The organism is Micromonospora sp. RTBAU3-60 (assembly GCF_054963695.1).
In genome coordinates, this window is the sequence record NZ_JBUEGB010000013.1 from 1 (window position 1) to 55,941 (window position 55,941).

General features: G+C 73.3%; 59 protein-coding genes (1 of these 59 only partly in view). 32 read left to right on the top strand and 27 right to left on the bottom strand.

Translation table 11 applies throughout. The features are described from left to right. On the bottom strand, positions 1-444 hold a 444-nt coding region (locus tag ACY34I_RS15035), incomplete at its 3' end, for a hypothetical protein (RefSeq protein ID WP_462755655.1). Further along, entirely contained in the window at positions 441-1,058 is a 618-nt protein-coding gene (locus ACY34I_RS15040; RefSeq protein WP_462755817.1) for an IS607 family transposase, read from the bottom strand. The genes ACY34I_RS15040 and ACY34I_RS15035, both read right to left, overlap by 4 nt. A gap of 102 nt (positions 1,059-1,160) precedes the next feature. Here ACY34I_RS15040 and ACY34I_RS15045 point away from each other — a divergent pair, with 102 nt between their 5' ends. The 5 genes from ACY34I_RS15045 to ACY34I_RS15065 all read left to right on the top strand — a co-directional run bounded on the left by ACY34I_RS15045 (position 1,161) and on the right by ACY34I_RS15065 (position 5,788). After that, a complete protein-coding gene (locus tag ACY34I_RS15045) occupies positions 1,161-2,297 on the top strand; it encodes a CaiB/BaiF CoA transferase family protein (RefSeq protein ID WP_462755656.1) in 1,137 nt (378 codons plus the stop codon). Positions 2,298-2,552: 255 nt separating this feature from the next. Then, the gene (locus ACY34I_RS15050) at positions 2,553-3,761 is read left to right on the top strand and encodes an LCP family protein (protein ID WP_462755657.1); all 1,209 of its coding nucleotides are present in this window, start codon (positions 2,553-2,555) and stop codon (positions 3,759-3,761) included. Between the two features lie 172 nt (positions 3,762-3,933). After that, the gene (locus ACY34I_RS15055; protein ID WP_462755658.1) at positions 3,934-4,269 is read left to right on the top strand and encodes an ArsR/SmtB family transcription factor; all 336 of its coding nucleotides are present in this window, start codon (positions 3,934-3,936) and stop codon (positions 4,267-4,269) included. Further along, positions 4,266-4,748 (top strand): SRPBCC family protein, encoded by a 483-nt coding sequence (locus ACY34I_RS15060; protein WP_462755659.1) that lies wholly within the window; start codon positions 4,266-4,268, stop codon positions 4,746-4,748. The genes ACY34I_RS15055 and ACY34I_RS15060 overlap by 4 nt, the downstream gene beginning before the upstream one ends. A 290-nt stretch (positions 4,749-5,038) precedes the next feature. After that, entirely contained in the window at positions 5,039-5,788 is a 750-nt protein-coding gene (locus ACY34I_RS15065; protein WP_462755660.1) for an SDR family NAD(P)-dependent oxidoreductase, read from the top strand. Between the two features lie 302 nt (positions 5,789-6,090). On the opposite strand, the gene ACY34I_RS15070 is transcribed toward ACY34I_RS15065, so the two are convergent. Continuing rightward, entirely contained in the window at positions 6,091-6,564 is a 474-nt protein-coding gene (locus ACY34I_RS15070; RefSeq protein WP_462755661.1) for a hypothetical protein, read from the bottom strand. Continuing rightward, positions 6,557-7,885 carry a molybdopterin-dependent oxidoreductase gene (locus ACY34I_RS15075; protein WP_462755818.1) on the bottom strand — a complete coding sequence of 443 codons (1,329 nt, stop codon included), beginning with the start codon at positions 7,883-7,885 and terminating at the stop codon, positions 6,557-6,559. The genes ACY34I_RS15070 and ACY34I_RS15075 overlap by 8 nt, the downstream gene beginning before the upstream one ends. Before the next feature lie 261 nt (positions 7,886-8,146). Here ACY34I_RS15075 and ACY34I_RS15080 point away from each other — a divergent pair, with 261 nt between their 5' ends. Beyond that, entirely contained in the window at positions 8,147-9,208 is a 1,062-nt protein-coding gene (locus tag ACY34I_RS15080; RefSeq protein ID WP_462755662.1) for an NAD-dependent epimerase/dehydratase family protein, read from the top strand. A gap of 51 nt (positions 9,209-9,259) precedes the next feature. Here the strand turns inward: ACY34I_RS15080 and ACY34I_RS15085 are convergent, their stop codons facing one another. After that, a complete protein-coding gene (locus tag ACY34I_RS15085) occupies positions 9,260-10,654 on the bottom strand; it encodes a hypothetical protein (protein ID WP_462755663.1) in 1,395 nt (464 codons plus the stop codon). Positions 10,655-10,800: 146 nt separating this feature from the next. On the opposite strand from ACY34I_RS15085, the gene ACY34I_RS15090 reads away from it, so the two are divergent. The 5 genes from ACY34I_RS15090 to ACY34I_RS15110 all read left to right on the top strand — a co-directional run bounded on the left by ACY34I_RS15090 (position 10,801) and on the right by ACY34I_RS15110 (position 13,812). Continuing rightward, positions 10,801-11,475, top strand: coding sequence for a glycosyltransferase family 2 protein (locus ACY34I_RS15090; RefSeq protein WP_462755664.1), 675 nt, complete (start codon positions 10,801-10,803; stop codon positions 11,473-11,475). Further along, a complete protein-coding gene (locus ACY34I_RS15095) occupies positions 11,472-12,152 on the top strand; it encodes a TIGR04282 family arsenosugar biosynthesis glycosyltransferase (protein WP_462755665.1) in 681 nt (226 codons plus the stop codon). The genes ACY34I_RS15090 and ACY34I_RS15095 overlap by 4 nt, the downstream gene beginning before the upstream one ends. Beyond that, positions 12,149-12,841, top strand: a complete 693-nt coding sequence (locus ACY34I_RS15100) for a class I SAM-dependent methyltransferase (RefSeq protein WP_462755666.1) — start codon at positions 12,149-12,151, stop codon at positions 12,839-12,841. Before ACY34I_RS15095 ends, ACY34I_RS15100 begins: the two co-directional genes overlap by 4 nt. A 69-nt stretch (positions 12,842-12,910) precedes the next feature. Then, positions 12,911-13,663, top strand: a complete 753-nt coding sequence (locus ACY34I_RS15105) for an NAD(P)-dependent oxidoreductase (RefSeq protein ID WP_462755667.1) — start codon at positions 12,911-12,913, stop codon at positions 13,661-13,663. Continuing rightward, on the top strand, positions 13,660-13,812 hold the full coding sequence (locus tag ACY34I_RS15110) for a hypothetical protein (RefSeq protein WP_462755668.1): 153 nt from the start codon (positions 13,660-13,662) through the stop codon (positions 13,810-13,812). Before ACY34I_RS15105 ends, ACY34I_RS15110 begins: the two co-directional genes overlap by 4 nt. Before the next feature lie 53 nt (positions 13,813-13,865). Here ACY34I_RS15110 and ACY34I_RS15115 read toward each other — a convergent pair whose 3' ends face one another. Beyond that, complete coding sequence (locus ACY34I_RS15115) at positions 13,866-14,741, bottom strand: chitinase (protein ID WP_462755669.1); 876 nt, start codon at positions 14,739-14,741, stop codon at positions 13,866-13,868. An 18-nt stretch (positions 14,742-14,759) separates the two neighbouring features. After that, a complete protein-coding gene (locus ACY34I_RS15120) occupies positions 14,760-15,227 on the bottom strand; it encodes a carbohydrate-binding protein (protein ID WP_462755670.1) in 468 nt (155 codons plus the stop codon). A gap of 138 nt (positions 15,228-15,365) precedes the next feature. On the opposite strand from ACY34I_RS15120, the gene ACY34I_RS15125 reads away from it, so the two are divergent. Next, positions 15,366-16,625 carry an ROK family protein gene (locus ACY34I_RS15125; RefSeq protein ID WP_462755671.1) on the top strand — a complete coding sequence of 420 codons (1,260 nt, stop codon included), beginning with the start codon at positions 15,366-15,368 and terminating at the stop codon, positions 16,623-16,625. A 90-nt stretch (positions 16,626-16,715) separates the two neighbouring features. On the opposite strand, the gene ACY34I_RS15130 is transcribed toward ACY34I_RS15125, so the two are convergent. The 13 genes from ACY34I_RS15130 to ACY34I_RS15190 all read right to left on the bottom strand — a co-directional run bounded on the left by ACY34I_RS15130 (position 16,716) and on the right by ACY34I_RS15190 (position 30,215). Beyond that, a complete protein-coding gene (locus ACY34I_RS15130) occupies positions 16,716-18,179 on the bottom strand; it encodes a GH1 family beta-glucosidase (protein ID WP_462755672.1) in 1,464 nt (487 codons plus the stop codon). Positions 18,180-18,215: 36 nt separating this feature from the next. Then, positions 18,216-19,223, bottom strand: a complete 1,008-nt coding sequence (locus ACY34I_RS15135) for an ABC transporter ATP-binding protein (protein WP_462755673.1) — start codon at positions 19,221-19,223, stop codon at positions 18,216-18,218. After that, positions 19,216-20,259, bottom strand: a complete 1,044-nt coding sequence (locus tag ACY34I_RS15140; protein ID WP_462755674.1) for an ABC transporter permease — start codon at positions 20,257-20,259, stop codon at positions 19,216-19,218. Before ACY34I_RS15140 ends, ACY34I_RS15135 begins: the two co-directional genes overlap by 8 nt. Before the next feature lie 3 nt (positions 20,260-20,262). Beyond that, a complete protein-coding gene (locus ACY34I_RS15145) occupies positions 20,263-21,243 on the bottom strand; it encodes an ABC transporter permease (RefSeq protein WP_462755675.1) in 981 nt (326 codons plus the stop codon). Beyond that, positions 21,240-22,391 (bottom strand): ABC transporter ATP-binding protein, encoded by a 1,152-nt coding sequence (locus ACY34I_RS15150; protein WP_462755676.1) that lies wholly within the window; start codon positions 22,389-22,391, stop codon positions 21,240-21,242. Before ACY34I_RS15150 ends, ACY34I_RS15145 begins: the two co-directional genes overlap by 4 nt. 104 nt (positions 22,392-22,495) lie before the next feature. After that, entirely contained in the window at positions 22,496-24,175 is a 1,680-nt protein-coding gene (locus ACY34I_RS15155) for an ABC transporter substrate-binding protein (protein ID WP_462755677.1), read from the bottom strand. Between the two features lie 90 nt (positions 24,176-24,265). After that, positions 24,266-25,333, bottom strand: coding sequence for a LacI family DNA-binding transcriptional regulator (locus ACY34I_RS15160; protein WP_462755678.1), 1,068 nt, complete (start codon positions 25,331-25,333; stop codon positions 24,266-24,268). Between the two features lie 227 nt (positions 25,334-25,560). Next, positions 25,561-26,313 (bottom strand): FkbM family methyltransferase, encoded by a 753-nt coding sequence (locus ACY34I_RS15165; protein ID WP_462755819.1) that lies wholly within the window; start codon positions 26,311-26,313, stop codon positions 25,561-25,563. A 220-nt stretch (positions 26,314-26,533) separates the two neighbouring features. After that, positions 26,534-26,914, bottom strand: a complete 381-nt coding sequence (locus ACY34I_RS15170; RefSeq protein ID WP_462755679.1) for a YccF domain-containing protein — start codon at positions 26,912-26,914, stop codon at positions 26,534-26,536. An 87-nt stretch (positions 26,915-27,001) separates the two neighbouring features. Beyond that, positions 27,002-27,220: a hypothetical protein gene (locus tag ACY34I_RS15175; RefSeq protein WP_462755680.1), complete on the bottom strand. Its 219-nt coding sequence runs from the start codon at positions 27,218-27,220 to the stop codon at positions 27,002-27,004. Positions 27,221-27,250: 30 nt separating this feature from the next. Continuing rightward, on the bottom strand, positions 27,251-28,090 hold the full coding sequence (locus ACY34I_RS15180) for an ABC transporter ATP-binding protein (protein WP_462755681.1): 840 nt from the start codon (positions 28,088-28,090) through the stop codon (positions 27,251-27,253). Between the two features lie 29 nt (positions 28,091-28,119). Next, the gene (locus tag ACY34I_RS15185) at positions 28,120-29,145 is read right to left on the bottom strand and encodes a FecCD family ABC transporter permease (protein ID WP_462755682.1); all 1,026 of its coding nucleotides are present in this window, start codon (positions 29,143-29,145) and stop codon (positions 28,120-28,122) included. Then, positions 29,142-30,215 (bottom strand): FecCD family ABC transporter permease, encoded by a 1,074-nt coding sequence (locus tag ACY34I_RS15190; protein ID WP_462755683.1) that lies wholly within the window; start codon positions 30,213-30,215, stop codon positions 29,142-29,144. Before ACY34I_RS15190 ends, ACY34I_RS15185 begins: the two co-directional genes overlap by 4 nt. 67 nt (positions 30,216-30,282) lie before the next feature. Here ACY34I_RS15190 and ACY34I_RS15195 point away from each other — a divergent pair, with 67 nt between their 5' ends. The 6 genes from ACY34I_RS15195 (at position 30,283) to ACY34I_RS15220 (ending at position 36,055) form a co-directional block, all read left to right on the top strand. Further along, entirely contained in the window at positions 30,283-31,314 is a 1,032-nt protein-coding gene (locus ACY34I_RS15195) for an ABC transporter substrate-binding protein (protein WP_462755684.1), read from the top strand. Beyond that, entirely contained in the window at positions 31,311-32,150 is an 840-nt protein-coding gene (locus ACY34I_RS15200; protein ID WP_462755685.1) for a siderophore-interacting protein, read from the top strand. The genes ACY34I_RS15195 and ACY34I_RS15200 overlap by 4 nt, the downstream gene beginning before the upstream one ends. A 339-nt stretch (positions 32,151-32,489) precedes the next feature. Continuing rightward, the gene (locus ACY34I_RS15205) at positions 32,490-32,975 is read left to right on the top strand and encodes a DUF1062 domain-containing protein (protein ID WP_462755686.1); all 486 of its coding nucleotides are present in this window, start codon (positions 32,490-32,492) and stop codon (positions 32,973-32,975) included. A gap of 225 nt (positions 32,976-33,200) precedes the next feature. Continuing rightward, entirely contained in the window at positions 33,201-34,316 is a 1,116-nt protein-coding gene (locus tag ACY34I_RS15210) for a M24 family metallopeptidase (protein WP_462755687.1), read from the top strand. Beyond that, a complete protein-coding gene (locus ACY34I_RS15215; RefSeq protein ID WP_462755688.1) occupies positions 34,313-35,455 on the top strand; it encodes an acyl-CoA dehydrogenase family protein in 1,143 nt (380 codons plus the stop codon). Before ACY34I_RS15210 ends, ACY34I_RS15215 begins: the two co-directional genes overlap by 4 nt. A gap of 93 nt (positions 35,456-35,548) precedes the next feature. Then, a complete protein-coding gene (locus ACY34I_RS15220; protein WP_148804934.1) occupies positions 35,549-36,055 on the top strand; it encodes an Lrp/AsnC family transcriptional regulator in 507 nt (168 codons plus the stop codon). Here ACY34I_RS15220 and ACY34I_RS15225 read toward each other — a convergent pair. Continuing rightward, entirely contained in the window at positions 35,985-36,596 is a 612-nt protein-coding gene (locus ACY34I_RS15225; RefSeq protein ID WP_462755689.1) for a histidine phosphatase family protein, read from the bottom strand. The genes ACY34I_RS15220 and ACY34I_RS15225 overlap by 71 nt on opposite strands. 171 nt (positions 36,597-36,767) lie before the next feature. On the opposite strand from ACY34I_RS15225, the gene ACY34I_RS15230 reads away from it, so the two are divergent. Both ACY34I_RS15230 and ACY34I_RS15235 read left to right on the top strand, forming a co-directional pair. After that, entirely contained in the window at positions 36,768-36,947 is a 180-nt protein-coding gene (locus tag ACY34I_RS15230; RefSeq protein WP_148804932.1) for a CsbD family protein, read from the top strand. A 192-nt stretch (positions 36,948-37,139) separates the two neighbouring features. Next, the gene (locus tag ACY34I_RS15235; protein WP_148802729.1) at positions 37,140-37,334 is read left to right on the top strand and encodes a general stress protein CsbD; all 195 of its coding nucleotides are present in this window, start codon (positions 37,140-37,142) and stop codon (positions 37,332-37,334) included. A 147-nt stretch (positions 37,335-37,481) separates the two neighbouring features. Here the strand turns inward: ACY34I_RS15235 and ACY34I_RS15240 are convergent, their stop codons facing one another. Both ACY34I_RS15240 and ACY34I_RS15245 read right to left on the bottom strand, forming a co-directional pair. Next, positions 37,482-38,615 carry a low temperature requirement protein A gene (locus ACY34I_RS15240; protein WP_462755690.1) on the bottom strand — a complete coding sequence of 378 codons (1,134 nt, stop codon included), beginning with the start codon at positions 38,613-38,615 and terminating at the stop codon, positions 37,482-37,484. 97 nt (positions 38,616-38,712) lie between these two features. Then, positions 38,713-40,119 (bottom strand): KamA family radical SAM protein, encoded by a 1,407-nt coding sequence (locus tag ACY34I_RS15245; protein ID WP_462755691.1) that lies wholly within the window; start codon positions 40,117-40,119, stop codon positions 38,713-38,715. Between the two features lie 146 nt (positions 40,120-40,265). Here ACY34I_RS15245 and kdd point away from each other — a divergent pair, with 146 nt between their 5' ends. The 6 genes from kdd (at position 40,266) to ACY34I_RS15275 (ending at position 47,083) form a co-directional block, all read left to right on the top strand. Then, positions 40,266-41,327 (top strand): L-erythro-3,5-diaminohexanoate dehydrogenase, encoded by a 1,062-nt coding sequence (gene kdd / locus ACY34I_RS15250; protein WP_462755692.1) that lies wholly within the window; start codon positions 40,266-40,268, stop codon positions 41,325-41,327. Positions 41,328-41,331: 4 nt separating this feature from the next. Then, positions 41,332-42,903 carry an amidohydrolase gene (locus ACY34I_RS15255; RefSeq protein ID WP_462755693.1) on the top strand — a complete coding sequence of 524 codons (1,572 nt, stop codon included), beginning with the start codon at positions 41,332-41,334 and terminating at the stop codon, positions 42,901-42,903. 136 nt (positions 42,904-43,039) lie between these two features. Next, a complete protein-coding gene (kamD, locus tag ACY34I_RS15260; protein ID WP_462755694.1) occupies positions 43,040-44,602 on the top strand; it encodes a lysine 5,6-aminomutase subunit alpha in 1,563 nt (520 codons plus the stop codon). Then, the gene (gene kamE / locus ACY34I_RS15265; protein ID WP_462755695.1) at positions 44,599-45,360 is read left to right on the top strand and encodes a lysine 5,6-aminomutase subunit beta; all 762 of its coding nucleotides are present in this window, start codon (positions 44,599-44,601) and stop codon (positions 45,358-45,360) included. Before kamD ends, kamE begins: the two co-directional genes overlap by 4 nt. After that, on the top strand, positions 45,357-45,749 hold the full coding sequence (gene kal, locus ACY34I_RS15270) for a 3-aminobutyryl-CoA ammonia lyase (protein ID WP_462755696.1): 393 nt from the start codon (positions 45,357-45,359) through the stop codon (positions 45,747-45,749). The genes kamE and kal overlap by 4 nt, the downstream gene beginning before the upstream one ends. Then, the gene (locus tag ACY34I_RS15275; RefSeq protein WP_462755697.1) at positions 45,746-47,083 is read left to right on the top strand and encodes a glutamate mutase L; all 1,338 of its coding nucleotides are present in this window, start codon (positions 45,746-45,748) and stop codon (positions 47,081-47,083) included. The genes kal and ACY34I_RS15275 overlap by 4 nt, the downstream gene beginning before the upstream one ends. Before the next feature lie 411 nt (positions 47,084-47,494). Here ACY34I_RS15275 and ACY34I_RS15280 read toward each other — a convergent pair whose 3' ends face one another. Further along, the gene (locus ACY34I_RS15280; protein WP_462755698.1) at positions 47,495-48,787 is read right to left on the bottom strand and encodes a low temperature requirement protein A; all 1,293 of its coding nucleotides are present in this window, start codon (positions 48,785-48,787) and stop codon (positions 47,495-47,497) included. A gap of 113 nt (positions 48,788-48,900) precedes the next feature. Here ACY34I_RS15280 and ACY34I_RS15285 point away from each other — a divergent pair, with 113 nt between their 5' ends. From ACY34I_RS15285 to ACY34I_RS15305, 5 genes are read left to right on the top strand one after another with little or no spacing between them, the layout of a single operon-like run. After that, complete coding sequence (locus ACY34I_RS15285; protein WP_462755699.1) at positions 48,901-49,200, top strand: hypothetical protein; 300 nt, start codon at positions 48,901-48,903, stop codon at positions 49,198-49,200. Further along, positions 49,197-49,595: a PIN domain-containing protein gene (locus tag ACY34I_RS15290; protein WP_462755700.1), complete on the top strand. Its 399-nt coding sequence runs from the start codon at positions 49,197-49,199 to the stop codon at positions 49,593-49,595. The genes ACY34I_RS15285 and ACY34I_RS15290 overlap by 4 nt, the downstream gene beginning before the upstream one ends. 58 nt (positions 49,596-49,653) lie before the next feature. Beyond that, positions 49,654-51,258 (top strand): apolipoprotein N-acyltransferase, encoded by a 1,605-nt coding sequence (lnt, locus tag ACY34I_RS15295; protein WP_462755820.1) that lies wholly within the window; start codon positions 49,654-49,656, stop codon positions 51,256-51,258. Between the two features lie 24 nt (positions 51,259-51,282). Next, the gene (locus ACY34I_RS15300; RefSeq protein ID WP_462755701.1) at positions 51,283-52,077 is read left to right on the top strand and encodes a polyprenol monophosphomannose synthase; all 795 of its coding nucleotides are present in this window, start codon (positions 51,283-51,285) and stop codon (positions 52,075-52,077) included. A 56-nt stretch (positions 52,078-52,133) separates the two neighbouring features. After that, positions 52,134-52,655, top strand: coding sequence for an FxsA family protein (locus ACY34I_RS15305; protein ID WP_462755702.1), 522 nt, complete (start codon positions 52,134-52,136; stop codon positions 52,653-52,655). 61 nt (positions 52,656-52,716) lie between these two features. Here ACY34I_RS15305 and ACY34I_RS15310 read toward each other — a convergent pair whose 3' ends face one another. Continuing rightward, positions 52,717-53,058, bottom strand: coding sequence for an RNA polymerase-binding protein RbpA (locus ACY34I_RS15310; protein WP_046564157.1), 342 nt, complete (start codon positions 53,056-53,058; stop codon positions 52,717-52,719). A 223-nt stretch (positions 53,059-53,281) separates the two neighbouring features. Between ACY34I_RS15310 and ACY34I_RS15315 the strand changes: the two genes are divergently transcribed. Beyond that, complete coding sequence (locus ACY34I_RS15315; protein WP_462755703.1) at positions 53,282-54,763, top strand: peptide MFS transporter; 1,482 nt, start codon at positions 53,282-53,284, stop codon at positions 54,761-54,763. A gap of 12 nt (positions 54,764-54,775) precedes the next feature. On the opposite strand, the gene ACY34I_RS15320 is transcribed toward ACY34I_RS15315, so the two are convergent. Next, a complete protein-coding gene (locus tag ACY34I_RS15320) occupies positions 54,776-55,366 on the bottom strand; it encodes a pyridoxamine 5'-phosphate oxidase family protein (protein ID WP_462755704.1) in 591 nt (196 codons plus the stop codon). 54 nt (positions 55,367-55,420) lie between these two features. Next, positions 55,421-55,941: the 3' portion of an alpha/beta hydrolase gene (locus tag ACY34I_RS15325; RefSeq protein ID WP_462755705.1), read on the bottom strand. 118 nt of this gene lie beyond the right edge of the window; only the last 521 of its 639 coding nucleotides appear in the window; the start codon falls outside the window, past its right edge; it ends in the stop codon at positions 55,421-55,423.

The window sequence follows — 55,941 nt, forward strand, 5'->3', positions numbered from 1 at the left end:
CACGACGATCTGATCGTGGGTGCGGTTGTGGCCACGCTTCCAGTGCTTGCGCATCTGCCGTGCCAGGAACGGATCAGCGGCCCATTGGTCGGCCTTCAGCGCGGTGAACATTCGCTGGCGCTCGGCCGGATCGTTGGTGCGTCGGCTGATCGCCCGCCGGACGTCGGCCTTGGCTGCCTCGAGGTTCGCGGCGATGTCGGCCATGGCGTCGCGGACGGTTTCCTTCCACGCATTCGCCAGCACACCAAACAACGCGTGTGTGCCGTCGGCCAGCCACCGGTCCCGCACCTGCCGGTCCCTCAACCCGGACCCGACACCGCGGATCGAGCCGTAGCGCTGCCACACCTCGCTGCGCACCCGACCCAACCGACGCGCCTGCTCTACCAGGGCAGCGTACTTGCCCGGATTCAGGTGCGCGGAGTAGGCGATCCGGGTGACCTTCACCGGTCGCCCTCCCTGGTCAGGTCCGCCGTCTTCAGCTCCTTCTCGTAGCGGCGCAGACCGTCCAGCCGGCCCGAGAAGGAGTTGACGATGGCCAGGACGTCCTCGACCAGCTCATGCTGCGGGGACAGTGACTTCTGATTGGCGACGACGATCTCGCAGCCGCCACGCGCCGCCACGTGCTCCACCAGGTCGAACCCGAACCGAGCCAGCCTGTCCTGGTGCGCCACCACCAGCGTGGCGACCTCACCCCGGTCGACGGCGTCCATCAACGCCAGGAATTTCGTGCGGCGCAGGTTCATCCCGCCGCCGACCTCGCTGATCCACTCGTCCACGGCCAGACCGCGAGCGAGGCAGAACTGTTGCATCGCCGCCATCTGCGAGACCAAGCCCGACTTCTGACCCGGCGACGGCACCCGGCAGTACACCACAACCTTCCGCCAGTCAGCGTCGAACCCCGGCTGCAGCACCCGGCGCACATCAGAATCGTCGAAATACCGCTGCCCCGACGGCAGACGACGGGCCGTGATCCGACCCTCCGCCTCCCACCGGCGCACCGTACTCACCGAGCGGCCCACCCGCTTGGCAAACTCGCCAATCCGATAGACACTGCCCACGACCATCAATCATGGACAGCTCTAGAAAGGAAAGCAACCACTAGTTGCTGCTCCTGATTCGGGTGCCCGGTCGGCGGGGCCAGGTCGGGGAGGGAGCGGGCGATGGGGGAGGAGCGGTCCGGGCCGTTGCACGGCGTCCTCGTCGCGGACTTCTCGCGGATCCTCGCCGGACCGTACGCGACCATGCTCCTGGCCGACCTCGGCGCCGACGTGATCAAGGTCGAGGGGCCCGCCGGCGACGACACCCGGACCTGGATGCCGCCGGTCCGCGAGGGGGTCTCGACCTACTACCTCGGCGTCAACCGCAACAAGCGGTCGATCATCCTCGACCTCACCGACCCCGATGACCTGGTGCTCGCCCGGCGACTGGCGCACCGCGCCGACGTCATGATCCAGAATTTCCGGCCCGGCGCGCTGCGCCGCTTCGGCCTCGACCACGACAGCGTCGCCGCCGCCAACGAGCGGATCGTCTACGCCTCGATCAGCGGCTTTGGCGCGGGGGCCGGCGCCGACCTGCCCGGATACGACCTGATGGTGCAGGCGGCGTCCGGGCTGATGAGCCTCACCGGGGCGCCGGACGGCCCGCCGTACAAGGCCGGGGTGGCGGTGTTCGACGTGATCGCCGGCCTGCACGCGGCCGTCGGGATCCTCGCCGCCCTGCACCACCGGGAGCAGACTGGGACGGGGCAGCACGTCGAGGTGAACCTGCTCTCCTCGGCCCTGTCCGGCCTGGTCAACCACGCCAGCGCGCACGTCGCCGCCGGGGTCGTGCCGTCCCGGATGGGCAACGCCCACCCGAGCATCTTCCCGTACGAGCCGCTGCCGACCGCCGACGGCGAGCTCGTCGTGATCGCCGGTAACGACGGCCAGTTCCGCACCCTGTGCCAGGTCCTCGGCCTGCCCGGGCTGCCCGACGATCCCCGCTTCCGGCGCAACCAGGACCGCACCGCCCACCGGGACGTGCTGCGCCCCCTGCTGGTCGCGCGGCTGGCGCAGCGGACCAGCGACGAGTGGTTCCGGGACCTGCGCGCGGCGGGCGTGCCCTGCACGCCGATCAACGCGGTCGACGGCGGGGTCGCCCTGGCTCGGCGGCTCGGGCTCGACCCGGTGGTCACCGTCGACGGCGTACCCGGCGTCCGGCACCCGATCGGCTTCTCCGCCACCCCGCCGCGCTACGACCTCCCGCCGCCCGGGCCCGATGAGCATGGTGCCGAGATCCGCGCCTGGCTGGCCAGGTGATCGGTGACGAATTCGTCGCCGTCGAGGAGGAACCGGACCTTTGCCACGCGCGGCACGCCGGCGGGGCGTACCGTGGGGAGTTCGGCCGCTCCCGTGCCCGGAGCGAGGAATGTCCCCCACCGCTCGTCGGCCACCGGGGGCGCCGTGTCGCCGTGCTGGTGGACCTCCCAGGGGATTCACAGCCCGGCGACGTGACGCTGCGCTCAGCGGCCGCCTACATTTGGTCCGGTTTGACCCCCGCCCGAGGAGACATCCGTGCCGCACGCCACAGCGCGTTCCGACAACCGCACACCCGTGGACCCGGTCCCGCCCCGTCGGCGCTGGCCGCGCTGGGCCCGCTGGTGCGTGGCGGTCGGCGCGACCCTGATGACCCTCAGCGGCGTGGCCCTGGGCGGTAGCCAGTTCCTGCTGCACACCGCGACCAGCAAGATCACCCAGCAGAACCTGCTCGGCGCCGCCGCGGCGCCGCGCCAGCATCAGAGCATCACCGGGGCGAAGAATATCCTGCTCGTCGGCGTCGACACGCGCCCGAACCAGGACCCGAGCCAGCTCACCCGGGCCGACTCGATCATCCTGGTCCACATCCCGGCCGACCACAGCCAGGCGTACATGGTCTCGCTGCCGCGGGACTCGCTGGTGACCATCCCCGCGTACAACAACGGCGCGACGTCGTACGCCGGCGGGCAGAGCAAGATCAACGCCGCCTTCGCGTTCGGCGGTCGGGGGCTCACCGGCGCGTCCGCGCTGTCGCACGGGTTTGAACTGCTCGCCCTGACCGTGCGCAACACCACCGGCATCACCCCGGACGCCGGCGCGATCATCGACTTCCAGGGGTTCAAGGAGATCGTCCAGACGCTCGGCCAGGTCTGCATGTACGTCGACGAGACCACCACGTCGATCCACCTGGGGCGGGACGACGCGACCGGGAAGACGGCGGCGCCGTACAAGATCAATCCCGATGGCACGGTGAACCACCGCATCCCCGGCGTCACCCCGAACGTCTACACCAAGGGCAACCACTGCCTGAATCCGTCCCAGGCGCTGGACTTCGTCCGGCAGCGGGACCTGCTGGCCAACCACGACTTCGACTACGGCCGGCAGCGCCACCAGCAGCAGTTCGTCAAGGCGGTGCTGCAGCAGGTCATCAGCAAGGGCCTGAACTCACCGACCAAGCTGCCCGGACTGCTGTCGGCGGTCGGCAAGGCCATGACCGTCGACGACGGGGGCATCCCGCTGGAGGACTGGGCGTTTGCGATGCGGGGGATCCGCCCCGACGCGATCACCACGATCAAGACCAACAACGGCACCTTCAACAGCCGTACCGTCCCGGGGGTCGGCAGCGCCGAGATCCTCAGCCCGACCAGCCTGCAACTGCTGCACGCGGTCCGGGACGACACCGTCGCGGCGTTCGTCCAGGCCCACCCCGACTGGGTGGCCGACGCCCAGCCGACCCCCGCCCACTGACCGGCGTCCGTTCCGCCTCCATCTCGTTTCACTCACCACCTCGTCCGTCGGGGATGCCCGGGCGGCGGCACTGCCGGCTGCGCTCCCCCCGCCGCGCCCATCGCACATCCCGTCCTCGACGCGCCGCCGCGCGCGTTGACATGTGACCATTCGGTCACCTATTCTTCTGGTCGTGGACGACGAGGATCTGGTCTTCAAGGCGCTCGCCGATCCGACCCGGCGAGCCCTGCTCGACCGCCTCTTCGTGCGCGACGGCCAGACGCTGACGCAGTTGGAGTCCGAGCTGGAGATGACCCGCTTCGGGGTCATGAAGCACCTGCGCCTGCTGGAGGAGGCGGGTCTCGTGGTCACCCGGCGGCAAGGCCGGGAGAAGCTGCACTTCCTCAACCCGGTGCCGATCCGGCTGATCCACGACCGGTGGATCGACAAGTACACGGAGGGCCACACCAGGGCGCTGCTGGACCTCAAGGCCGAGCTCGAACGCGACGAACCGGAGGAGAAGAGATGACCACCACGACGACGGCCGGGACCACCAAGGTCTACCGGGTGTACATCAAGGCCACGCCGCAGGCCATCTGGGACGCGATCACCCAGCCCGAGTGGACCCGGCGGTACGGCTACCAGGGCATCGCCGAATACGACCTGCGGCCGGGCGGCCGCTACCGCGCCTACGCCATCAAGGAGCACCAGGAGGCCGGCATGCCCGAGGTGCCGGTGGAGGGCGAGGTGATCGAGGTGGACCCGCCGGTCCGGCTGGTGCAGACCTGGCGGCCCACCTGGCTGGACGAGCCGGCCACCCGGTTGACGTACGAGATCGCCGCGCAGCACGGCGGGGTCAGCTGCCTCACGGTGATCCACGAACTCGCCGGCGCGCCGCAGACCATGGCGCAGGTCAACGGCGACGTCGAGGGCGCCGGCGGCGGCTGGGCGGAGGTCCTCAGCGACCTGAAGTCCCTGCTGGAGACCGGCGCCCCGCTCTACGCCTGAGCCGCGACCACGGAGCGGAGCAGACCACGCGCCCGCTGGAGCACTGAACGCCGCCTCGCCGTGACGCGGCCGTGACGCCCGGGCGACGGGCCCTGCGGCAGCCTCGGCCCCGTGAGCAGCTTTCCGGGCAGCCCGCAGGACCCCGTCGACCCGGAACCCGGAACTCGGCCCGCACCTACGCGCGTCCACCGGCGTTTCTGTCCACGTGCCGCCAGCTGTCCGCGATCCGGTGCCGACGCGCCGGTCGCCGGGAGATCCGGGTCGGCCGCACCGCGAGAAGAGAGCACGCCATGACCAGTCAACTCGCCGGCAAGAACATCATCGTCACCGGGGGCACCCGGGGCATCGGTCGGGGCATCACCCTCGGGTTGGCCACGGCCGGCGCGAACGTGATCGCCTGCTACCGGACCGAGGGAGAGCACGTCGAGGCGCTCGCCCACCAGCTCAAGGAAACGCCGGGCACCCACCGGCTGATCCGGGCGGACGTGACCGACGTCGAGGACGTCGAGCGGCTCGTCGACGAGGCCGGCGGCGGCCAGCGCACGCTGCACGGCCTGGTGCACAACGCGGGGGTGATCAGCCCCGTGCCGTTCGCCGAGCTGACGCCCGACGAGTGGCACCGCGTGGTGGACACCACCCTCACCGCGGCCTACCTGGTCGTCAACCGGGCGCTGCCGCTGCTGGCCGCGGGCTCCTCGGTGGTGGCCATCGGTTCCCGGGCGGCCACGGTCGGGATCCCGCTGCGCGCGCACTACACCGCGGCGAAGGCCGGCCTGATCGGGCTGATGCGCTCGCTGGCCAAGGAGTTGAGCCCGCAGGGCATCCGGGTCAACGTGGTCGCCCCCGGGACCATCGAGACCGAGGAGGCGGCGCGGGACTCGTCGGAGCAGCGGCGGGCGCACGTCGAACGCCACTCGAAGATCATCGCGCTGCGCCGCTACGGGCGGCCGGAGGAGGTGGCCAACGCGGTCGCCTTCCTGCTGAGCGACCAGTCCTCCTACATCACGGGGGAGACCCTGTACGTCGACGGCGGCATCTGACGGTCGGGACAGGCGTGGGCCGCGACGCCGATTCCGGCGTCGCGGCCCACCTCTTCCTGTCCCCTCACTGCCGCAGGTCCCGTTACCCGGCTTCAACCTCGGTCAAACCGAGTGGGACGAGACCGCGACGTCGGCGGACATTCGATTTGACGGCGCGCGCCGGGAGGGCGCGCCGAAAAATGCTCTGGTTCGGTCCGTTATTCCGCCCTGAAGTGCTCATCAATCGCATCGCCCGTCATCGCCGCCTTGACGGAATCGGCAATGAAACGGCCTGGTTCCATTCACCGATGTCGACGGGATATTCAGCGGCCGCGCGACCACCACCGGCGCAGCGCGTAGCCGACGGCGCTGACCAGGAACAGCACGGCCGTGGCGAGCAGCCAGCGGCCGAGGAACGGTCGCTGGTCCTGCCCGGACGCGGCCAGATAGGTCGGCCGGCCCAGCCGCAGGATGCCCGGCAGGTAGACGAGGAACAACAGGCCCGAGGCCAGGGCCGGCACCCGGATGTGGTTCAGCGGTGCGGGGCCCGACGCCGGCACGCCGTAGGTGCCCAGGGTGCGCCGCAGCATCCGGTCGGCCAGCCCGTAGATCGGGAACAGCACGAAGTCGTGGGCGATCGCCGCGCCGACGAACCAGACCAGCATCCGGCCGGCGGTCGGCTCCGCGGCGAGCCGCAGCGCCACCCATCCGGCGACCGCGAAGGTGCCGACGAGCAGCAGCAGGTGCCCGACCGGCGCCCCGTACGCCGCCCGGAACCGTGCCGCGAGGTCACCCACCGGTACGCCCCCGGAACTCGATCCGCGCCACCCACTTCGTGCAGTGCACCCCGGGCAGGGCCGGGACGATGACCCGCGCCGGGTACCCGTGGTCGAGGGAGAGGTCGACGCCGTTGACCCGCAGCGCGAGCAGGGAGTCCGCGTCGAGAACCTGGTTGGCCTGCAGGGTCGCCTGCCGGAACAGTCCCGCCTTTTCCAGGGACACCACGTGCGCGGCGGTGATCCCGTCCGCGCCGACGAGAGCGGCGAGGTCGCGCAGCCGTACCCCGGTCCAGGTCTGCACCGTCGACCACCCCTCCACGCAGGCGATCGGCAGCGTGACGGTGTGCTGGGCCATGGCCAGCAGGCCGGCCCGGTCGACCGTGACGCTGCGCCCGCCCGCGTGCAGGGTGAGCCGCCAACCTGGCCCGATGTCGGCGGCCCGGACCCCGGCGGCGGCCGCGGTCCGGTTCACCGGGAAGCCGGTCGGACCCGCGCCGGGCTGCCGGCCCCGGGGCAGCAGCAGGGCAGTCCGCCGCCAGGGCCCCTCGAAGTGCTGCCCCACGGTGAGCGCGGCGAGCAGCGCCGACAGGCCACCGACCAGGGCGAGCGCGCCGCGCCGGCTCATCGTGGGCGGGCCGGGCCGGGCGGCCACCAACTCGTCCGGATCCGGCGGTTCGGGCCGGGTGGCCGCGCGGTAGGTGGTCAGCTCCTCGGGCAGCGAACGGGACCGCAGCCCGGTGAGCATCCGCCGCAGCTTGAGCGCCACGTGCGTGACCAGCGCGGCGACGAACACCCAGGCGCCGAAGTAGTGGGCGGTGTAGAAGTCGAAGCCGAACAGGTACGCGTACTGGATGTCGAGCAGGCCGGTGACGATCTCGAAGAGGATCCCGCCGACCAGCAGGAGCAGGGACAGCCGCTCCAACACCTGCGCCACCGAACGGGCCGGCGGCCAGTCGAACAGCTTCGGCAGCACCGACCAGAGCTTGGCCAGCACGATCGGAATCAGCGTGATCCCCAGCCCCACGTGCAGGCCCTGGGTGAGGCGGAACAGCCAGGACGGGCGGGTCGGCCAGTCGAACGGCGGCAGCCGCAGCCAGCCGACGTCACGCGGGAACGCCTGGCCGAACTGGGGGGAGTAGGCGAGGTAGTCCAGCAGCCCGGTGAGGAACACCAGCGGCAGGCCGACGAGCAGGACCAGGCCGAACACGGAGGTCAGCCACGGGCCGCGCAGCGGGCTGCGCCAGCGCCGGTTCACGGTCGCGGCGCCGGGCGGCGGATGCGCGGCCAGGAACTCCCACCACCGCCGGGGAAAACCGTACGCCCGGCGGCCGGGGTGCACGCGCTCCGACCCGGCCGGGGAACCCCCGGCCGGAGGAGTGCTCTCCGCGCTCACCGGTCCTCCTCGTGCCTGCCGACGCCGGGACGCCCCGGCGGCGGCCGGCCCACCGGATCCCTCTCCGGCAGGCTACGGGCGGCGCCGACGGCTGGTCCCGGTTTGCCGGATTACCGAACGCTTACCGGCGGACCGCCATGTTGCGAGGTCCTTACGGCTTCGCCGACCCGGCCCGCCGCCACCGTCCACCGACCTACCCTGACCGCCATGCGGATACTGGTCACCGGCGCGGCCGGGTTCATCGGGTCGCAGGTCGCCGACCTGCTCGCCGCCGACGGGCACGAGGTGGTGGCGCTGGACGCGCTGCTGCCCCAGGCGCACGGCGGTGAGCTGCCCGAGTGGTCCCGGCGGCACGGCCCGGTCGTCGGTGACGTCCGCGACCCCGACCTGCTCGACCGGCTGCTGCCCGGCGTCGACGCGGTGTGCCACCAGGCCGCGATGGTCGGGCACGGGCTCGACCCGTCGGACGCCCCCGGGTACGCCAGCCACAACGACTACGCCACGGCCGTGCTGCTGGCCGCCATGCACCGGGCCGGGGTGCACCGGCTGGTGCTCGCCAGCTCCATGGTCGTCTACGGCGAGGGCCGCTACGAGTGCACCCGGCACGGCACCGTGCGCCCCGCCCCGCGCCGCCCCGCCGACCTGGCCGCCGGCCGCTACGACCCGACCTGCCCGCAGTGCGCCGGCACCCTCACCCCGGCGCTGGTCCCCGAGGACGCCCCGCTGGAGCCGCGCAGCACGTACGCCGCCACCAAGCTCGCCCAGGAACACCTGGCCGGCGCCTGGGCGCGGCAGACCGGCGGTGGGGTGTGGGCGCTGCGCTACCACAACGTCTACGGGCCCCGGATGCCGCGCGACACCCCGTACGCCGGGGTGGCCTCGATCTTCCGGTCGGCGCTGGCGGCGGGCGGACCACCACGGGTGCTGGAGGACGGCCGGCAACGGCGGGACTTCGTCCACGTCACCGACGTGGCGCGGGCCAACCTGCTGGCCCTCACCACGCCCCCGCCGCAGCCGCTGGTGCCGGTCAACGTCTGCTCCGGCGATCCGCGCACGGTCGGTGACCTGGCCGCGGCGCTGGCCACCGCGATGGCCGGCCCGCCGCCGCTGGTCGTCGGCGGTGCCCGCGCCGCCGACGTGCGACACGTCGTCGCCGACCCGCGCCGCGCGACCGAACTGCTCGGCTACACCGCCCGGGTCGGGTTCGCCGACGGGGTCGCCGCCTTCGCCACCGACCCGCTGCGCGAGCCGGCGGCCGTGCACGCCTGACCGGCCACGCCGGCGGTCCGGCTCGTCAGTGCGTCGGGGCAGGCGCCCGGCTCAGGAGACCGTCCAGAGCAGGTGGTTGACCGCGAGGGCGGTCGCCGCCTGCCCGGCCAGCCACCAGCGGCGGGTCGCCGGTGGCAGGTGCGCGGTGGCGACCAGCAGCCACACCGCGAACGGCAGCCAGATCCGCTCCACCTCGGCCTTGCTCAACCCCGACAGGTCGGCCGCGAGCACCACCACCGCCGCCGCCACCGGCAGCAGCACCGCCGGCCCGGCGGCGGCCACCGGCCCGGCGAGCCGGACACCCGGGCCGCGCAGCGCGGCCCGCACCGCCGTCACCCCGGCCCGCGCCGCCCGCCCCAGCGCCGGCCCGGACACCGGGCCGGCGGACAGCACCAGCGCCGCCAGGTTCGCCCACATCCAGTAGCCGTACGGGCGCTCGGCCGCCCAGCCCTGGTAGTACCGCTCCACCACCAGGTGGTAGCCGTCCCACCACCGGAACCCCGCCGCCGTGAAGACCACCACCACCGCGGCGGCCCCGGCCGTCCCGGACAGCAGCGCGGCGAGCCGGTCCGCCGGGCGCAGCGCCAGTACCACCAGCGCCAGCAGGCCGACCAGCACGAAGCCGTACGACAGGTACAGCGCGAAACCGAGCACCAGGCCACCGGCGACCGGGGCCAGCCGGCCGCGTACCGCCAGCAGCGCCAGCCCTGCCGCGACCACGCCGGCGAAGAGCCCGTCCGCCGACGCCCCCACCCACACGGCCCCGGGCAGCAGCACCAGGAACGGCAGGACCGCGCGGGCCGCGGCGGCGGCGCCGAGCGCCCGCAGCGCCACGGGCACCGAGACGGTGACGCTCGTGCCCACCAGCACGCAGGCCAGCGCGGCGGCGGTGCCCCCGCCGAGCCCGATCCGGTCCAGCCCCACGAAGACCAGCAGCGCGCCGGGCGGGTGACCGGCGGTGTGGGTGGACCACGAGTCGGGCTGGAAGTCCAGGATCCGCCCGGTGAACCCGGCCAGCGTGGCGGGGACGTCCCGGATCCCGGGCACCTCGTGCAGGTACTCCGCCTGCACGGTGAGTCGGGTGGTCAACCCTGCCGACCAGCCGTCGACCAGGGCCAGCGACAGCGTCCACGCCGCCGACGCCAACCAGGCCACGCCGAGCAGCCGACCCCACCGGGCGGTCTGCGCCCACCGCACCCCGGATCCGACCACCGCGACCGCCACCAGCACCGCCGCCGGCGTGCCCCAACCGGCGTGCGGCCGCCAGGTCGCGTACAGCGGGGCGGCGTCCGCGTGCAGACCCACGCCGCGGGCGTTGAGGACCGCGCCGACCGCCGCGGCGACAGCGACCAGCGCCGCCTCGACGCCCAGCACGGTCAGGTCGGCGCGCCACCGGCGGGTCGGCGCCCGCCCGGGCGCGGCGGGCAGCCTCGTGGTCGTTCTCATGCCGACCGGACCGTACGGCCCATTCCCGGCGGGCGACAGGCGAACCGCCGGATCGTCACCGTCCGGTAAGAATCGGTGCGCCGGTAACAGATCCGTAAGACCCGATCTGCCTGCCGGGGCCCGGGTGGCGGCCTAGCGTCGGCGGTATGCCCACACCGATCGACGTGGTCCTGCCGTGCCTCGACGAGGCGGCCGCCCTGCCCGGCGTCCTCACCGCGCTGCCCCCCGGCTACCGGGCGATCGTGGTGGACAACGGCTCCCGGGACGGCTCGGCGGAGGTCGCCGTCCGGCACGGGGCCCGGGTGGTGCACGAACCCCGCCGGGGCTACGGCGCCGCCGTGCACACCGGGCTGGTGGCCGCCGAGGCGGAGCTGGTCTGCGTGCTCGACGCCGACGGATCCTTCGACCCCACCGAACTTCCCGCCCTGGTCGCCCCGGTGGCCGGCGGCGCCGCCGACCTGACCGTCGGCCGCCGACGGCCGTTCTCCGCCGGGGCCTGGCCGTGGCACGCCCGCGCCGGCACCGCCCTCATCGCGGCGCTGCTGCGGCACCGGGGGGTACCGCTGCGCGACCTCAGCCCGATCCGGGTGGCTCGACGCGAGGCGCTGCTCGCCCTCAACGTCACCGACCGGGCCTTCGGTTACCCCCTCGAACTGCTGATCCGCGCCGCCGCCGCCGGCTGGCGGATCCAGGAGCTGGACGTCGCCTACGCCCCGCGGGCCGCCGGCACCCGCTCCAAGGTCTCCGGCTCGGTACGCGGCACGCTGCGCGCCACCCGCGACTTCGCCGGCGTCCTGCGCAGCCTGGGCGGGCCCCGGTGACCGTGCTGCTGGTGATGGCCAAGGCGCCGGTCGCGGGGGCGGTGAAGACCCGGCTCTGCCCACCGGCCACCCTCGGCCAGGCCGCCCGCATCGCCGCCGCCGCGCTGCGCGACACCCTCGACGCCGTCCGGGCGGTGCCCGGGGTGACGCCGGTGCTGGCCGTACGCGGACGCCTCGCCGACGGCGCGGACGGCGCCGGCCTGACCACGGCGCTCACCGGCTGGGCGGTCCTGCCGCAGCGGGGCGGGGACCTGGCCGACCGGCTCGCCAACGCCCACGCCGACGTGGCGGCGGCCTGGCCGGGACGGCCGGTGCTGCAGATCGGCATGGACACCCCGCAGTTGGCCGCCGGGCTCCTGCTCGCGGCGGTCCGGCGACTCGACCTGGCCGACGCCGTGCTCGGCGGGGCCGTGGACGGCGGGTGGTGGGCGCTGGGGTTGCGCGACCCCCGGCAGGCCGCCGCGCTGCGGGCGGTGCCGATGTCCACTCCGGAGACCGGCCGACGCACCTGGTCCGCCCTCGACCGGCGCGGCCTGCGCACCCTGCCCCTGCCGGCGCTGCGCGACGTCGACGTCTGGTCCGACGCGCTCGCGGTGGCCGCCGAGGCGCCGGCGACCCGCTTCGCCCGCGAGGTCGCGGCGCTGCGCTCCACCCTGGTGTCGGGCGGGTCCCGGTGACGGTTGACGCGCTCGACGCGGACGGCCGGTGGGCGGCGGCGATCGGCGGCGAGGACGTCTTCGGCGCCGCCCTCGATCCCCAGCCGGGAACCCACTGGCTCGTGCACGACGACGGCCGGCGCACCCGGCTGCCGGTCCGGCGCTGGCACGGGCCACCCGAGCCGGCGACCGCCGCCGTGGTCGCCCGGTGCGCGGGCCCGACCCTGGACGTCGGCTGCGGCCCGGGCCGGCTCACGCTCGCGCTGGCCCAGGCCGGGCACGCCGCGGTCGGCGTCGACGTCTCCGCCCACGCGGTGCGGCTCACCCGGGGCCGCGGCGCCGTCGCCATCCACCGGGACGTGTTCGCGCCCCTGCCCGGCGAGGGACGCTGGGCGCACGTGCTGCTCGTCGACGGCAACATCGGCATCGGCGGTGAACCGGTCCTCCTGCTCCGCCGGTGCGGGGAACTGCTCCGGGCCGGCGGCTCGGTCGTCGTCGAGCTGGAACCTCCCGGACCCGGCCTGTGGCGGGGACAGGCCCGGCTGGCCTCCCGCTCACCGGAGGGCACGGTGTGCCGCAGCGGGGCGTTCCGCTGGGCCCGGCTGGACACGGTGGCGGTGCACGACACGGCACCCGCCGCCGGGCTGGTCGTCCGGGACGTGTTCGAGGCGGGCCGGCGCTGGTTCGCCGAACTGGTCCGTCCGCTGTGACGCGTCACCGGGTCGCGGGCTCAAGCCGTCGTTCGGATCCACGACCGCCCCCGCTGGCCTACGCTGCCGTTGAGGCGGAACGGGGGACCGATGGCGCAGCCACGGGTGGCGATGATCGGGCTCGGCGGCATGGGCGCGCCCATGGCCGGGAACGTGCTGCGCGCCGGTCTGCCGACGGTCGTCTGGAACCGCCACCCCGAGCCGGCCCGCCGGCTGGGTGACCAGGGCGCGGAGGTGGCCGCCAGCCCCGCGGACGCGGCCCGTGGGGCGGACGTCGTGGTGACCATGGTGACCGACGCCGATGCCATCGCGTCCATCGCCTTCGACCAGGGGATGCTGGCCGCGATGACCGAGGGTGCGGTCTGGGCCCAGATGAGCACCATCGGCGCCACCGACACCGAACGGTTCGCCCGGCAGGTCGCGGCGGAGCGTCCCGACGTCACGTTGCTGGATGCCCCGGTGGCCGGCAGCCGCGGCCCGGCCGCGCAGGGGAAGCTGGTCGTCTTCGCGTCAGGGCCGGAGGAGGTCCGGGACCGCGTCGCCCCCGTCTTCGACGCGGTCGGGCAGCGTACGGTTTGGGTCGGGCCGGTCGGCGCCGGCTCCCGGCTGAAGTTGGTGAACAACCTGTTGCTGGCCTTCGTCGCCGAGGGGCTCGCCGCGTCGGTCGCGCTCGGCGACGCCCTCGGCCTGAGCCGCGAGGCGGTGCTGGGCGCCCTGCGGGGCAGTCCGCTGCTGTCGCCGTGGGCCACCGAGAAACTGGACCGGATCGGCCGGGACGACTACGCGGCCCAGTCCCCCTCGCTCTGGCGCTCAAGGACGTGAACCTGGTGCTGCGGGAGGTCGAGGACGGTCGGTTCCTCGCCGCGGAGTGCCTGGCCGCGGAGTGGCAGCGCGTGGTGGGCCAGGGGCTCGGGTCCGAGGACCTGACCGTGGTCACCCGGGCCCTGTCGGGGTCGACCGGGGTCGCGTGACAGCCCGCTGACGGGCGGCCGGGCCCCGTTCCAGCGTCGGGGCCCGGCCGGGGTCAGCGGCCCTGGAGGGCCTTGACGTTGTCGCCGAAGGTCCAGCCCTTCGACCCGTCCCAGTTGATCGACCAGGTCATCAGCCCTTTGAGGCCGCCCTGGTAGGTGTTCCACGCCTGCGCCACCAGCGACGGCGGCAGGTACCCGCCGCCGGCGCCGGACTGCGCCGGCAGGCCGGGGACCTGCCGGTCGTACGGGACGCGGATGGTGGTGCCCTGCACGACCAGGCCGGTGTTGAGGCAGTTGGTCTGCGCGACGAAGCCCGGCACGGTGCCGGCGGCGTACGAGTCGCCGGAGCAGCCGTACATGGAGCCGTTGTAGTACTGCATGTTCAGCCACCAGAGCCGGCCGTTGTCCACGTACCGCTTGATGATCGGCAGGTACGCGCCCCAGATGGACCCGTAGGTGACGCTGCCGCCGGTGACGTACGCGGTCTCCGGGGCCATGGTGAGCCCGAACCCGGCGGGCATCTCGGCGAGCACGCCGTCGATGATCCGGACCAGGTTGGCCTGCGAGGTGGACAGCTGGTTGATGTTCCCGCTGCCGGTGAGGCCGGTCTCGATGTCGATGTCGATGCCGTCGAAGTTGTACCGCTTGAGGATCGGCACCACGGTGGCGACGAACCGGTCGGCGACCGCGGTCGAGCTGAGGTCGATGCCGGCGGTGGCGCCGCCGATGGACAGCAGGACGGTCAGGCCGGCGGCCTTGGCCTGGCACATCTCGGCGGGGGTGGGCACCTGGACGCCGGCGTCCATGCCGTTCTCCCAGAGCACGGTGCCGTCGGCGCGGATCACCGGGAAGGCGGCGGTGACCACGTTGTAGCCGTGCGTCCGGATGCGCGAGTCGGTGATCGGGATCCAGCCGAGCCCGGGATGCACGCCGTTGGCCGCGCCGTCTCAGCTCTCCCAGTAGCCCTGGAGCACCTTGCCGGCCGGTCGGGGCTTCAGCGTGCAGGTGTCGGTGCCCGGCGGCGGGCTCGACGTGGTCGGGGTGGGCGACGGCGTCGAGGTGGGCGACGTGGTGGGTGACGGTGTGGGGGAGGGGGTCGTCCTGGTCGGCGTGGGGGACGGGGCGCTGTCGCAGGCGCCGAGGTCCGACCAGAGGGCGGGTGTGGCCGGCGGGGTCCAGCCGGCGCCGGGCGGCGGGGTGTGCGTCTGCAGCGCCTGGTAGAGCCGGCCGGTGTAGGTCGCCCGGCTGCCCGCGGTCCAGGTGACGCCCTCGGCCCAGGCCGGTACGCCGGAGCAGGCCGCCAGCGCGGTCTGGCCGGCGGTCGCGGCGAGGCCGGTGGTGGCCGTCAAGGTGGCGGTGGCGGCGAGCAGCACGGTGCCGCCGAGCAGGGCAGTCAGCCCGCGTCGAAGTCGCATGACATACCTCCTCATCGATGCGCCGGAGGCTATCAGTTAACTTTGTTAAATGTAAATGCGCAGTACGCTGTCACCACTTTGTTCATGCCGTGAAAGGCGCCGCCCGAGCGCGGCAGCGGGGAGAGGACGGCGGCGGACGTGGACGCCAGACGCACCACCGTGCGCGACATGCGCCGGGCCAACCGGTCGCTGCTGCTCACCCGGATCTGGCTGGACGGCCCGCTCAGCCGCCACGAGCTCGGCCAGACCACCGCACTGAGCCTGGCCAGCGTCAGCAACCTGGTCGGCGAGATGATCGGGGAAGGGCTGGTCGAGGAGGCGGGCTCGGTCGAGTCCGACGGTGGCCGGCCGCGGGTGCTGCTGCGCGTCGCCCCCGGCTACGGCTACCTGGTCGGCGCCGACGTCGGCGAGACCCGGGCGCAGGTCGAACTCTTCGACCTGTCGATGACCGCCCTCGCCAAGGCCGAGTACCCCATCTCCGCCGCCGAGCCCGACCCGCAGGACGTGGCCGCCCACCTGCTGCGTGGCCTGGACGCGGTGATCGAGCAGGCCGGCGTCGACCCGGCCGCGGTGCTCGGCCTCAGCGTCGCCGTCTCCGGGACGGTCGAGCGCACCGCCGACGCCGTCGTGCACGCGCAGACCCTCGGCTGGGACGGCGTGCCGCTCGGGGCGATGCTGCGGGCCGGCACCGACATCCCGGTCCACGTCGACAACGGTGCCAAGACCCTCGGCCAGGCCGAGATGTGGTTCGGCGCCGGCCGGGGCGTTCGGCACGCGGTCATCGCCCTGGTCGGCTCCGGCGTCGGGGCCTGCGTGGTGGCCGACGGCGTGGCCTACCGCGGCGCGCACAGCAGCGCCGGGGAGTGGGGCCACACCACCATCGTGTACGGCGGTCGCCGCTGCCGCTGCGGCAACCTCGGCTGCCTCGAGGCGTACGTCGGGGCGGAGGGAATCCTCGACCGGTTCCGGCAGGCCAACCGCGGCCGCCCGGCGGCCGGCGGTGACGAGGAGACCGCCTTCGGCGAACTGCTCCGCGCCACCAGCCGGACGGCCGCGAAGGTGCTCGACGAGACCGTCGGCTACCTCGGCGCCGGCGTGGCCAACCTGGTCAACCTCTTCAACCCGGAGCGGGTGGTGCTCGGCGGCTGGGCCGGACTGGCCCTGGGCGAGCGCTACCTGCCGCAGATCCGCGAGGCCACCGCGCGGCACGCGCTGCGCCAGCCGTACGCCCAGACCTCGATCGAGCTGTGCAGGCTCGGACCGGACGCGGTCGCGATGGGCGCGGCCACGCTGCCGATGGCCCGGTTGCTGCGCGACGGCGGCGTGCCGCGCGAGCCGGCCGCCCGGGGGCTGCCGCGGCCCCGGCCCGGGCGCGGCTCCGGGCCCCACACCCGCTGAACCGCCGGGCCGGCGACGTCGCGTCGCCGGCCCGCGCCCATGCTGCCGGCCTTCCCAGCGGTCTTCGCGCGGCCGCCCCGACCGACCGGATCAGCGCTGCCCGCGCACCCGCCGGACGGTGTCGCGGTACCAGTGCGCGCTGCGCTTGGGCGTCCGCCGCTGGGTGTCGTAGTCGACCCGGACGATGCCGAACCGCTTGTCGTAGCCGTACGCCCACTCGAAGTTGTCCAGCAGCGACCAGGCGAAGTAGCCCCGCACGTCCGCCCCGGCCTGCCGGGCCCGGGCCACCGCCCGCAGGTGCTCGGCCAGGTACGCCACCCGGTCGTCGTCGGCCACGAACCCGTCGGCGTCCGGGCGGTCGTCGAACGCCGCCCCGTTCTCGGTGACCACCAGCGGCACGCCCGGGTAGTCCCGGCTCAGCCGCACCAGCAGATCGGTGAAGGAGTCCGGCACGATCTCCCAGTCCATCGCGGTGCGGGGCAGGTCCCGCCGGACGGCCCGCCGCACCGGCCGCCCGTCTCCGTCCCGCTCCCGGCCCTGCTCGTCCACTCCGGAGAAGAGCTGCCCGAAGTAGAAGTTGACGCCGAGCACGTCGATGGGGGTGGAGATGAGGGCCAGGTCGCCGTCCTCGACCGGCAGCCGGACGCCCTCGGCGGCCAGGTCCGCCACCACGTCCAGCGGATAGCGGCCGTGGCACAGCGGATCGAGGTAGAGCCGGTTGGCCAGCCCGTCGGAGGCCCGGGCGGCGTCCCGGTCAGCGGGGCTGTCGGTGGCCGGGTCGGCGGGGGCCAGGTTGAGCGTGATGCCCACCTCGATCGGGTCGGCCGCGGCCGCCCGCAGGCGCTGCACCGCCAGCCCGTGGCCGAGCAGCAGGTGGTGGGTGGCGGCGATCCCGTCGCTCAGGTCCCGCCGGCCCGGGGCGTGCTGGCCGTACGCGTATCCGAGCATGGCCGAGCACCACGGCTCGTTCAGCGTGGTCCAGGTCCGCACCCGGTCGCCGAGCGCGGCGAAGACCAGCTCGGCGTAGTCGGCGAACCGGTGCGCGGTGTCCCGGTGCGGCCAGCCGCCCGCGTCCTCCAGCTCCTGCGGCAGGTCCCAGTGGTAGAGGGTCACCCACGGGTCGATCCCCCGGCCGAGCAGCTCGTCGACGAGCCGGTCGTAGAAGGCCAGCCCGGCCGGGTTGGCCGGCCCGCGCCCGCCCGGCTGCACCCGCGGCCAGGCCACCGAGAAGCGGTACGTGTCCAGGCCCAGGTCGGCGATGAGCCCGACGTCCTGCGGCATCCGGTGGTAGTGGTCGCAGGCCACGTCGCCGGTGTCGCCGCCCGCCACCGCACCGGGCACGCGGCAGAAGGTGTCCCAGATGGACGGCGTGCGGCCGTCCTCGGCCACCGCCCCCTCGATCTGGTACGACGAGGTCGCCACTCCCCACCGGAAGGTCGGCGGAAGGGTGTCGATCGGGTCGGCCTGCCCCGGCGACGACTCCGGCTCGGCCTGTCTGACGCCGCGCCGCGACCTGGAGCCGTCGATGGTCGGGCGGGTGAGGTCGGTGTCCATGGTTCTCCTCGCGGGTGTTCGATCGGGCGGTGGTGGTCAGCGGGGGACCGGCTCGGCGGCGGGATGCAGCCAGCAGGCCACGGCGCGGCCCGGGTGGTCGGCGCCGGGCGGGCCGAGCGGCGGCAGGTCCTTGTCGCAGGGGCCGAACGCCTTCGGACAGCGCGGGTGGAACGCGCACCCTCTCGGCATGGCGCGCAGGTCCGGCGGGGAGCCGGGGATGCCGGCCAGCTCGCGGCGGGGGCCGCGCAGCGCCGGGAAGGAGTGCAGCAGCCCGCCGGTGTACGGATGCAGGGCCCGCCGGTACAGCTCCGCCGCGGGCGCCTCCTCGACGATCCGGCCGCCGTACATGATGGCGATGCGGTCGGAGAACTCGACCAGCAGCGACAGGTCGTGGGTGATGAACAGCACCGCGAAGCCCAGCCGCTGCCGCAGCTCGGCGAGCTGGCCGAGGATCTGCCGCTGCATCACCACGTCCAGCGCGGTGGTCGGTTCGTCCATGATGACGACCTGCGGTTCCAGGGCCAGCGCCATGGCGATCATGACCCGTTGCCGCATCCCGCCGGAGAGCTGGTGCGGGTAGCTGTCCAGCCGGTCGGCGGTGATCCCGACCAGCCGCAGCAGCTCCCGCGCCCTTGCCCGCCGGCCGGTCGCCGTGCTTCTCGGCTCGTGCGCCTTGATCACGTCGAGCAGCTGGGTGGAGATCCGGTGCACCGGGTTGAGCGAGTTCATCGCCCCCTGGAACACGATGGACGTCTCCGCCCAGCGGAACTGTCGCAGCCGGGCCGGGGTCAGGGCCAGCACATCGACCGGGGGGCCGCCGAGCGGGTGGTAGATCACCTGCCCGCCGCTGATCACTCCCGGTGGCGGCAGCAGCCGGGTCAGCCCGTACGCCAGGGTGGACTTGCCGCTGCCGCTCTCCCCGGCCAGCCCCAGCACCTCGCCGCGGTGCAGGGTCAGGTCGACGTCGCGGACGGCGTGCACCGCCTCGTCGCCGAGCCCGTAGTCGACGCGGAGCTTGCGGATCTCCAGGACGGGCTCACTCATCGCCGGCCTCCTGCGGGGTACGCGCCTGCGGCACGGTGGCGGCCGGCGCCACGACGGGGGTGAAACCCACCCGCATCCGCGCGGTGCGCCCGTCGGCCGTGCGGATCCGGGTCCGGCCGCCGCTGCGCAGCCGAGGGCTGACGAACTCGTCGATGCCGAAGTTGATCAGCGCGAGGGCGGTGCCGAGCAGCGCGATGGCCAGCCCGGCCGGGACGAACCACCACCAGGCGCCCTGGGCGAGGGCCTGCTGGCCCTGCGCCCAGAACAGGATCGTGCCCCAGTTCCACGAGGAGACCGACGAGATGCCGATGAAGGCGAGGGTGATCTCGGACATGACCGCGAAGATCACCGTACCGACGAAGCCGGACGCGATGATCGCGGTGAGGTTGGGCAGGATCTCGAACAGGATGATCCGCCAGGTCCGCTCGCCGGTGGCCCGCGCCGCCTCGACGTAGTCGCGGCGGCGCAGCGACAGCGTCTGCGCGCGCAGCACCCGAGCCCCCCACGCCCACGAGGTGCAGCCGATGATGAGCGCGACCAGCGTGTCGCTGGCCTGCTCGACGATCGACGTCACGATGATGATCAGCGGCAGCGCCGGGATGACCAGGAACACGTTGGACAGCGCCGACCCGGCCTCGTCGGCCATCCCGCCGAGGTAGCCGGACGTCACGCCGATGAGGATGGACAGCATCGTCGCCAGGACGCCGGCGATCAGGCCCACGACGACGACGCTGCGGGTGCCGACCAGGATCTGGCTGAAGATGTCCTGGCCGAGATGGGTGGTGCCGAACCAGTGCCGGGCCGACGGCGCCTGCAGGACGTCGTTGCTGCGCGCGTCCGGGTCGTACGGCGCCACCCACGGCCCGATGATCGCGAAGAGGCCGTAGCCGGCCAGGACGGCCAGGCCGGTCGCGGCCTTGGCGTTGGCCATGAACCGAAACCGGCGCCGCTTCGCCCGGCCCGGCGCGGCCGACGGCTGGGCCATCGCCCCCTGACCGGGGATGACCTGCTCGATAGTCGACGGTGAGATCGTCATCGCTCAGCCACTCTTTCGGGTCCGCGGGTCGAGAAGCAGGTACGCGACGTCGGCGAGCAGGTTCGCCACCAGCACGGAGATCGTGATGATCAGGAAGATCCCCTGCAGCAGCGGGTAGTCCTTGGCGCCGACCGCCTGGAAGAGTTGGAACCCGAGACCCGGGTAGGAGAAGACGATCTCCACCAGCAGGGTGCCGCCGACGATGAACCCGAGCGACAGCGCGAAGCCCGAGACGTTGGGCAGCAGCGCGTTGCGGGCGGCGTAGCTCAGGGCCACCCGGCGCTCCGACAGGCCCTTCGCGTGGGCGACGGTGATGTAGTCCTCGGACGCGACGGTGACCATCATGTTGCGCATGCTGAGCAGCCACCCGCTCATCGAGGAGACCAGGATGGTGGCGGCCGGCAGGATGCTGTGCTGGATCGCGCTCGGGATGAAGTACTGGTCGAACGCCGGCACGAGGCCGGGCTCGTAGCCGCCGGAGGACGGGAAGAAGCTCCCCGGCCCGGCGAACAGGGCGATCGCGACGAGGCCCAGCCAGAAGTACGGGATCGAGGACAGGAACGTCGTGGCCGGCAGCAGCGCGTCGATCCACGAGCCGCGCCGCCAGCCGGCGCCCACGCCGAGCGCCGTGCCGAGGAGAAAGCTCACGATGGTGGTGATGCCGACCAGGCCGACGGTCCACGGCAGGCTGTCGCCGATGACCGTCGACACCGGGGTCGGGAAGAACGTGAACGACAACCCGAGGTCGCCGTGGAAGAGCTGCTTCCAGTAGTCGACGTACTGCGTCCAGAGGCTCTGGTTCTTGTCCAGCCCGAACAGCACGCGCAGCGACTGGATGGCATCCGCGCTGATCCGGCCCTGGTTACGCGAGATGAGGGACTGGACCGGGTCGCCCGGGATCATGCGCGGGATGAAGAAGTTGAGCGTGATCGCCGCCCAGGCGGTGAACAGGTAGAAGGCGATGCGTTGCAGCAGGAACCTCATCGTGCGTCCCCCGACCTGGCGGTGCCTTCCGACCGGACCAGCGCCGGGGGCGGGACGGTGCCGGCGGGGTCGGCAGCGGCGGAGCCGGGGCCTTCGCCGGCGACGGCCGCCGGGTCGTAGAGCCAGCAGGCCGCCCAGTGGCCGGGCCGGTCGGCGATCTCCAGCCGGGGCGGCGGATCCACCGTGCAGCGGGGCATGGCGTGCGGGCAGCGCGGGTGGAACCGGCAACCGGTCGGCGGCCGGATGAGGCTCGGTGGCTCCCCGTTGCCGCGGTCCTGCTCGGTGGCGTCCGCCGCGCCGGTGATGCGGTCGGGATCCGGCGCCGACTCGATGAGCAGCCGGGTGTACGGGTGGGCCGGATGCTGCGTGACCGTCTCGCTGTCGCCGCCCTCGACCAGGCGACCGGCGTACATCACGATCGTCTCGTCGGCGAAGTAGCGGGCCGAGGCGATGTCGTGCGTGATGTAGAGGATCGCGAGGTTGAGCCGCTCCTTGAGGTCGCGCAGCAGGTTGAGCACGCCCAGCCGGATCGAGACGTCGAGCATGGAGACCGGCTCGTCGGCGAGCAGCACCTCCGGATCGGCGCCGAGCGCCCGGGCGATCGCGACGCGCTGCCGCTGGCCGCCGGAGAGCTCGTGCGGGAACGCGTCCAGGTAGCGCTCGGGGGGCGTGAGGCTGACCCGGGTCAGCAGGTCGGCGAGGGCGGTGTCCAGGTCCTCGGCGGTGCGCCCGGCGTTGCCGTGGATCCGCAGCGACCGGGTGAGGTGGTAGCGGATCGTGTGCACCGGGTTGAGCGAGGCGAACGGGTCCTGCAGGATCAGTTGGACGCGTCGCACGTACGACCGGAACGGGCGACCGCCGCGGACCCTGGTCGACACGCCGTGCAGGCGGATGTCGCCGGCGGTGCGGCGATAGAGTTGGGCCAGCAGCCGGGCCACCGTGGACTTGCCCGATCCGGACTCGCCGACCAGGGCGGTCACCTGGCCACGCCGGAGGGCGAACGACACGTCGTCGACGGCGTGGACGGCGGCCGGCGCCCGGGAGAAGAGGTCACGCAGCCGTTTGCGGACGGGGAAGTGCTTGGTCAGGCCGACGGCCTCCAGCACCACCTCGTTGACCGGCGCCGCCGCGCCTTCGCTCAACGTCATGCTTCCTGCCTTCGGGGTGTCCGTGTCTGTGGCGGTAGCCGGTCGCGGAACCTGGGAGCCGCCTCCCCGGCCGGTGGAGACGGGCCGGGGAGGCGGGCCGCGGATCAGCTGCCGGCGGGCTTGAGGTGCAGGACCACGTCCAGCGCGTTGGGTTGGGTGGGCTGCATGGCGCCGTACGGGTTCGCGTCGTCCGGCCAGCCGGTCCAGTTCTTCGTGCTGTACGCGCCACCGATGTTGTCCGCGCCGACAGGGATCATCGGCACCTGGTCGACGAAGATCTTCTGCAGTGTGTTCATCGCGGTGGTCCGCGCGGTCTCGTCGGTGGCGTTCGCGTAGGCGATCAACGCGTCGGTCGCCTGCTTGTTGTTGAATCGGCCGAAGTTGCCCGCCGGGGAGGCGGTGCCGATCGGCTTGAGCTGCCGGCCGTCCATGACGGTCCGGTAGATGTCGTACGGCGTGGCCCCGCTCTCGGTCCACCGGAAGGTCGCGTCGAAGTTGCCCTGCTCGACGTTGCGGAACCAGGCGTCCTGGTTGGCCTTGTCGACCGTGGCGGCGATGCCGATCTTGGAAAGGCCGTCCTTCACGATCTCCAGGCTGGTCTGGTAGTCGGACCAGCCAGCCGGGTCGGTCAGGGTCAGCTTGACGGGCTTGCCGGTCCTGTCCTTGAGGGTGTTGCCGTCGAGCTGGTAGCCGGCACCGGTGAGCAGTGCCTTGGCGCCGTCGACGTCGACCTTGTGCTCCTGGCCCTTGAACTCGCCGGCGATGAACGCGTCACCGGCGGGGCTGGGCAGGCCGGTCACGCTCTTCACCAGCGGGTGGAAGTATCCGGCCTCGGCCGTGGTGAAGATGTCCGCGCGGTCGATGACCATGTTCATCGCCCGGCGCAGCACCGGGTCGTCGAACGGCTTCTTGGTGGTATTGACGTACAGGCCGTGGATGCCCAGGACCGGCGGTGCCCACACCTTGTGGTGGGCCGGGTCCTTGTCCACGAAGACCGCCTTGTAGTTGGGGATGAAGACGAAGCTCCACTCCGACTCGCCGTTGGCAAGGGCGGTGGTCTGCGCGCTGTTGTCGGTGTAGGACGTGAAGCGCAGTTCCTTGACCTTCGGCGGGTCCTGCCAGTAGCCGCCGTCCCGCAACGTCAGGGTCATGGTGGCCGGGGTGAAGGACTTCAGCGTGTACGGGCCGCTGCCGACGGGCTGCTTGACCGGGTCGGTCGTCGGGTCGCTGATCTTCTCCCAGATGTGCTTGGGGACGATCGGCACCCGCCACAGGACCTTCTGCTGGTTGACGAACTGCGGGCTGGCCATCTTGATCGTGACGTCGTTGCCGCTCGCCGTCGCGTCCGTGTACGGCACGCCCTGGTCGTTCAGCGCTGGGTACTTCTTGACCAGGTTGTAGGTGAACGCCACGTCCTCGGCGGTGAGCTTCTGGCCGTCCGACCAGGTGGCGTCCGTCCGGATGGTGACCTTGACCGAGGTGTAGTCCGGCGACCACTCGGCCTTGGTGGCCAGCCACGGCTTGAACGGGTCGGCCGGCTTGACCGGGTTCCACATCATCAGCGGTTCGTAGATCTGCCAGCGGTAGCCCAGCGAGGCGGCGGCCGAGGTGGTCAGGAACGGGTTGTTGTTCTCGGCCTGCGGGCCGTTCGGCATGCCGAGGTTCAGCACGGTGGCCGCCTGGCTCTTGTTCTTGTTGGCGTTCGGACTGTCGCCACACGCGGCGAGCGTGCCCAACGCCGTCACGCTCGCCAGGGCGAGAGCGAGGCTGCGTCTGACGCGCATGTGTTCCTCCCGGTCGTGGTGGGTGGTCGGTGGGTTCGTCGGCGGAACGGGGGTGCGCCACTGCGGTGGGGCGCGGGGACGCCCGCCGGGTCAGCGGATCTGCGGGAACGGCTCCGGCTCGGGCCGGCGCGGCCCGACGGCTCGGCCGTCGGCCGGCGAGGGCACTCCGGTCGAGCCGCGGACGATCAGGGTGGTGGGAATGATGCCGGGGGCCTCGGGCAGCGGCACTCCCTCGAAGCACGACAGGAGCATCCGGGCCGCGGCCTCTCCCATCTCGCGCATCGGTTGATGCACCGTGGTCAGTGGTGGTTCGGTGTGTGCCGCGTACGGGATGTCGTCGAAGCCGACGACCGCCACGTCCTGCGGGACCCGGCGGCCCGTCGCGCGGATCGCCTGCAGGGCGCCGCCCGCCGACAGGTCGTTGTGGGCGAAGACGGCGTCGAAGTCGATGCCGGCCTCGGTCAGCCGGGTGACGGCGCGGCTGCCGCAGTCGAAGGTGAAGTCGCCCTCGACCACGAGCCGCGGATCCAACGGCAGGCCCGCGGCGTGGTACGTCTCGGCGAACCCGGCCAGCCGCTCCTGCGTGCAGCCGAACTCCTCGCAGCCTTTGATCACCAGGGGGCGGCGCCGACCGAGTTGGAGCAGATGACGGGCGGCGGACTCGCCGCCACCGCGGTTGGTCGTGGCCACGGACGGGAACGGCCGCTGATGAGCGCGGTCGTCGATGAGGACCACCGGTAGGCCACGGCCGTGCAGTTCGGCGATGTAGTCGAGGCTGCCCTCGGGCTCGATGACCAGCAGCCCGTCGAACGACTTCGCCGAGACCTGCGAGGCGAACTGCCGCAGGGACGCCTCGCCGCGGTTGCAGGTGAGGAGCATCAGCCCGTACCCGGCGCTCTCCACCGTGTCGACGGCGCCCTGCAGCACCTCGCCCATCCACGGCCAGGTCAGGGCGGGCACCAGCATCCCGACCACCCGGGTCCGGCCGCGGGCCAGGCCGACCGCGCGGGCGCTCGGTACGTACCCCAGTTCGTCGATGACGGCGCGGACCCGGGCGGCGGTGCGGGCATGGATCTCGCCCTTGCCGTTGAGCACCCGGGAGACGGTCGTCTTGCTCACCCCCGCCCGACTGGCGACGTCGGCGATGGTGATCGGCACGTGACGCTCCCGGGTCGAGGAGGTGAGGCGGGTGTTTCGGAACCGGTTGCGGAACCGGTTGCATCGCAGTGAATCGAAGTGACGCCGGTCACGTCAATCACGGCCAGATAACGAAACATGGCTAAGTTCAAAACCTTAAAAAAGTGACCACCGCAGCGCGTCCGGGAAGTCCCGCGGACCTGCGTGCTGAGCAGCGTCGATGCCGTCCGGTCGCCCCGGTGCGTGGCCTACGGGGCTGCGCGGTGTCGGAGGCGATCCTCGGACACGCAGTACACGTCGCCGGAATTGGCCTCGTGCGGCAGCGCCCGCAGGTACGCCGCCACCTCCGCGGCCGGCAGCCAGTCGGGCAGGGCGAGGCCCATCTCGTCGCCGAGCGCCACGCTGAACCGGGTGAACCCGAGCCCCGTGAGCCGGTGGAGGCAGCGCGGAGCCAGTTCGCGGGCGATCGTGGTGAACTCGAACGACAGCGCCGGCACCGGCCGGCTCAACCCGGCCAGCACGGCATCCTCGAACCCCTCGACGTCGACCTTCACGAAGGCCGGTACGCCGTGCGCGGCGATGAGCCGGTCGAGCGTGGTGGTGGCGACCTCGATCTCGGCGTCCCAGGTCTCGTGCGCCCAGCCACCGGCACCGGCCGCGGCCCGCACGAAGTGTGGCGACGCCGTGGAGACCGTCGGGTTGGCGGAGTTGACGTGCAGCCGGACCCGGCCCTCCCGTGCCCCGCAGGCGGCCTCGACCACGGTGACCCGGGAGTCGTCGCCGTAGAGCGCGTGCAGCGCCCGGACGCAGAGCGGCTGGGGCTCGACGGCCACCACCCGGGCACCGAGCCGGCGGAAGCTGCCGAGCCGGTCGCCGACGTGCGCCCCGACGTCGAACACCAGGTCGCCGGGGCGGACGAAACGCGCGTAGAAGGCGTCCATCGCCGCCTCCCGGACCGGGTCGCCGTAGTACGCCTCGAGCGACCGGCGCAGGCCGGACATGGCGGGATCCGCCTTGAGTGCCTCGATCACGCCGATATGACCGCCCACTGCTCCGACCGTAGCCACGCCGGGAGAAACCCGAGGGCCATTCGGGTAACCCGGCGGTCCGCCGGTGAACCGAGCCTCCTAGGACGCCTTAGGGATGGTGACGCGACGAACGGCGGTATCCCAGGCTTGGGATACCGCCGTTCGCGTGATCTGGAGTGGGTCGGCCGTGCCGTCAGGGGGTGTCGACGACCTCCTGCCCGAGCGGCCAGAGCGCCGCCGGCACGAGCTTGAAGTTCGCCACGCCGAACGGGATCCCGATGACGGTGAGGCAGAGACCGACGCCGGCGACGAGGTGGGACAGCGCGAGCCACCAGCCGGCCAGCAGGACCCACAGCACGTTCGCGAGGCCGGAGGCGATCCCGGCGCCCGGCTTGCGGACGACGGTGCGGCCGAACGGCCACAGCGCGTACGCGGCGAGGCGCAGTGAGGCCACCCCGAACGGGATGGTGACCACCAGCGCGAAGCAGATCAGGGCGGCCACCCCGTAGCCCAGGGCAAGGACGAGGCCGCCACCGAAGACGAGCCACAACAGGTTCAGTACGAAGCGCAGCACGCGTTCATGGTGACCGGGGCGCGCAAGATCAGAGCATGCCCGCCCCGGTGTCCCGCCCAGGGGTGGGTGGGACACCGGGGCCACGGGTCAGGTCTGGTTGCCCGGTATGTTCTTGTAGTCCTGCGGGCTGGCGCCCTTCGGGCGCGGGTCCTTCTGGCGCTGGCCGCCGCCCTGATTGGCGTTGGCCGACCCGCCGAGGGCCTGGATCATCTCGTTCTTGTTCATCTGGTCGACGTTGTCGAGTCCGGCACGCTCGGCCTGTTTGCGCAGCTCTCCGGTCTTCATCTGGGCGGGATCGCGTCCCATCACTCCTCCTTCGGTCGGGTTCCGGCTCGGTTACCCGCAGGCCGGCGGCAGCAACGTGCGCGGGTGCGGTCGCGCCGGACGGCCGGCCGCCGGTAGCACCAGCGGGGTGCCGGTCTGCGGGTCCTCGATGACCCGGCAGGGCAGGCCGAACACCTCCTCGACCAGGTCGGCGGTGACGATCCGGCGGGGTTCGCCGGCGGCGATCACCCGTCCGTCGCGCAGCGCCACCAGGTGGGTGGCGTACCGGGCCGCCTGGTGCAGGTCGTGCAGCACGGCCACCAGCGTCCGACCCTGCTCCTCGTGCAGCCGGGCGCACAGGTCCAGCACCTCGATCTGGTGCGCGATGTCCAGGTAGGTCGTCGGTTCGTCGAGCAGTAGCAGAGGGGTCTGCTGGGCCAGCGCCATGGCGATCCAGACGCGTTGCCGTTGCCCGCCGGAGAGTTCGTCGACCGGCCGGTCGGTCAGGCCGCTGACCCCGGTGGCGGTCATCGCCTCGGCGACCACCCGCTCGTCCTCGCGGGACCACTGCCGCAGCAGGCCCTGGTGCGGGTAGCGGCCGCGGGCGACCAGTTCGGCGACGGTGATGCCGTCCGGGGCGACGGCCGACTGGGGGAGCAGGCCGAGGGTACGGGCGACCTGCCGGGCCGGGCGGCGGTGGATGTCGGCGCCGTCGAGCAGCACCGTTCCCCGGGTGGTCCGCAGCAGCCGGGCGAGCGCGCGCAGCAGGGTGGACTTGCCGCAGGCGTTCGGACCGATGATCACGGTGAAGGAGTGCTCCGGGACGGCCACGGTGAGCTCCTCGGCGACGGTGCGCCCGTCGTAGCCGAGGGTCAGCGTGTCGCCGACCAGCCGGGAGGTGCCCGGTCGCATGCTGGGTGTCTCCTTTGTGTCCGGGCCGGTCACCGCCGGCTCCCGCGTTCGCCGGCGAGCAGCCAGGCCAGGTAGCCGCCGCCGAGCACGCCGGTGACCACACCGACGGGCAGTTGGTGGCCGCCGACCGCGTGCTGCGCCACCTGGTCGGCGGCGACCAGCAGCGCGGCACCGAGGGCGGCCGAGGGCAGCAGGTTCGGTCCCGGTGCGCGGGCCAGCCGGCGGGCCAGGTGCGGTGCGGTCAGGGCGAGGAACGACACCGGGCCGGCGGCCGCCGCGGCGAGGGAGACCAGCAGCACCGCTGTGCCGAGTGCGGCCAGCCGTACCCGACGCACCGGGACGCCGAGCGCGGCGGCGGTGTCGTCGCCCATCTCGATCAGCCGCAGCGCCGGGGCGCGGGCGAGCAGCACGGCGGGGAGCAGCACCGCCAGCGCGGCGAGCACCGGCACGGCGTTGGCCCACCCGCGTCCGTCCAGGCTGCCGGTGAGCCAGAGCGCGGCGCGGGCGGCGTCCATCAGCGGGGCGCGGGTGAGCAGCCAGCCGTTGACGCCGGTGAGGATCGCGGTGACGCCGATGCCGACCAGCACCAGGCGGTGGCCGGTCAGGCCGCGCGGCCCGGCCAGCGCGGACAGCAGCGCGCCGGTGGCGAGTCCGCCGGCGACGGCCGCCGCGCCGAGGGTGGCGCTGCCACCGCCGAGCATGACCACGACCAGCGCGCCGGTGGCCGCGCCCTGGGTGACGCCGAGGACGTCGGGGCTGCCGAGCGGGTTGCGGGTCAGGGACTGGAACACCGCGCCGGCCAGGCCGAGGGCGGCGCCGACGGCGAGTGCCGTGGCGAGCCGGGGCAGGCGCAGCTCGGTGACCACGAACCGGTCGGCGGGGGTGCCGCCACCGGCGAGGACACGCAGCACGTCGGCCGGGCCGATCGGGTAGTCGCCCGCGCCGACGGCCAGTACGGCGAGGCCGGCGGTGAGCAGCGTGCCGGCGAGGCCGACGGCGAGGGCGCGGGGGTGCAGGCGCAGGGACAGCCCGCCGGGGAGGCGTAGCACGATCATGGGCGGGCCAGCCGTCCGCGCCGGACCAGGTGCAGGAAGAGCGGGCCGCCGAGCACGGCGGTGACCAGGCCGACCTGGAGTTCGCCCGGGCGGCCGAGCACCCGTCCGGCGATGTCCGCGGCGAGCAGCAGCACCGGGGCGTACACCGCGCAGTACGGCAGCAGCCGGCGCGGGTCGGGGCCGGTGCGGGCGCGGACCAGGTGTGGGGCGAGCAGCCCGACGAAGACGATGGGCCCGCAGGCGGCGGTGGCCGCCCCGCACAGCAGCGTGACGGCGGCGATGACGGCGGCCCGGATCAGGCCGGGGCGGGCGCCGAGGGCGCGGGCGGGGTCGTCGCCGAGGGCGAGCGTGCCCAGGGGTCGGGCGGCGAGCAGGGCGAGCAGCAGTCCGGCCAGGACGAAGGGCAGCAGGTGCGGGACGGTGTCGGTGCGCGCGCCGGCGAGGGAGCCGACGGTCCAGAACCGCAGCCGGTCCAGCGAGGTGGTGTCGAGCAGCATGACCGCGCTGACGTAGGAGTAGAGGGCGGCGTTGAGTGCCGCGCCGGCCAGGGCCAGCCGGGTTGGGGTGGCGTGCCGCCCGCCGGCCACGGCGTGCACGCCGACGGTGACCAGGGCGGCGCCGAGCAGCGCGTACCAGACCTGGTGGTCCAGGGCGGTGACGCCGAGGGCGACGGTGGCGGTGGCCACGGCGGCGGAGGCGCCGGCGTTGATGCCGAGCAGGCCGGGGTCGGCGAGCGGGTTGCGGGTTAGCGCCTGCATCGCGGCCCCCGCGACGCCGAGCGCGGCGCCGGCGGTGAGGCCGAGCAGCGTACGGGGCAGCCGCATCCGGTGCACGACGGCGTAGTCGGGGGAGGCGGGGTCGGTGAGGCCGTGCCACACGTCCGCGAGGGGCAGGGGCTTCGCGCCGACGGCGACGCTGAGCACGGCCACCGTGGCGAGCAGCAGCAGCCCGACGGCCAGGCCGGTGCTGGGTACGCCGCGGCGCCGGCGGGACGCGGGCTGGGCGGCGTTTCGTGGTGAGGTGATGACGGACAGTGTGGACTCCGGTCGGCGGAACGGGCTTGACAGCAAGTTAGGTTAGGTTAACCTAACTCCGCTGTCCATGGTCATTTTCCGACCCGCACCGAAAGACACCGCCATGCCCGACACCCTGTCCGGCCGCCGGCTCTCCCGCCGTGGCCTGCTCGCCGCCGCGGGCGCCGCCGGCCTCACCGCCCTCCTCGCCGGCTGCGGCCGCGACGGCGACGCCCCCGCCACCACGTCCAGCGGCGGCCCCTGGTCCTTCACCGACGACCGCCCGGAAACGGTCGACGCCCCCCGCCGGCCGTCCCGGGTCGTCGCCTTCACCGGGGTGGCCGCCGCCCTGGTCGACTTCGGACTCGACGCGCAGATCGTCGGCGTGTTCGGCGAGACCCGGCGGGCCGACGGCAGCCGCGACCCGCAGGCCGGCGACCTCGACGTGGACCGCGTCGAGATCCTCGGCAATGCCTGGGGCGAGTTCAACCTGGAGCGGTACGCCGCGCTGCGCCCCGACCTGCTGGTCACCCACATGTACGACCCGGGCGCGCTCTGGTACGTCCCGGACGAGAGCAAGGCCAAGATCCTTCCGCTCGCGCCGAGCGTCGCGGTGGCCACCGCCCGGGTGCCGATGACCCGGCCCATCGAGCGGTACGCGAAGCTCGCCGGGTCCCTCGGCGCCGACCTGTCCGCGCCGAAGGTCACCACGGCGAAGGCCCGGTTCACCGCGGCCGCCGACGCCGTCCGCCAGGCGGTCAAGGCCAACCCCGGCCTCCGGGTGATGGCCGCGTCCGGCAGCCCCGACCTGTTCTACGTCTCCAACCCGAAGGTCAGCACCGACCTGATGTACTTCGCCGAACTCGGCGTCGACCTCGTGCTGCCCACCAGGCTCGAGCAGGGCGACTACTTCGAGGCGCTCAGCTGGGAGAACGCCGCGAAGTTCCCGGCCGACCTGATCCTGCTCGACAACCGCTCCACCGCGCTGCAACCGAAGGACCTCGCCGCCAAGCCCACCTGGGCGCAGCTGCCCGCAGTCCGTGCAGGCCAGGTCACCCCGTGGGACGCGGTGCCCCGCTTCTCGTACGCGGGCGCGGCGCCGCTGCTGGAGAACCTGGCCCGGGCCATCCGCGACGCCCGGAGGGTCACCTCGTGACCACCGCCGCCGTCGCTCTGCGGTACCGCTTCTACGCCGCCCGGGTCGTCGCCGCCCGCCCGGTCGGCGCCTGCCTGCTCCGGGTCACCCTCGGCGGCGACGACCTGACCGGGTTCCCCGGCGGCGGCCGGGACCAGAGCATCTCCCTCTTCCTGCCCCACCCCGGACAAGCCGCCCCGGTCGTCCCGGTCGAGGCGGGGGAGGACTGGTACGCCGCCTGGCGCGCGCTCGACCCGCGGGTCTGGGCGGTGATGCGCTCGTACACCATCCGCGCCCAACGCCCCGAGCGGGCCGAAGTGGACATCGACTTCGTGCGGCACGGCGACACCGGCCCGGCCAGCCGCTGGGCCGGTCGGGCCCGGCCGGGCGACCGGGTGCTGCTGCTCGGCCCGGCCATGCCCGACGAGCGCAGCGTCCGCTTCCAGCCACCCGCCGGCACCGACGCGGTGCTGCTGGTGGCCGACGAGACCGCGCTGCCCGCGGTCGCCGGCATCCTCGACTGGCTCCCGGCCGGCACCCCGGCCCGCGCCTTCGTCGAGGTCCCCGACGCCGCCGACATCCAGCCGCTGCCCAGCGCCGCCCGCGCCGAGGTGACCTGGCTGTTCCGCGGCGGCACCGCCCCCGGCACCACCCTGCTGGCCGACACCCTGCGCGCCGCGCGGCTGCCAGGCGCCACCCCGTACGCCTGGATCGCCGGTGAGGCCGGCATGGTCCGAACCGTGCGCCGGCACCTGGTCGGCGAGCGCGGCCTCGACCGCGCCCGGGTCACCTTCGCCGGCTACTGGCGCCGCGGCGCGTCGGAGGAGGACCTCCGCGCCGAGGCCGCCACCGACTGACCGCGCGCCACCACCGCTGCGGCCGGAAAACCGGTTGAGCCTTCCTTCCGCGTTCCCTTAGGTTGCCTGCGGCCCGTCGCACTGAGGACTGAGGACAAACCGCGTGACCCCGCCTGCTCTCTAAACCTGACACCTTCTTCCGCTCACCTGTAGCCGGCGCTGCCGTCGGCTCTGCCGGGCTGCCCTTGTGCGCCCGGTCATACAGCGTTTGAGGCCGCGCGTGATCGGCCTCGTGTCAGGTCTAGAGATCAGGTCTAGCGAGTCATGTCTTCACAACCTCATATCGTGCTGCCCTGGGTCGTTCGTCGGACCAGGCTGCCTCTGCTCTCGTTGCGGTGCGTGGACTGCCGCTCGGAGTCGGCCACCACCGGCGAGGGCAGGTTCCGCGTCAACGCCAACGGCAAGCTGCTGGACGTGTGGCTGCTGATCCGCTGCGTATCGTGCGATCGGACGAGCAAGCTCACCGTGCACGAGCGAGCGCCGGTCAGATCCTTCGATCCGGCCGAGCTCCACGGCTACAGCGTCAACGATCCGGAACTGGTGGCGTCCAGGCTGTTGGATCCGCTGCTCGCCCGGCGCAACCGCTTCACTCTGGACTGGACGGGGGCCTGGCGGCTGGACACCCCGTCGGCCTGGCTCGACGAGGCGTGGCCGGTCCAGGTCGAGGTCGTCTTCGAGGATCCGGTACCGGTGCGCCCGGAACGGCTCATCGCGCAAGGGCTCGGCCTCAGCAGGAGCGAGGTACTGCGCCGGATCAAGTGCGACATTCCGCTGCGCCGTCCGACGAGTGCCGGATTCACCTTCACCGTGATGGCCGGGGACTAGCCCTGGGTGCAGCCGGGCGGGCCACCCGGCCCGCCCGGCTGCACCCCCGAAACCATGCCAATCGCCCCGGCACCAAGTAACCCGAGGTCAAAACGCCACTAACGCCCCCGAAAGGCGCACCGCCGGTTTCCGTTGCGACGTTCCTCAACCCCCCGTGCACGACCGGCTGTCGCCGGCGGACTGGCCGGCCCCCGCCCGTGCCCAAACGACCGTTAATCTCATGGGGTGGGAAACGACGAGCTGTACCCCGCCGCGCGGCTGGCCGCCGCGCAGCGCGCCACCGCCGCGGCTGGCCTGGACGCCCTGCTGCTCACCCCCGGCTCCGATCTGCGCTACCTGACCGGGTACGACGCCCACGAGGGGGAGCGGCTGACCTGCCTGGTGCTCCCGGCCGAGGGCGAGCCGACGCTGATCGTGCCGGTCCTGGAGCGCCCGGCCGCCGAGGCGTCCCCCGCCCCGGCCACCGGGGTGCGCATCGTCGACCACGCCGACGGCACCGACCCGTACCCCCTGGTGCGGGCGGCGCTGCCCGCACCGGTGGCCGCCGTGGGCCTGGCCGACCGGATGTGGGCCGAGCAGGTCCTCGCCCTGCGCGCCACGCTGCCCGACGCCGGGCAGCGCCTCGCCTCCGAGGTGCTGCGCGAGCTGCGGATCCGCAAGTCACCTGCCGAGGTGGCCGCCCTCGCCGAGGCGGGCGCCGCGATCGACGCGGTGCACCGGCGGATGGGGGAGTGGCTGCGCCCCGGCCGGACCGAGGTCGAGGTCGCCGCCGACATCGCCGCCGCGATCCGGGCGGCCGGCCACGTCACCGTCGACTTCGTCATCGTCGCCGCCGGGCCGAACGGCGCCAGCCCGCACCACGGCACCTCCGACCGGCCGATCCGGGCCGGGGAGCCCGTCGTGGTCGACATCGGCGGCACCATGCCGTCGGGCTACCGCTCCGACTGCACCCGCACGTACGTCGCCGGCGGGCCCGCTCCGGCCGAGTTCACCGACTACTACGCCGTGCTGCACGAGGCCCAGCGGGCGGCGGTGGCGGCGATCCGGCCCGGGGTCACCGCCGAGGCGGTCGACGCGGCGGCCCGGGACGTCATCAGCGCCGCCGGCTACGGCGACGCCTTCCTGCACCGCACCGGCCACGGCATCGGCCTGGACACCCACGAGGAGCCGTACGTCGTGGCCGGCAACCCCCGGCCGCTGGAGGCCGGCATGGCGTTCTCGGTCGAACCCGGCATCTACCTCGCCGGGCGGCACGGCGCCCGGATCGAGGACATCGTCGTCTGCACGACGGACGGCGGGCAACGGCTCAACACCACCCCCACGGAGCTCATCGCGCTATGACTGTCGACCGGATCCTCCCCACCGACGAGGCTCACGACCTGCTGGACCTCGCCACCGAACTCGCCGACCGGGAGCTCGCCCCGCGTGCCGCCGGCTTCGAGGCGCGCGCCGAGTTCCCCCGCGAGGTGCTGCGCACCCTGGGCCGGGCCGGGCTGCTCGGCCTGCCGTACGCCGAGGAACACGGCGGCGCCGCCCAGCCGTACGAGGTCTACCTGCAGGTGCTGGAGATCCTGGCCAGCCGCTGGCTCGCAGTCGCCGAGGCGGTCAGCGTGCACACCCTGTCCTGCTACCCGCTCGCCCAGTTCGGCACCGACGAGCAGCGCAAGCTGCTGCCGGACATGATCGGCGGGGAGCTGCTCGGGGCGTACTGCCTCTCCGAGCCGCAGGGCGGCTCCGACGCCGCGGCGCTGACCACGAGGGCGGTCCGCGACGGCGACGACTACGTGGTCACCGGCACCAAGGCGTGGATCACCCACGCCCGGGTCGCGGACTTCTACAACATCTTCTGCCGCACCGGCGGTCCCGGCCCGAAGGGCATCTCCTGTCTGCTGGCCAACCGGAACACCCCGGGGATCCACCCGCAGGCCGCCGAGCGCACCATGGGACTGTATGCCTCCCCGGTCGCCCAGATCGCCTTCGACGAGGCCCGGGTGCCGGCGGAGCGGCTCATCGGCGGCGAGGGCGTGGGCTTCACCATTGCCATGTCCGCCCTGGACTCCGGCCGGCTGGGCATCGCCGCCTGCGCGGTGGGTCTGGCCCAGGCCGCCCTCGACTACGCGATCGGCTACGCGAAGGAGCGCCAGCAGTTCGGTCGCCCGATCATCGACTTCCAGGGGCTGGGCTTCACCCTGGCCGACCACGCCACGCAGATCTCCGCGGCCCGGGCGCTGATGCTGGCCGCGGCGCGGCTGCGCGACGCCGGCCGGCCGTACTCGATCGAGGCGGCGAAGGCGAAGCTGTTCGCCACCGACGTGGCGATGCGGGTGACCACCGACGCGGTGCAGGTGCTCGGCGGCGCCGGCTACGTCGTCGACCACCCGGTCGAGCGGTACATGCGGGAGGCGAAGGTGCTGCAGATCGTCGAGGGCACCAACCAGATCCAGCGGCTGGTCATCTCCCGGGCCCTCGCCAAGGGCTGACGGACACCGCTGCGCCACCGGCCGGCCCACCAGGCGTCACGCCCGGTGGGCCGGGTGCGGCATGGGAGCGTTTTCTCAGGTAGGTTGCACCGCGTGGAGGAGATCGACCGGGCCATCGTCGCCGCGCTGACCGGGGACGGTCGGCTGTCGTACACCGACCTCGCCGAGAAGGTGGGGCTGTCGGTGTCCGCCGTGCACCAGCGGGTCCGCCGGCTGGAGCAGCGCGGCGTCATCAAGGGATACGCCGCGCGCGTCTCGTTCGAGGCGCTGGACCTGCCGTTGACCGCGTTCGTGGCGATCCGGCCGTTCGACCCGTCGCAGCCCGACGACGCGCCGGAGCGGCTGGCCCACCTGCCCGAGATCGACTCGTGTTACTCGGTGGCGGGGGAGGACTTCTACCTGCTGCTGGTGCGGGTGGCCGGGCCGGCGGACCTGGAGCGGGTGCTGCAGGAGATCCGCACCGCCGCCAACGTCACCACGCGCACCACCGTGGTGCTCTCCACCCCGTACGAGAACCGGCCGCCCAAGGTCAATGCCGAGCTGCCTGGTCGGGGGCGGTCCCGGGCGGCGGCGGAGCCGGCTGGTTCCAACGCAGGATGACCTGCCGCCCGTGCTCGTGACCGAGCACGCTGACGGTGGCGGTGTCCAGCCGGAGCAGCCCACCGCCGGACGGGGGCAGCCCGATCCAGCGGGCGCCGATCACCCGGAGGCTGTGCGCGTGCCCGACCAGGGCGACGCTGCCCCGGTCGAGCAGGGGAGCGATGCCGGCCAGCACCCGGTCGGCGCGCTCGCCGACCTGGGCCGGTGACTCGCCGCCGGGGGCGCCGTCGATCCAGAGGTTCCAGCGCGGGTTCTCCGCGTGGACGTCGGCGGTGGTGCGTCCCTCGTACTCGCCGTAGTTCCACTCGGCCAGGTCGGGGTCGGTGGCGTCGACGTCGAGGCCGGCGAGGTGGGCGGTGCGGGTGGCTCGCTGCCGGGGACTGGACAGGACCCGGGCGAAGCGGCGGTCGGCGAGGATCACGCCGAGGGCGCGGGCCTGTCGCTCCCCGTCGGGGGTCAGCTCCAGATCGGTGTACGAGGTGTGCCGGTGGCTGGCGCTCCACGTGGTCTCCCCGTGCCGGATCAGCAGGATCTCTCCCATTGGTCCAGTTAAGCAGCCACTGCGTCCCCGTGTTCACCTAGTGTCCTAGGACGACTTAGAGGTGGTGTCGGCGACCGCACAAGAGCACAGCGTTTCAGCTCATCGACCACGGGGACGCGGTCGATGAGCGGGCCGAAGGGCCCGGGCACGTTGCCAACGAAGGGGAGTGGCATGAGCTTCACCGACAAGGCCAAGGCCAAGGCCCAGGAGATGAGCGGCCTCGCCAAGGAGCGGATCGGCGACGCCACCGACAACGAACGGCTGCGGGCACAGGGCGCCAGCGAGCAGCGCATGGCGCGGGACCGGCAGAAGCAGGCCGGCCGCGACGTGAAGAACGCCTTCGAGAAGTGACCCGTACTGCGGCGGGCCCCCGAATTCGGGGGCCCGCCGCAGTCTGCGGATTTGCATCCGGTACCCGGCGATTGTCCGGTTCCGTGCGACGTGCCTTGTCCCAGGTCCGCGAGGTTTTCCGGGCGGAGGGACGGGGACGCGGGTAGGGAGGGGTGAAAGCCCCCGGCCCGTCGGAACGACGCAGGAGGCGACATGAGCACCGAGAAGGCCAAGGACAAGGTCGAGCGGGTGGCCGGGGCGGCCCGGGCCCGGATGGGTGACATGACCCGGCAGGAGCGGTCGCGGGCGGAACAGGTGGGCCGGCAGGAGGAGGCCCGCGGCGGACGGCCCGGCGAGCGCGTGCAGGAGAGCGATCAGGACGTGAGTGGTCGCTCCTTCACGAGTTGACCCGGCCCCGACGCGATGCCCCCGGCGCAGGGTGCGCGCCGGGGGCATCGGTGTTCGACGTTCCAGCCGGACCGGTAGGAGGTGGTGGCACCGTGATCTGCCTACTGGGCGTGGCGGTGATCATGTACGCGCCGCGGGGCGGCTGATTCACGTCGCGGCGGAGCCCGAGGCCGGGTGGCGGGGACCGGTCAGCAGCATGGCGGCGAGCACGACGATGACCGCGGCGAGCTGGACGCCGGCGGCGGTCCAGATGCCGAGGGGCACGGTGGCGAGGGTGGCGACGGCGCCGGCTGGCCGGCTCAGGGGTAGGTCGAGGCGCAGTGCCAGCCGAGCGGCGCCGACTCCGGCGAGGTAGAGGGTTACTCCGCCGGCGAGGGCGAGCGCGGCGGCGCTGTCGACGGGGCCGTCGGGGTGGGCGAGGGTGGCGTGGATGCCGGTGGCGGTGACGATGACGCCGAGCAGCACGAGATAGTGCGGCAGGACGTAGGTGCGGGCGGCGAGGTGGGTTCGGACGTCCGGGGCGGCGGCGTCGAGGGTGCCAGCTGCTGGGCGGGTGTCGGTGAAGTAGGTCCACCACAGGGTTGCGGGCAGGGCGAGTCCCATGACGATGGCGGCTGCGGTGCCGGTGGTGATGTGGTGGACGTCCACGCCGGCGCCGATGGCGACGACGGATTCGCCGAGGGCGACGATGACGAGCAGGCCGTGGCGTTCGACGAGGTGGCCGGCGGCGACCTGGTAGGTGCCGGCGACCCGGATCCAGGAGTGTCGTGGGGTGAGGTACGGCAGGGCGGCCTGGACGAGGGCGGCGGCGACCCAGAGGGCGTAGGTGGCCGGGCCGGTGACGAATGCGGCGAGCAGGAGAAGCAGCGACGCGCCGAGGTTGTAGGGGGTGAGGCGGATCGCGGCGCGGCGGGCGGCGGAGCGGCTGAACATGCCCAGGTGGACGGTGGTGAGCAGCAGGTAGCCGAGGGCGAAGAGCAGTGCGGTGGTGGTGAACGCGGTGGGGATGGCGACGCTGGTGAGCAGGAAGCCGGCCATGCCGGCGAAGAGGAGGGTCTTCTGGGCGGGGCGTCGGGGTGGCACCTGGTTGGTTAGCCAGGCGTAGCCGGTGTAGGGGTACCAGAGCACGCCGAGGATGAGGACGGTGCGGCCGAGGCCGGCCCAGGTGAGTTCGTCTTCCAGGACGTGGGCGAGTTGGGTGACGGTGAAGACGAAGACGATGTCGAAGAAGACCTCGACGGGGGTGACCCGGTTGGCGGTGTCGGGCTCGGCCGGGCTCATGGGTTCGGAGGGTGTGGCCTCGGGTGCCGGTGGTGGTGGGAAAGCAGTCGCCCGGCATCCCTGGTCGGGGAGTGCCGGGCGACGGGTGGGGTGCGGGTCAGTCGTTGCGGTGGGCTTCCCACCAGGCCTGGCCGGATTCGGGCAGGGTGTCGATCGGGTCGTAGTAGGCGTAGCGCTTGTTGAGCGCTTCGAGGTCGGCGGACTCGATCGAGGTGCGGTAGTTCTTGGTCCAGTAGGAGATGCCGCGTTCGCGGTCGTACTCGGTGAGCATGTGGACCCAGCGCTTGCCGACGAAGGGGACGTCGCAGACGATGCGCGGGGTGGCGTAGCCGGGCAGGTAGCCCATGATGTCGTGCTGGAGTTGCTGGGCGTGCCAGACGGGGACGCGCCAGTGCTCGGCGTTGGGGATCATGTCGCACATGTAGAAGTAGTACGGCAGGATGCCGGCTTCGCCCTGGAGGCCGAAGCAGAGGTCGAGCAGGTCCTTGCTGGTGGCGTTGACGCCGCGCATGAGTACGCCCTGGTTGCGGACGTCGCGGACGCCGACGTCGAGGGCGGTCTGGGCGGCCTTGGCGACCAGTGGGGTGAGCGACTGGGCGTGGTTGACGTGGGTGTGGATGGCGAGGTTGACGCCGCGGCGGGAGGCGGTGCGGGCGACCCGCTCGAGGCCTTCGACGACGTCGGGCTGCAGCCAGTGCTGCGGCAGGCCCATGAGGGCCTTGGTGGCGAGCCGGATGTCGCGGATGGTTTCGATCTCGAGCAGCCGCATGAGGTATGACTCGAGGTTCTTCCACGGGACGTTGGCGACGTCGCCGCCGGAGACGACGACGTCCCGGACGCCGGGGTGGGCCTTGAGGTAGCTGATGTGGGCGTCGTAGCGGTCGACGGGCTTGAGGGTGAGCTTGAGCTTGTCGACGGCGGGGGTGGAGTTGCCGACGAGGTCCATGCGGGTGCAGTGGCCGCAGTACTGCGGGCAGGTGGAGAGCAGTTCGGCGAGGACCTTGGTGGGGTAGCGGTGGGTGAGGCCTTCGGCGACCCACATGTCGTGCTCGTGGAGGCTGTCGCGGCTGGCGTAGGGGTGGGAGGGCCAGTCGGTGCGCCGGTCGGAGGCGACGGGGATCATGTAGCGGCGGACCGGGTCGGCGAGGAAGGCCTCGGTGGTCATGGGCTCGAACGGCACCATGGTGTTGAGCATCTGCGGGGGCACCAGCATGGACATGGTGGCCAGTGCCTTCTGGTCGGCCTCGAGGTCGGCGTAGAAGGTCTCGTCGACGAGGTCGCCGAGGACGGTGCGTAGCTGCTTGATGTTCTTGACGCAGTTGACGCGCTGCCACTGGGCGTTCTCCCACTGTTCCCGGGTGACGTGGCGCCAGCCGGGGAAGCGGGTCCAGTCGGGTTCGACCAGTGGGCGTCGGCGGTATTCGTAGGGCTGTCCGGCGGTGGGGACCGCGGCGGGTGCGGGGTGGGGCGCAGGGATGGTCTCCACCGGTTGGGTCTGGGTCACGGCCCCTCCTCCTGGTTGGTGCGGGTGGATCAACGGTCCCGAAGGCTACTGGAAAATATCCGGTGAAGAAATTAGTCTGCCGGAAGTTTTCCCGCGACGCGAGTCCTGACCAGGGGCTTCGAGCGGTTGGACGGAGGAGGGTCGGCGTGACGTCACCGGTGGGACTGCACCGTGTCGTGGAACCGGCGGGGGTGCTGCCGCAGGCGGCCTGGCGGCTGGACGCCGATCCGCGGATCGCCTCGAACGAGGTGCGGATCCGGGTGGAGCGGCTGAACCTCGACGCGGCGAGCTTCCGGCAGTTGTCGGAGAAGCACGGCGGTGACGGGGAGAAGGTCCGCGCCGAGGTGCTGGAGATCATCTCGACCCGGGGGAAGATGCAGAACCCGGTCACCGGGTCGGGCGGCATGTTGATCGGCACGGTCGAGGAGGCCGGTCGCCGGTCGCCGCTGAGGCTCACCCCGGGTGACCGGGTGGCCACGCTGGTGTCGCTGACGTTGACGCCGCTGATGATCCTGGACGGCCTCGCTCGCTGGGACGGGCGCAGCGAGCAGGTGCCGTGCGACGGGTACGCGATCCTGTTCGCCCGGTCGATCGCGGCGGTGCTGCCGGCGGACCTGCACCCGGAGCTGTCCTTGGCGGTGCTGGACGTGTGTGGGGCGCCGGCGTTGACCGCGCGGGTGGTCGCCGAGCAGGTGGAGCGCCGGCGGCGGGCCGGTGACGCCCGGCCGGTGCGGGTGGCGGTGATCGGCGGGGCCGGCAAGAGCGGGTCGCTGTCCCTGGCCGCGGCGCGGCGGGCGGGCGCCGGCCGTACGGTCGGGGTGGTGCCGGTGGCCGCGGAGCGGGACGCGCTGACGGCGGCGGGGCTGGCCGACGCGGTCGCGTTGGCCGACGCGCGGGACCCGGTGGGGCTGTCGACGGCGGTGACCACGGCGTTGGGTGTGCCGGCGGACGTGACCGTGGTGTGCGTGGACGTGCCGGGCTGTGAGCACGGGGCGGTGCTGGCGACCGAGGATGGCGGCACGGTGATCTTCTTCTCGATGGCGACGAGCTTCGCGGCGGCGGCGCTGGGCGCGGAGGGCCTGGCGGCGGACGTGACGATGCTGGTCGGCAACGGGTACGTGCCGGGGCACGCGGAGTTGGCGTTGGAGCTGCTGCGCGCCGAGCCGGGGGTGCGTCGTCTGTTCGAGGCGCGGTTGGCGGCAGACTGACACCATGACGAACCCCTCGACCTTGTACCGCGGTGGAGTGCTGCACTGTCCGGCTGACCCGAGCGCGACGGGCCTGCTGGTGCGCGACGGCAGGATCGCCTGGCTGGGCGCCGACGCGGACGCGCCGGCCGCCGACCGGGTGGTGGACCTGGCCGGGGCGTTGGTGACCCCGGCGTTCGTGGACGCCCACGTGCACGCCACCGACACCGGGCTGGCCCTGTCCGGGCTGGACCTGGCGGCGGTGCGGTCGGCCGGGGAGCTGTTGGCGGCGGTGGCGGCGTTCGCGGCGGGCCTGCCGGGTGACGCGGTGGTGCTGGGGCACGGCTGGGACGAGTCGTCGTGGGCGGAGAAGGCGTTGCCGGACGCGGCGGCGCTGGACCGGGCCGCCGGGGGGCGGCGGGTGTATCTGTCGCAGGCGTCGATCCATTCGGCGCTGGTGTCGCAGGCGCTGCTGGCGGCGTGCCCGGACGTGGCGGCCGCCGCCGGGTATGACCGGTCGGGCTGGTTGCGGCGTGACGCGCATCACGTGGTGCGGGCGGCGGCGTTCGCGTCGGTGACCCGGCCGCAGCGCGTCGCCGCGCAGCGGGCGGCGTTGGCGCACGCCGCGTCGCTGGGCATCGCCGCGGTGCACGAGTGCGGCGGCCCGGAGATCTCCGACGAGGAGGACTTCACCGGGCTGCTGGGCGTCTCCGGTGCCGGGGTGCCGGAGGTGTACGGGTACTGGGGTGAGCTGCTGGGCGCGGCGCGGGCGCGGGAGTTGGGCGCGGTCGGGGCGGGGGGTGACCTGTTCGCCGACGGGGCGTTGGGTTCGCGGACGGCGCACGTGTCGCAGGCGTACCTGGACGGGGAGCCGGGGGCGTGCGGGCACGGGTACGTCTCCGCCGAGCAGGTGCGGGAGCATCTGCTGGACTGCGCGGCGCACGGGCTGCAGGGCGGTTTCCATGCGATCGGCGACGCGGCGATCTCCACGGTGCTCGACGGGTTCGCGCAGGCGGCGGAGAAGCTGGGGGTGGACCGGCTGCGGGCGGCCCGGCACCGGGTCGAGCACGCGGAGATCATGAACAGGCGGTTGATCGCCGGGTTCGTGGAGTACGGGATCGTCGCGTCGATGCAGCCGGCGTTCGACCGGCTGTGGGGCGGCGCGGGCCGCATGTACGAGTCGCGGCTGGGGCTGTCCCGGTCGTTGGAGTCCAACCCGATGGGGGCGATGCACTCGGTCGGGGTGACGTTGGCGTTCGGGTCGGATTCGCCGGTGACGCCGCTGGATCCGTGGGGTTCGGTGCGGGCGGCGGCGGCGCACCACAACCCGGTGCAGCGGATGAGTGTGCGGGCGGCGTTCGCGGCGCACACCCGCGGCGGGTGGCGGGCGGTGCACCTGGACAACGAGGGTGTCCTCGCGTTGGGCGCGCCGGCGACGTTCGCGGTGTGGTCCACCCCGGCCGGGGTGGACCGGGGTCTGCCGGTGCTGCAGGCCGAGGATCCGGAGGTGCGCGGCGCGGACGACCCGACGCCGCTGCCGGTGTGCCGGGCCACGGTGCTGCGCGGTGACGTGATCTATGAGGAAGGGTCGGCGTGAGCGAGGGAACCATCGCCACGGGGGCGGGTCGCGCCGCCGCCGGGCGGAGCGGCGGCGTGAGCGAGCGGAGCGAGCGAACCAGCAGGCTCAGTAGCGGGGCGCCTCGTGCCGCCGCGGAGCGAAGCGGAGTGGCGGCGTGAGCGGGAAGCTTGATCTGGATCCCGCGCTGGTGGCGCGGGCGCGGGAGTTGGCGCGCCGCGCCGGGCAGCCGGTGGTGGATCTGGCGCGCAGCCACACCACCGTGTCGGTGGAGCGGGCGGTGCTGCGGCTGGCCGGGGTGAGCGGCGCGGATCCGGACGGCATCCCGTGGGTGAACCGGCTCGTCGACGCGGTGGTCGCCGACGTGGGGTTGGGGCACGGGGTGGCGGCGCCGGTGTTCGACGCCCTCGCCAGGGAGCAGATGACGGACGTGACGCTGCTGGCGCAGAAGGCCGCCGCCGGGTCGGTACGGTTCACCCAGCCCAACGGCAAAGCGGCCACCGCCGCGCGCAAGGCCGCCCGCAGGGCGGTCGCCGCCGGGGTGCGGAGCATCGACCGGCGCCGCGCCGAGCGGGACCGTCTGGTGCAGCGGTACGGGGAGCCGGCGCAGCGGCCGTGGATCTACCTGATCGTGGCGACCGGCGACATCTACGAGGACATTCCGCAGGCGCAGGCCGCCGCGCGGGCGGGGGCGGACATCATCGCGGTGATCCGTTCCACGGGGCAGTCGCTGCTGGACTACGTGCCGGAGGGGGCCACCCGGGAGGGGTTCGCCGGCACGTACGCCACGCAGGAGAACTTCCGGCTGATGCGGGCGGCCCTGGACGAGTCGTCGAAGGAGCTGGGCCGGTACGTGCGGTTGACGAACTACGCGTCGGGCCTGTGCATGCCGGAGATGGCGACGCTGGCGGGCCTGGAGCGGCTCGACATGATGCTCAACGACTCGATGTACGGGATCCTGTTCCGCGACATCAACCCGATCCGCACGTTCGTCGACCAGCGGTTCTCCCGGCAGGTGCACGCCCGCGCCGGGATCATCATCAACACCGGTGAGGACAACTACCTCACCACCGCCGACGCGGTCGACGAGGCGCACACGGTGACCGTGTCGCAGCTGCTCAACGAGTACTTCGCGCACGAGGCGGGGCTGGCCGACTGGCAGTTGGGGCTGGGGCACGCGTTCGAGATCAACCCGGATCTGCCGGAGTCGTTCCGCCTGGAGCTGGCGCACGCGCTGCTGGCGCGGGAGTTGTTCCCGGACGCGCCGTTGAAGTGGATGCCGCCGACGAAACACATGACCGGGGACGTGTTCCGCGGCAACCTGCTCGACGGGTTCTTCAACCTGGTCGGCACCATGACCGGGCAGGGCATCCTGCTGGTCGGCATGATGACCGAGGCGGTGGTGACGCCGTGGCTGTCCGACCGGGACATCGCCCTGCAGAACGTGCGGTACGTGCTGGGTGCCGCCGGTGGGCTGCACGAGGACTTCGTGCCCGCGCCGGGCGGGTTCATCCAGCAGCGCGCCCGCCGGGTTCTCGGTGAGGCCGTCGACCTGCTCGAACGTATCGGCGACCAGTCGCTGCTCACCGCGATCGCCGAGGGCACCTTTGGGATCATGAAGCGGCCCGCGGACCGCGGCAAGGGCCTCGACGGGGTGGCGAAGCACGAGGCCGACTACTACAACCCGGCCACCGAGATCCTGGAAGGAGACCGTCCGTGACGGCCCCGGCGGAGAAGAAGATCGTCCGGCCGTACGGGGACACCACCGGCGACGGCATGGTGCAGGTGTCGTTCACGCTGCCGGTGCCGCACGACAAACGGGCCGAGGGCGCGGCGGTGCAGCTGGCCAACAGGATGGGCATCGACCCGGCGATGCTGGTGCACGCCAAGCAGATGGGCGACGGGTTCACCTTCTTCGTCGTGTACGGGCGGGTGAACCACCTGGTGGACCTGTCGCAGGTGCAGGTGGTGGAACGGGACTTCCCGCTGCTGTCGGCCAAGGAGGTCAACGCGGTGGTGAAGCAGAAGTTGCGGCGCAAGCTGTCCGTGGTGGGGGCGTGCATCGGCACCGACGCGCACACCGTCGGCATCGACGCGATCCTCAACGTCAAGGGCATCGCCGGGGAGAAGGGCCTGGAGTACTACCGGGAGCTGAAGGTCACCAACCTGGGCGCGCAGGTCAGCGTGCCGGAGCTGGTGGAGGCGGCCCGGCGGGAGAAGGCCGACGCGGTCCTCGTCTCGCAGGTGGTCACCCAGCGCGACGCGCACCTGCACAACACCCGGGAGATGTCCGCGGCGTTCCGGGAGGCGATGCCGGCCGGGAAGCGGCCGCTGCTGATCGTCGGTGGTCCCCGCTTCGACGAGACGATGACTGGGGAGTTGGGCGTCGACCGGATCTTCGGCCGCGGCACCACCCCCGGCGAGGTGGCCAGCTACCTCGTCCACGCCCTGATCACGAACAAGAAGGCGAGAGCATGAGCGACGCACGGCTGGGTTTGACGGTGACGCATCGACGGTACGTGCCGTACTCGCACGCCCACTACGCCGGGAACCTCGTCGACGGGGCGTACGCGCTGGGCCTGTTCGGGGACGTCGCCACCGAGGTGTGCATCCGCACCGACGGCGACGAGGGACTGTTCGCCTCCTACTCGGACGTGCAGTTCAAGGCGCCGATGAAGGCCGGGGACGTGCTCGAGGTGGTGGCCACGGTGACCCGGGTGGGCACCCGCAGCCGCACCATCGACTTCGAGGCGCGGGTGGTGTGCCGGGGCCGCCCCGACAAGAGCGAGTCCGCGGCCGAGGTGCTCGCCGAGCCGATCGTGGCGGTCACCGCGACCGGCACCGTGGTCGTACCGCCGGCGGCGTGAACGTCGCCGTCTGCGCCGACGTCGGCTCCACGTACACCAAGGCGGCGGTGGTGGACCTCGACGGCGGCCGGCTTGTCGCGGCGGCGGCCGCGCCGACCACGGTCGGCACGGACGTGCTGCACGGCCTGGACGCCGCGGTCGGCGCCGCCACCGCCCGCGCCGGCGTCCGGGACGTGCCCTGGTACGTGTGCTCGTCCGCCGGCGGTGGGCTGCGGCTGGCGGTCATCGGCTACGAGCCGCTCGTCACCGCGCAGGCCGGCCGGCGGGTCGGGCTGTCCGCCGGGGCGAACGTGGTGCACGTGGCCGCCGGGCGGCTCGGCGCCGCCGAGCTGACGGCGCTGCGCGCCGCCCGCCCCGACGTGGTGCTGCTCGTCGGCGGCACCGACGGCGGCGACGCGGAGACGTTGACGCACAACGCGACCCGGCTGGCGAAGGCCCGCTGGCGGGTGCCGGTGGTGCTCGCCGGCAACGGTGACGTTCGCGACGACCTGCACGCGCTGCTCGCCGCCGCGAAGGTGCCGGTGACCGTCGCCGACAACGTGCTGCCCCGCATCGGGGTGCTCGCCCCCGCCCCGGCGCGGGCGGCGATCCGGGAGGTGTTCCTGCGGCACGTCATCGGCGGCAAGAAACTGTCCCGCGGTGGCCGGTTCGCCCGCCTCGTCCGGGCGGCGACCCCGGACGCGGTGCTGACCGGGGTGGAGGTCCTCGCCGACGCGCTCGGCGGGGACCTGGCCGTCGTCGACGTCGGCGGCGCCACCACCGACGTGTACTCGGTGCTCACCCCCGACGAGCGGGACAGCGGGCCGGGCCGGGAGGTCGCCGGCACCCTGTGGCGGGCCCGCACCGTCGAGGGGGACCTGGGCATGCGGTGGAGCGCCCCCGGCGTGGTCCGCGCCGCCGCCGAGGAACGCCTGCTCACCGGAGGGGAGGAGGAGCGGCTGGCGGCGGCTGCGGCGGTGCGGGCCGCTGACCCGGGATTCCTGCCCGCCGACGACACCGACCGGGCCGACGACCGGCGCATCGCCGCGCTCGCCGCGACGGTGGCGTTGCGCCGGCACGCCCGCGGCGCGGCCACCGGGGAACGCGCCGGCCGGGACCTGCGCGACGTGAAGCTGATGGTCGGCTCCGGCGGGGTGCTGCGGCACGCGCCCGCGGGGGACGCGGCCGCGGTGCTCGCGGCGGTGCTCACCGACCACGCCGGCGGGTGGCCGCTGCCCCGGGCCGCCCGCGCGGTCGTCGACGTCGACTACGTCCTCGCCGCCGGTGGGCTCCTCGCCGCCGACCACCCGGGCGCGGCGGCCCGCCTGCTGCGCCGGCACCTCGGCGCGGACTGAGCCGCCACCCGCCACGGATCGAGACTCGCCGACGCGACACGCCGTGGTGCAACACACGACAGGCCGGGGTGGGTTGACAGCGGCGGGGGTGCACGCCGTACCGTCTTTGAGTCCTACTACGGGAAGCGGCTGTTGTTCGCTTCGTCCCTTCGTCCGCTGGCCGAGCGACCCGAGTGGTTGCGGCGGCCAGGTCCAGCGGGCGGGGGTCGGCGGGGCGGCGCGAACCGGCCGCGGTTACCGGTGTACGGGCAGGGTGAAAGGCACGGCCAGTAGACAACGGCCAGGCGGGGGCAGCCAGTCCGCGTCCGGTCGGTCCGAAGGTCGGCGTCGCTCATTCTCGCCCCACCGGCCGGGAAGGGCCTGGGAGCATCGGGGCGCGGCGCAAGCCGCGCCCCGATTTTCGTTGCGTCGTCACAGGTGGCGGCGGCGCCACTCGGACTGTTCCTGCTCGGCGGCGACCTGCTCGCTCAACGCGGTCTGGCGCACCTGCCGGCGCCACGGATCGCCCGCCCGCAGGCCCAGCAGCACCAACGCGACGCTGACCACCGCCAGCACGGCCAGCCCGACGACCGCCGGCAGCCAGCCGGCCCACGGCAGCCCGACTGCGAGCGCGACCGCCACCACGGTCGGCATCAGCGGCACCCGGTGGCTGGCCCGCACCCCGAGGGCCAGCAACCCCAGGATGTAGAGGATCACCCCGGCGAACAGCACCCGGTGGTCCAGTCCGGCGGCGCGTTGCAGCCACGGGCTCCCGTGCGGGTGGGCGATGGCGGCGAGGTAGCGCTTGAGGCCCAGGGCGAACAGGATGATCCCGGCGATCAACGGCAGGTGCAGGTACGCGTAGACGTCGCGGGCGAACGCCGCCCGGGCGTCGGGGTCGCGGGTGCGGTGCAGCCGCTGCTCCAGGGCGGAGGCCAGGCTGTCGAAGTACATCCACCACAGCGCCGCGATGACGGTGACGCCGAGCACCGACGCCACGATCACCGGCCAGGTGATCGGCAGACCGGCGCTCAGCTTCGGCCCCAACCCGAGCGAGATGATCGATTCGCCGAGCGCGATGAGCAGGATCAGGGCGTACCGCTCCGCCCAGTGCGCGGCGGACACGACGGTGAAGCCGGCGCTGCGGACCAGGCCCCCGGCGGTGAACTCGATGCCGATCGCGGCCAGCCACAGCCCCAGCCGCAGCCAGGCCGTCGCCTGGTGCGCCGCCGATTCCGGCAGCGTCGCGGCGGCCAGGATCAGCACCACGCTGAGCAGCGGCGGCAGGCCGATGCGCCGCGCCGCCCGGCCAGGGTGGTCGCTGCCGGTCACCAGCACCAGCACCTGGGCGGCCCGGATGATCAGGTAGCAGCCGGCGAAGACGAGCGGGCCGCGTGGCCCGCCGGGAGCGTCGGCGAAAGCCTCGGGCAGGGTCAACGTGAGCACGAACAGGGCGGCCACCGTCACCGCGCCGATCAGCGGCATGATCCCCTGGTCGGTGCGCACCACGTTGCCGAGCGCGGCGAAGGACACCCAGCACCACCACAGCAGCGACAGCACCACCAGCCCGGCGAGCAGCGACTGGATGCTCAGGGTCTCGGAGAGCAGGTTGGTGACGTTGAGGAACGCGAACACGAATACCAGGTCGTAGAACAACTCCACCCGGGTGACGCGCGACCCCGGCGCGGCAGGCAGGATGCGACCCCGCCACTGGCCAGCGCTCATGCTGCCGAGTCTGGCAGCCGCGCCCGCCCCGCCGGCGCGAAGCCGCAGAACCGTCGCGCCGCCCGCCGCGCGGCCGGCGCCGAACACTGGTGCTACCTGGTACGGTGCCTGGTATGACCGGAGCGGTGCGGAAATTGTCGATCTCGGTTCCGCCGGACGTCGCCGAGCGCCTCGAGCGGGAACCCAACGCCAGCGCGTACCTGGTGCACGCCGCCCGGGTGCTGATGCGCCGGGAGGCCCTCGACGCGGAACTGGCCCACCACGGCATCACGGTCACCGACGAGGGGGTGGCCCGGGCCCGGGCCGCCCGCGCCGCCGTCGACGCGTCCTGGTCGGCCGAGCGCTACCAGGCGGTCCGGGACCGGGTGCGCGGCGCCGCCGACGAGGATCCACGCGCCGTCTCCGCCGCGTGAGCACCCCCGACGCCCCGCCCGTGCGGCTGGTGCTGGACCGGTCCGCGCTGCTGGCGTACGTGTCCGGATCCGTGCACGTCGGCGAGACGCTGCACGAGGTGATCACCGACGGGGTGCGGTTCGGGGTGACCGCGGTGACCGCCGCGGAGACCCTCGCCGTCGTGGACGACGCGAAGGACCGGGCGGCGCTGCGCCGGCTGCTCGCCCTGGACGCCTGCGCGGTCCTGCCCACCGACGCCGGCTCGTGGCAGGAACTGGCCTACTGGCGGCGGTTCACCGGCCGCGCCGACCTGGCCAGCACCGTGCTGGCGTGCCTCACCCACGACGCCCCGATCCTCAGCGGGGAACCGCGCTACGGCGACGGAGACCTGCCGGTGATTGCGCTGCCCGACTGACCGACCGCCGCCCGCCCGGGCCGGGTAGCCTTCGGCGCGTGATCGTGGTGAGGTGCCGGTGACGACGCTCGACCGGGAAGAGGTGCGTACCCCGCACGGGGCACGCGAGACGGCGGGAGCCCGCCCGCTGCCGCTGCGGGTGGCCGCGCCGCTGGCCGTCCTGGCCGGGTTGGCCCTGCTGGCCGCGTTCCCCCCGTACGGTGTGTGGCCGCTCGCCCCCGTCGGGGTGGCGCTGCTCGCCGCGGCGGCGCACCGGCGGCGGCTGCGCGCCGGCGCGGGCCTGGGTTTCCTCACCGGGCTGGCGCTGTTCGCGCCGCTGCTGGAATGGACCAACCTGCACACCGGCGTCCTGCCGTGGATCCTGCTGTCCCTGCTGCAGGCCGGCTACCTGGCGCTGCTCGGCACGGCCGCCGCCTGGGTGTCCCCGCTGGCCGACCGGCACCGGGCGGCGTGGCCGCTGCTGACCGCAGTGCTGTGGGTGGGGCAGGAGGCGCTGCGGGACCGGACCCCCTTCGGGGGGTTCCCGTGGGGGCGGCTGGCGTTCAGCCAGGACACCTCCCCACTGCTGCGGTTGGCGGCGCTCGGCGGCGCCCCGCTGGTCACCTGCGCGGTCGCGCTGGCCGGCGGGCTCCTGGTCACCGCCGCCTGGCGGGACTGGCGGCGCCCTGTCGGGCACTGGCGGCCCGTGGCGGGCATCGCCGCCGCCCTCGCGGCGCTGCTCGCCGCCGGCACTGCCGTGCCGGTCGGGGTGCGCGGCGGCGGCGACACCGTCACCGTCGCCATCGTGCAGGGCAACGTGCCCCGCCTCGGGCTGGACTTCAACGCCCAGCGGCAGGCCGTGCTCAACAACCACGTCGACGCCACGCTGAAACTGGCCGAACAGGTCACCGCCGGCGCGCAACGCCGCCCCGACCTGGTGGTGTGGCCGGAGAACTCCAGCGACATCGACCCGCTGCGCAACCCGGAGGCCGCGGACCGGATCTCCCAGGCCGCCGACGTGATCGGCGCGCCCATCCTGGTCGGCGCGGTGCTGCTCGGCCCCGACACCGGGCAGGTCCGCAACGCCGGACTGCTGTGGCGGCCCGGCACCGGCCCCGACCTCGGGCAGCTGTACGTCAAGCGGCACCCGGTGCCGTTCGCCGAGTACGTGCCGCTGCGCCGGATCGCCCGGATGGTCAGCGACCAGGTCGACCGGATCCGCGCCGACTTCGTCCCCGGCGCCACCCCCGGCGTGCTCGACGCCGGGGCGGTCACCCTCGGCGACGTGATCTGCTTCGAGGTCGCCTACGACGGCCTGGTCCGGGACACCGTCACCGGCGGCGGGCAGCTGCTGGTGGTGCAGACCAACAACGCCACCTTCGACGCGGCGGAGGCCCGCCAGCAGCTGGCCATGGTGCGGCTGCGCGCCGTCGAACACGGCCGGGCGGCGTTGATGGCCTCCACGGTCGGGGTGTCCGGGTTCGTTACCCCCGACGGGCGGGTAGACGGGGCCACCGGATTCAACACCGCGGCGGTGGTGGTCCGGCAGATGCAGCTCGGGGACGGGCGTACCCCCGCCACCCGGGCGGGGGTGTGGCCGGAGGCGGCCCTCGCCGCGCTGGCGGCGGCGGCCCTGGCCGGCGCGGCGGTGCTGCGCCGGCGGCGGGAGGTCACCCCCGGGTAGGACGAGCGGAAAGGCGGTACGAGGGTGGGCGTGGCAGCCGGGAAACGGACGGCCGGCCATCCCGGGGTGGGCCGGGTGCTGGTGGTCATCCCCACCTACAACGAGGCCGACAACGTCCGCCGGATCGTCGGACGGGTACGCGAGGCCGCGCCCGCGGTGGACATCCTCGTCGCCGACGACAACAGCCCCGACGGCACCGGCGCGATCGCCGACGACCTGTCCCGTACCGACCCGCACGTGCACGTGCTGCACCGGCAGGGCAAGGACGGCCTCGGCGCGGCCTACCTGGCCGGTTTCGCGTGGGCGCGGCGGCGCGGCTACGACGCCGTGGTGGAGATGGACGCCGACGGCTCCCACGCCCCGGAGGACCTGCCCGCGCTGCTGGCCGCCGCCCGCGACGCCGACGTGGTGATCGGCTCCCGGTGGACCCGCGGGGCGCGGGTGCTGAACTGGCCGCTGCGGCGGCTGCTGCTGTCCCGCTGCGCCAACCTGTACACGCGGCTGGCGCTGGGCATGCCGGTCTCCGACGCCACCGGCGGCTACCGGGTGTACCGGACGACCGCGCTGGACGCCATCGACCTGGACTCGGTGTGCTCACAGGGGTACGCGTTCCAGGTGGAGCTGTCCCGGCTGGCCCACCGGGCCGGGGTGCGGATCGTGGAGGTGCCGATCACGTTCGTCGAGCGGGAGCACGGCGACAGCAAGATGAGCCCGCTGATCATGGCCGAGGCGCTGTGGCGGATCACCAGCTGGGGGCTGCGGGACCGGCGGGCGTCGGCGCGCCGGGGCGTGCCCGACGAGTTGGCGCGGTGGCCGTGACGCGCGGGCGTGTCATGCTGGAGGGGCGTGATGAAATCCCCAGGCTGTGAGGTGAGATGCGCCGAGGACTGAGGTACGCGCCGCCGGCCCTGCTGCTGCTCGCGGTGCTGGAGCTGACCGTGTTCGTCCTGGTGGGCCGGGGCGTCGGGTTCGGTTCCGCGCTCCTGCTGGTGTTCGCGGCGTCCCTGCTCGGCCTGGTGCTGCTGCGCCGGGAGGGGATCCGGGCCTGGCGGGGTTTCCGGGCCGCGGTGGAGTCCCGGCAGCCGCCGGGGCGGCAGGTCACCGACGGGCTGGTGGGTCTGCTGGGGGCGCTGCTGCTGGCGCTGCCCGGCCTGGTCAGCGGCGCGGTGGGGCTGCTGTTGCTGGTGCCGCCGGTGCGGCAGCTGGCCCGCGTCGGGGTGCAACGGGTCGCCGAGCGCCGGGTGTCGTCGATGGTCGCCGGTGACCTGTTCGGCCCGCGCCGGGTCCGGGTGTACCGGGGTGCGCCGCAGCCGCCGCCGGCCCCGCCGCAGCCGCCGGCCGCCGGGGAGCCGGGCCGGGCCATCGAGGGGGAGATCATCGAGCCGGGCCGACCCTGAACCGCCCAGACGTGACGAAGCGCCCCCGGGGTGATCCCCGGGGGCGCTTCGGTCGTTGGTGTCAGGCGCGGCCGCGCCGGGTGCGGACCTCCTGGAGCCGCTCGGCGAGGATGTCCTCCAGTTCGGCGATGGAACGCCGCTCCAGCAGCATGTCCCAGTGGGTACGCGGCGGCTTCGCCTTCTTCTGCTCCGGCTCGCTGCCGTCGACCAACCGGGCGACGCTGCCGTCGAACTTGCACTCCCAGGTCGTCGGGACCTCGGCGTCGACGGCGAACGGCACCTCGAACTGGTGCCCCTTGGCGCAGAGGTACTCGCGGGTCTGGCGCGGCGCGAGCTCCGTGTTGCGGTCGGACTCATAGCTGACCGCGCCCAGGCGGCTTCCGCGCAGCATGCGCTCGCCCATGATCGACTTCCCCTCGTTCGTGGTGCTGGTCTTCTCGTGTAACCGTCCGTGCCCGCCCGGCCATTCCCGCCCACGCGGAATCGGCCCGCGCCGGTCGGGACCCCTGCAAGGGTAACCGGCCATGACAGGTGCCCGGCGGGGTCGTCCCCGGCCGGGTCGAATGGGTGGAGTGATTCGGCTGTCACCGGGGATGTTATCCGCCGCAGGTGTGCGGGAGGTGACGATGAGCAGTGACGCGCCGGTGGACGCCCGACCGCCCGGGGGAAGGACCTTCTTCGGTCACCCCCGGGCGTTGTCGACGCTGTTCCTCACCGAGATGTGGGAGCGGTTCAGCTTCTACGGCATGCGCGCGATCCTGGTGCTGTACCTGACCGCGGCCGTCGCCGACGACGGCTTGGCCATCCCGCAGACCACCGCCAATGCCGTCTACGGCACCTACAACGCGATGGTCTACCTGATGGCGCTGCCCGGCGGTTGGGTCGCCGACCGGCTCATCGGCGCCCGGCGCAGCGTGCTGTGGGGCGGTGTGGTCATCGCCGCCGGCCACTATGTGATGGCGGTGCCAGCGCGGTGGAGCGTGTTCGCCGGCATGACCCTGATCGTGCTCGGCACGGGTCTGCTGAAGCCAAACATCTCCACCATGGTCGGCGACCTGTACGACCGGGACTCCCCGCGCCGCGACGCCGGCTTCTCCATCTTCTACATGGGCATCAACCTGGGCGGGTTCATCGCGCCGCTGATCACCGGGTTTCTCGGCGAGAAGATCAACTGGCATCTGGGGTTCGGTGCCGCCGCGATCGGCATGACCTTCGGTGTCGTGCAGTACGTGCTGGGCCGGCGCAACCTGGGGGAGTCGGGCGCCCGGCCCGCCGACCCGCTGCTGGGGGCGGACCGGCGGCGGGCGCTGACCCGCGTCGGCGTGACCGTCGTGGTGGTGCTGGCGGTGCTGGCCGCCCTCGCCGTGACCGGGCTGTTCACCGTCAACACCGTGGTCAACCTGCTCACCCTGGTCACCGTGCTGGTGGCCATCGGCTACTTCGCCCGGATCCTCACCGACCGGGAAATCAGCGGTACCGAGCGCAGCCGGATGAAGGCGTACCTGTGGCTGTTCGTGTTCGCCGCCGCGTTCTGGCTGATCTACGACCAGGCCGGGTCGGTGCTGAACATCTTCGCCGCCGACAAGACCAACCGGAACGCGCTCGGTTTCACCTTCCCGGCGTCCTGGCTGCAGTCGGTGAACCCGATCCTGATCATCATCGGGGCGCCGCTGGCCGCCTGGCTGTGGCTGAAGCTGGGGCACCGGGTGTCCACGCCGATGAAGTTCGCCGTCGGTCTGATCCTCAACGGCCTGTCGTTCGTGCTGATGGCCGCCGCCGCGGCGGCCGCCGTCGGCGGGGAGTTGGTCTCGCCGTGGTGGCTGGTGGCCGTGTACGCCATCCAGGTCGCCGGTGAGCTGTCGCTGAGCCCGGTGGGCCTGTCGGCCACCACGAAGCTGGCCCCGGTCAAGTACGCCAGCCAGATGATGGGCCTGTGGTTCCTCGCCACCGCGGTGGGTGACGCGATCGGTGGCCAGGTGGCCCGGCTGGCCGGGACCTGGTCGGAGGCGGTCTACTTCCTCACCTTCGGGCTCGCGTCGGTGGTGCTGGGGCTGAGCGCGGTGATGTTCGCCCGGCACATCCGGCACCTGATGGCCGGCATCCACTGACCCGGCCGGGCGTCAGGCCGCCGGGGTGGGCGGCAGCGGCAGCGGCAGGCCGGGCAGCCCGTCGATGCTGGTGCCGACGTTCGGCTTGCCGGCGAAGTAGTCGCTCAGCGACGCGTCGTCCTCCCGGGCGAACCGCCGAGCGTGCAGGTCACGGTCGGCGTCGTAGGTCATCAGCGGGACGGCGTACCCGCAGGTGTCGCGGATCAGGTCGGCGCGCACCACGATGATCGCCCGCAGCCCGTGCACGGTGGTGTCGATGTCGGGGAAGTGGCGCAGCAGGTCCGGCCACCGGGGATCGTCGCGGAACACCGGCTCGCCGCGCCCGTGCACCCGCACGATGTTCGGCGGGCCCGCGAACGCACACCACATCAGCGTGACGCGGCCGTTCTCCCGCAGGTGGGCGATGGTCTCCGCGTTGCTGCCGGCGAAGTCCAGGTAGGCGACCGTGTGCTCGTCGAGCACCGCGAACGAGCCGCGCAGACCCTTCGGGGAGAGGTTGATCGTGCCGTCGCCGGCGAGGGGGGCGGTGGCGGTGAAGAACATCGGCTGCGCCTCGATGAAGGTCCGCAGCCGCCCGCCGATGCGCTCGTACGTCTTTCCCACGCCCGCATCATCGCCGCCGCCGGGCCGTCGGCGCTGCCCCGTCCCAGCCCGTGATCAGGCGGGCAACCGCTCCCGCAGCCAGTCGGACAGGCCGGTCAGGGCCGGCGCGGCGATCTCGTGACCGACCGGGTCGCGCCGGGCCACGGCGGCCGCGCCGGACTCGCCGCGCAGGTACGCCCAGGTGCGGTCGAGCAGTTCGCGGGGGATGACCGAATCGTGCTCGCCCTGCGCCACGAACACGGGCGCCCCGGCCAGCCGGCCGGGCGTGGTGGGCACGCCGGCGTCGAACGGCAGGGTGCCGTAGAGGATCGCGGCGCCGGCGTACCGGGCCGGGTCGTCGAGCAGCAGGCCACCGGCGAACGCCGCGCCGCCGCTGAAACCGACCAGCGCCACCGGACGGCCGGCGGGGGCCACCTCGTCGAGCCAGCCGCGGAACCAGTCCATGGTCGCGCGCAGCGACGCCGCCACCGGGCGGCCGACGCCCCGGTTGGCGAACCAGGCGTACCCGCCGCCCTCGGCGATCGGCGCGCGGAGCGCCGCGTACGCCGGGCCGGCCGGCAGCTGCGCGGCCAGGG

Excerpts from the sequence above, each read along its gene's own strand:
- ACY34I_RS15045 (WP_462755656.1), top strand. The coding sequence starts at position 1,161 with ATGGGGGAGGAGCGGTCCGGGCCGTTGCACGGCGTCCTCGTCGCGGAC.
- ACY34I_RS15060 (WP_462755659.1), top strand. The coding sequence starts at position 4,266 with ATGACCACCACGACGACGGCCGGGACCACCAAGGTCTACCGGGTGTAC.
- ACY34I_RS15065 (WP_462755660.1), top strand. The coding sequence starts at position 5,039 with ATGACCAGTCAACTCGCCGGCAAGAACATCATCGTCACCGGGGGCACC.
- ACY34I_RS15080 (WP_462755662.1), top strand. The coding sequence starts at position 8,147 with ATGCGGATACTGGTCACCGGCGCGGCCGGGTTCATCGGGTCGCAGGTC.
- ACY34I_RS15085 (WP_462755663.1), bottom strand. The coding sequence starts at position 10,654 with ATGAGAACGACCACGAGGCTGCCCGCCGCGCCCGGGCGGGCGCCGACC.
- ACY34I_RS15090 (WP_462755664.1), top strand. The coding sequence starts at position 10,801 with ATGCCCACACCGATCGACGTGGTCCTGCCGTGCCTCGACGAGGCGGCC.
- ACY34I_RS15120 (WP_462755670.1), bottom strand. The coding sequence starts at position 15,227 with ATGCGACTTCGACGCGGGCTGACTGCCCTGCTCGGCGGCACCGTGCTG.
- ACY34I_RS15130 (WP_462755672.1), bottom strand. The coding sequence starts at position 18,179 with ATGGACACCGACCTCACCCGCCCGACCATCGACGGCTCCAGGTCGCGG.
- ACY34I_RS15135 (WP_462755673.1), bottom strand. The coding sequence starts at position 19,223 with ATGAGTGAGCCCGTCCTGGAGATCCGCAAGCTCCGCGTCGACTACGGG.
- ACY34I_RS15140 (WP_462755674.1), bottom strand. The coding sequence starts at position 20,259 with ATGACGATCTCACCGTCGACTATCGAGCAGGTCATCCCCGGTCAGGGG.
- ACY34I_RS15145 (WP_462755675.1), bottom strand. The coding sequence starts at position 21,243 with ATGAGGTTCCTGCTGCAACGCATCGCCTTCTACCTGTTCACCGCCTGG.
- ACY34I_RS15150 (WP_462755676.1), bottom strand. The coding sequence starts at position 22,391 with ATGACGTTGAGCGAAGGCGCGGCGGCGCCGGTCAACGAGGTGGTGCTG.
- ACY34I_RS15155 (WP_462755677.1), bottom strand. The coding sequence starts at position 24,175 with ATGCGCGTCAGACGCAGCCTCGCTCTCGCCCTGGCGAGCGTGACGGCG.
- ACY34I_RS15165 (WP_462755819.1), bottom strand. The coding sequence starts at position 26,313 with ATGTCCGGCCTGCGCCGGTCGCTCGAGGCGTACTACGGCGACCCGGTC.
- ACY34I_RS15175 (WP_462755680.1), bottom strand. The coding sequence starts at position 27,220 with ATGGGACGCGATCCCGCCCAGATGAAGACCGGAGAGCTGCGCAAACAG.
- ACY34I_RS15180 (WP_462755681.1), bottom strand. The coding sequence starts at position 28,090 with ATGCGACCGGGCACCTCCCGGCTGGTCGGCGACACGCTGACCCTCGGC.
- ACY34I_RS15185 (WP_462755682.1), bottom strand. The coding sequence starts at position 29,145 with ATGATCGTGCTACGCCTCCCCGGCGGGCTGTCCCTGCGCCTGCACCCC.
- ACY34I_RS15195 (WP_462755684.1), top strand. The coding sequence starts at position 30,283 with ATGCCCGACACCCTGTCCGGCCGCCGGCTCTCCCGCCGTGGCCTGCTC.
- ACY34I_RS15215 (WP_462755688.1), top strand. The coding sequence starts at position 34,313 with ATGACTGTCGACCGGATCCTCCCCACCGACGAGGCTCACGACCTGCTG.
- ACY34I_RS15225 (WP_462755689.1), bottom strand. The coding sequence starts at position 36,596 with ATGGGAGAGATCCTGCTGATCCGGCACGGGGAGACCACGTGGAGCGCC.
- ACY34I_RS15230 (WP_148804932.1), top strand. The coding sequence starts at position 36,768 with ATGAGCTTCACCGACAAGGCCAAGGCCAAGGCCCAGGAGATGAGCGGC.
- ACY34I_RS15235 (WP_148802729.1), top strand. The coding sequence starts at position 37,140 with ATGAGCACCGAGAAGGCCAAGGACAAGGTCGAGCGGGTGGCCGGGGCG.
- ACY34I_RS15240 (WP_462755690.1), bottom strand. The coding sequence starts at position 38,615 with ATGAGCCCGGCCGAGCCCGACACCGCCAACCGGGTCACCCCCGTCGAG.
- ACY34I_RS15255 (WP_462755693.1), top strand. The coding sequence starts at position 41,332 with ATGACGAACCCCTCGACCTTGTACCGCGGTGGAGTGCTGCACTGTCCG.
- kal (WP_462755696.1), top strand. The coding sequence starts at position 45,357 with ATGAGCGACGCACGGCTGGGTTTGACGGTGACGCATCGACGGTACGTG.
- ACY34I_RS15280 (WP_462755698.1), bottom strand. The coding sequence starts at position 48,787 with ATGAGCGCTGGCCAGTGGCGGGGTCGCATCCTGCCTGCCGCGCCGGGG.
- ACY34I_RS15285 (WP_462755699.1), top strand. The coding sequence starts at position 48,901 with ATGACCGGAGCGGTGCGGAAATTGTCGATCTCGGTTCCGCCGGACGTC.
- ACY34I_RS15305 (WP_462755702.1), top strand. The coding sequence starts at position 52,134 with ATGCGCCGAGGACTGAGGTACGCGCCGCCGGCCCTGCTGCTGCTCGCG.
- ACY34I_RS15310 (WP_046564157.1), bottom strand. The coding sequence starts at position 53,058 with ATGGGCGAGCGCATGCTGCGCGGAAGCCGCCTGGGCGCGGTCAGCTAT.
- ACY34I_RS15315 (WP_462755703.1), top strand. The coding sequence starts at position 53,282 with ATGAGCAGTGACGCGCCGGTGGACGCCCGACCGCCCGGGGGAAGGACC.